53 protein-coding genes and 3 pseudogenes (1 of these 56 running past the window's edge) are annotated in these 55,746 nt (G+C 71.0%); 27 read left to right on the top strand and 29 right to left on the bottom strand.

What is annotated here, in order from left to right:
- From EAO75_RS18225 to EAO75_RS18210, 4 genes are all read left to right on the top strand, one after another.
- Window positions 1-598: the 3' portion of a hypothetical protein gene (locus EAO75_RS18225; RefSeq protein WP_147996143.1), read on the top strand. Its footprint begins 278 nt before the window's first position; the window shows 598 of its 876 coding nt (coding positions 279-876); its start codon lies off the left edge, out of view; its stop codon occupies window positions 596-598.
- A gap of 213 nt (window positions 599-811) precedes the next feature.
- Window positions 812-1,840: a hypothetical protein gene (locus tag EAO75_RS47460; RefSeq protein WP_261989341.1), complete on the top strand. Its 1,029-nt coding sequence runs from the start codon at window positions 812-814 to the stop codon at window positions 1,838-1,840.
- Window positions 1,815-2,558, top strand: coding sequence for an inositol monophosphatase family protein (locus tag EAO75_RS18215; RefSeq protein WP_261989340.1), 744 nt, complete (start codon window positions 1,815-1,817; stop codon window positions 2,556-2,558). Before EAO75_RS47460 ends, EAO75_RS18215 begins: the two co-directional genes overlap by 26 nt.
- The gene (locus tag EAO75_RS18210; RefSeq protein ID WP_147996142.1) at window positions 2,555-3,172 is read left to right on the top strand and encodes an HD domain-containing protein; all 618 of its coding nucleotides are present in this window, start codon (window positions 2,555-2,557) and stop codon (window positions 3,170-3,172) included. The genes EAO75_RS18215 and EAO75_RS18210 overlap by 4 nt, the downstream gene beginning before the upstream one ends.
- Before the next feature lie 131 nt (window positions 3,173-3,303).
- On the opposite strand, the gene EAO75_RS18205 is transcribed toward EAO75_RS18210, so the two are convergent.
- From EAO75_RS18205 to EAO75_RS18195, 3 genes are all read right to left on the bottom strand, one after another.
- The gene (locus tag EAO75_RS18205; protein ID WP_147996141.1) at window positions 3,304-4,038 is read right to left on the bottom strand and encodes a YoaK family protein; all 735 of its coding nucleotides are present in this window, start codon (window positions 4,036-4,038) and stop codon (window positions 3,304-3,306) included.
- Between the two features lie 41 nt (window positions 4,039-4,079).
- Window positions 4,080-4,643, bottom strand: coding sequence for a nucleoside deaminase (locus EAO75_RS18200; protein WP_261989339.1), 564 nt, complete (start codon window positions 4,641-4,643; stop codon window positions 4,080-4,082).
- Between the two features lie 238 nt (window positions 4,644-4,881).
- On the bottom strand, window positions 4,882-5,466 hold the full coding sequence (locus tag EAO75_RS18195) for a TetR/AcrR family transcriptional regulator (RefSeq protein WP_147996140.1): 585 nt from the start codon (window positions 5,464-5,466) through the stop codon (window positions 4,882-4,884).
- Between the two features lie 84 nt (window positions 5,467-5,550).
- Between EAO75_RS18195 and EAO75_RS18190 the strand changes: the two genes are divergently transcribed.
- Window positions 5,551-6,354 carry an SDR family NAD(P)-dependent oxidoreductase gene (locus EAO75_RS18190; RefSeq protein ID WP_147996139.1) on the top strand — a complete coding sequence of 268 codons (804 nt, stop codon included), beginning with the start codon at window positions 5,551-5,553 and terminating at the stop codon, window positions 6,352-6,354.
- Window positions 6,355-6,388: 34 nt separating this feature from the next.
- Here the strand turns inward: EAO75_RS18190 and EAO75_RS18185 are convergent, their stop codons facing one another.
- On the bottom strand, window positions 6,389-6,754 hold the full coding sequence (locus EAO75_RS18185) for a MerR family transcriptional regulator (RefSeq protein ID WP_147996138.1): 366 nt from the start codon (window positions 6,752-6,754) through the stop codon (window positions 6,389-6,391).
- A 91-nt stretch (window positions 6,755-6,845) separates the two neighbouring features.
- On the opposite strand from EAO75_RS18185, the gene EAO75_RS18180 reads away from it, so the two are divergent.
- From EAO75_RS18180 to EAO75_RS18170, 3 genes are all read left to right on the top strand, one after another.
- Complete coding sequence (locus EAO75_RS18180) at window positions 6,846-7,709, top strand: enoyl-CoA hydratase/isomerase family protein (protein ID WP_147996137.1); 864 nt, start codon at window positions 6,846-6,848, stop codon at window positions 7,707-7,709.
- 218 nt (window positions 7,710-7,927) lie between these two features.
- Window positions 7,928-10,039 (top strand): SpoIIE family protein phosphatase, encoded by a 2,112-nt coding sequence (locus EAO75_RS18175; RefSeq protein WP_147996136.1) that lies wholly within the window; start codon window positions 7,928-7,930, stop codon window positions 10,037-10,039.
- A gap of 59 nt (window positions 10,040-10,098) precedes the next feature.
- Window positions 10,099-10,908: an alpha/beta fold hydrolase gene (locus EAO75_RS18170; RefSeq protein ID WP_147996135.1), complete on the top strand. Its 810-nt coding sequence runs from the start codon at window positions 10,099-10,101 to the stop codon at window positions 10,906-10,908.
- Between the two features lie 3 nt (window positions 10,909-10,911).
- Here EAO75_RS18170 and EAO75_RS18165 read toward each other — a convergent pair whose 3' ends face one another.
- Entirely contained in the window at window positions 10,912-11,706 is a 795-nt protein-coding gene (locus EAO75_RS18165) for an SDR family NAD(P)-dependent oxidoreductase (RefSeq protein WP_147996134.1), read from the bottom strand.
- Window positions 11,707-12,062: 356 nt separating this feature from the next.
- Here EAO75_RS18165 and EAO75_RS18160 point away from each other — a divergent pair, with 356 nt between their 5' ends.
- Window positions 12,063-13,463: a chloride channel protein gene (locus EAO75_RS18160; protein WP_261989338.1), complete on the top strand. Its 1,401-nt coding sequence runs from the start codon at window positions 12,063-12,065 to the stop codon at window positions 13,461-13,463.
- A 251-nt stretch (window positions 13,464-13,714) separates the two neighbouring features.
- Entirely contained in the window at window positions 13,715-14,608 is an 894-nt protein-coding gene (locus tag EAO75_RS18155) for a YhjD/YihY/BrkB family envelope integrity protein (RefSeq protein ID WP_261989337.1), read from the top strand.
- Window positions 14,609-14,635: 27 nt separating this feature from the next.
- On the opposite strand, the gene EAO75_RS18150 is transcribed toward EAO75_RS18155, so the two are convergent.
- Window positions 14,636-15,202, bottom strand: a complete 567-nt coding sequence (locus EAO75_RS18150; RefSeq protein WP_147996131.1) for a TetR/AcrR family transcriptional regulator — start codon at window positions 15,200-15,202, stop codon at window positions 14,636-14,638.
- An 86-nt stretch (window positions 15,203-15,288) separates the two neighbouring features.
- Here EAO75_RS18150 and EAO75_RS18145 point away from each other — a divergent pair, with 86 nt between their 5' ends.
- Window positions 15,289-16,197, top strand: coding sequence for an SDR family oxidoreductase (locus EAO75_RS18145; RefSeq protein WP_147996130.1), 909 nt, complete (start codon window positions 15,289-15,291; stop codon window positions 16,195-16,197).
- 28 nt (window positions 16,198-16,225) lie between these two features.
- On the opposite strand, the gene EAO75_RS18140 is transcribed toward EAO75_RS18145, so the two are convergent.
- On the bottom strand, window positions 16,226-17,185 hold the full coding sequence (locus tag EAO75_RS18140) for a GlxA family transcriptional regulator (protein ID WP_222723969.1): 960 nt from the start codon (window positions 17,183-17,185) through the stop codon (window positions 16,226-16,228).
- Between the two features lie 147 nt (window positions 17,186-17,332).
- Between EAO75_RS18140 and EAO75_RS18135 the strand changes: the two genes are divergently transcribed.
- The 3 genes from EAO75_RS18135 to EAO75_RS18125 all read left to right on the top strand — a co-directional run bounded on the left by EAO75_RS18135 (window position 17,333) and on the right by EAO75_RS18125 (window position 18,617).
- Window positions 17,333-17,632: a putative quinol monooxygenase gene (locus EAO75_RS18135; RefSeq protein ID WP_147996128.1), complete on the top strand. Its 300-nt coding sequence runs from the start codon at window positions 17,333-17,335 to the stop codon at window positions 17,630-17,632.
- A gap of 99 nt (window positions 17,633-17,731) precedes the next feature.
- Window positions 17,732-18,286: a PaaI family thioesterase gene (locus EAO75_RS18130; protein ID WP_147996127.1), complete on the top strand. Its 555-nt coding sequence runs from the start codon at window positions 17,732-17,734 to the stop codon at window positions 18,284-18,286.
- Between the two features lie 16 nt (window positions 18,287-18,302).
- On the top strand, window positions 18,303-18,617 hold the full coding sequence (locus EAO75_RS18125) for a DUF4326 domain-containing protein (protein ID WP_222723968.1): 315 nt from the start codon (window positions 18,303-18,305) through the stop codon (window positions 18,615-18,617).
- 39 nt (window positions 18,618-18,656) lie between these two features.
- On the opposite strand, the gene EAO75_RS18120 is transcribed toward EAO75_RS18125, so the two are convergent.
- From EAO75_RS18120 to EAO75_RS18110, 3 genes are read right to left on the bottom strand one after another with little or no spacing between them, the layout of a single operon-like run.
- Window positions 18,657-20,513: a GMC family oxidoreductase gene (locus EAO75_RS18120; protein ID WP_147996125.1), complete on the bottom strand. Its 1,857-nt coding sequence runs from the start codon at window positions 20,511-20,513 to the stop codon at window positions 18,657-18,659.
- Entirely contained in the window at window positions 20,510-21,910 is a 1,401-nt protein-coding gene (locus EAO75_RS18115; RefSeq protein ID WP_147996124.1) for a hypothetical protein, read from the bottom strand. Before EAO75_RS18115 ends, EAO75_RS18120 begins: the two co-directional genes overlap by 4 nt.
- Entirely contained in the window at window positions 21,907-22,623 is a 717-nt protein-coding gene (locus EAO75_RS18110) for a FadR/GntR family transcriptional regulator (protein ID WP_147996123.1), read from the bottom strand. The genes EAO75_RS18115 and EAO75_RS18110 overlap by 4 nt, the downstream gene beginning before the upstream one ends.
- A gap of 133 nt (window positions 22,624-22,756) precedes the next feature.
- On the opposite strand from EAO75_RS18110, the gene EAO75_RS18105 reads away from it, so the two are divergent.
- Entirely contained in the window at window positions 22,757-23,653 is an 897-nt protein-coding gene (locus EAO75_RS18105; protein WP_410092423.1) for a DMT family transporter, read from the top strand.
- Window positions 23,654-23,721: 68 nt separating this feature from the next.
- Here EAO75_RS18105 and EAO75_RS47455 read toward each other — a convergent pair.
- A pseudogene (locus EAO75_RS47455) lies at window positions 23,722-23,823 on the bottom strand (flavodoxin family protein); the annotation flags it as partial.
- Window positions 23,824-24,140: 317 nt separating this feature from the next.
- On the opposite strand from EAO75_RS47455, the gene EAO75_RS18095 reads away from it, so the two are divergent.
- From EAO75_RS18095 to EAO75_RS18080, 4 genes are all read left to right on the top strand, one after another.
- Window positions 24,141-25,307, top strand: a complete 1,167-nt coding sequence (locus EAO75_RS18095; protein WP_147996122.1) for a glycoside hydrolase family 64 protein — start codon at window positions 24,141-24,143, stop codon at window positions 25,305-25,307.
- Between the two features lie 188 nt (window positions 25,308-25,495).
- Window positions 25,496-26,215, top strand: coding sequence for a DinB family protein (locus tag EAO75_RS18090; RefSeq protein ID WP_147996121.1), 720 nt, complete (start codon window positions 25,496-25,498; stop codon window positions 26,213-26,215).
- A 128-nt stretch (window positions 26,216-26,343) separates the two neighbouring features.
- Window positions 26,344-26,961: an ATP-dependent endonuclease gene (locus tag EAO75_RS18085; RefSeq protein WP_147996120.1), complete on the top strand. Its 618-nt coding sequence runs from the start codon at window positions 26,344-26,346 to the stop codon at window positions 26,959-26,961.
- 207 nt (window positions 26,962-27,168) lie between these two features.
- Window positions 27,169-28,137, top strand: a complete 969-nt coding sequence (locus tag EAO75_RS18080) for a nitrilase-related carbon-nitrogen hydrolase (protein ID WP_147996119.1) — start codon at window positions 27,169-27,171, stop codon at window positions 28,135-28,137.
- Window positions 28,138-28,164: 27 nt separating this feature from the next.
- Here the strand turns inward: EAO75_RS18080 and EAO75_RS18075 are convergent, their stop codons facing one another.
- From EAO75_RS18075 to EAO75_RS18065, 3 genes and pseudogenes are all read right to left on the bottom strand, one after another.
- Entirely contained in the window at window positions 28,165-28,635 is a 471-nt protein-coding gene (locus EAO75_RS18075) for an NUDIX hydrolase (protein ID WP_147996118.1), read from the bottom strand.
- 94 nt (window positions 28,636-28,729) lie between these two features.
- Window positions 28,730-29,191: a hypothetical protein gene (locus tag EAO75_RS18070; protein ID WP_147996117.1), complete on the bottom strand. Its 462-nt coding sequence runs from the start codon at window positions 29,189-29,191 to the stop codon at window positions 28,730-28,732.
- A gap of 131 nt (window positions 29,192-29,322) precedes the next feature.
- Window positions 29,323-29,601: pseudogene (locus EAO75_RS18065) on the bottom strand (dihydroxy-acid dehydratase); the annotation flags it as partial.
- On the opposite strand from EAO75_RS18065, the pseudogene EAO75_RS18060 reads away from it, so the two are divergent.
- The 3 genes and pseudogenes from EAO75_RS18060 to EAO75_RS18050 all read left to right on the top strand — a co-directional run.
- A pseudogene (locus EAO75_RS18060) lies at window positions 29,601-30,017 on the top strand (zinc-binding dehydrogenase); the annotation flags it as partial. The pseudogenes EAO75_RS18065 and EAO75_RS18060 overlap by 1 nt on opposite strands.
- Window positions 30,018-30,080: 63 nt before the next feature.
- A complete protein-coding gene (locus EAO75_RS18055; RefSeq protein WP_147996116.1) occupies window positions 30,081-30,860 on the top strand; it encodes an aminotransferase class IV family protein in 780 nt (259 codons plus the stop codon).
- Between the two features lie 178 nt (window positions 30,861-31,038).
- The gene (locus tag EAO75_RS18050; RefSeq protein ID WP_187284495.1) at window positions 31,039-31,524 is read left to right on the top strand and encodes an ATP-binding protein; all 486 of its coding nucleotides are present in this window, start codon (window positions 31,039-31,041) and stop codon (window positions 31,522-31,524) included.
- A gap of 68 nt (window positions 31,525-31,592) precedes the next feature.
- On the opposite strand, the gene EAO75_RS18045 is transcribed toward EAO75_RS18050, so the two are convergent.
- Window positions 31,593-32,468: an RNA polymerase sigma factor SigF gene (locus EAO75_RS18045; protein WP_147996115.1), complete on the bottom strand. Its 876-nt coding sequence runs from the start codon at window positions 32,466-32,468 to the stop codon at window positions 31,593-31,595.
- A 726-nt stretch (window positions 32,469-33,194) separates the two neighbouring features.
- On the opposite strand from EAO75_RS18045, the gene EAO75_RS18040 reads away from it, so the two are divergent.
- Window positions 33,195-33,719, top strand: coding sequence for a hypothetical protein (locus EAO75_RS18040; protein WP_187284494.1), 525 nt, complete (start codon window positions 33,195-33,197; stop codon window positions 33,717-33,719).
- A gap of 15 nt (window positions 33,720-33,734) precedes the next feature.
- On the opposite strand, the gene EAO75_RS18035 is transcribed toward EAO75_RS18040, so the two are convergent.
- Together EAO75_RS18035 and htpG are read right to left on the bottom strand one after the other, a co-directional pair.
- Window positions 33,735-34,145, bottom strand: coding sequence for a VOC family protein (locus tag EAO75_RS18035; protein WP_147996114.1), 411 nt, complete (start codon window positions 34,143-34,145; stop codon window positions 33,735-33,737).
- A gap of 99 nt (window positions 34,146-34,244) precedes the next feature.
- The gene (htpG, locus tag EAO75_RS18030; protein ID WP_147996113.1) at window positions 34,245-36,155 is read right to left on the bottom strand and encodes a molecular chaperone HtpG; all 1,911 of its coding nucleotides are present in this window, start codon (window positions 36,153-36,155) and stop codon (window positions 34,245-34,247) included.
- A 207-nt stretch (window positions 36,156-36,362) separates the two neighbouring features.
- On the opposite strand from htpG, the gene EAO75_RS18025 reads away from it, so the two are divergent.
- The gene (locus EAO75_RS18025) at window positions 36,363-36,782 is read left to right on the top strand and encodes a hypothetical protein (RefSeq protein ID WP_147996112.1); all 420 of its coding nucleotides are present in this window, start codon (window positions 36,363-36,365) and stop codon (window positions 36,780-36,782) included.
- A gap of 15 nt (window positions 36,783-36,797) precedes the next feature.
- Here EAO75_RS18025 and EAO75_RS18020 read toward each other — a convergent pair whose 3' ends face one another.
- On the bottom strand, window positions 36,798-37,532 hold the full coding sequence (locus EAO75_RS18020; protein WP_187284493.1) for a class F sortase: 735 nt from the start codon (window positions 37,530-37,532) through the stop codon (window positions 36,798-36,800).
- A gap of 155 nt (window positions 37,533-37,687) precedes the next feature.
- Entirely contained in the window at window positions 37,688-38,329 is a 642-nt protein-coding gene (locus tag EAO75_RS18015) for a hypothetical protein (protein WP_147996111.1), read from the bottom strand.
- A gap of 224 nt (window positions 38,330-38,553) precedes the next feature.
- Here EAO75_RS18015 and EAO75_RS18010 point away from each other — a divergent pair, with 224 nt between their 5' ends.
- Window positions 38,554-39,654, top strand: coding sequence for an acyltransferase family protein (locus EAO75_RS18010; protein WP_147996110.1), 1,101 nt, complete (start codon window positions 38,554-38,556; stop codon window positions 39,652-39,654).
- A 6-nt stretch (window positions 39,655-39,660) separates the two neighbouring features.
- Here the strand turns inward: EAO75_RS18010 and EAO75_RS18005 are convergent, their stop codons facing one another.
- From EAO75_RS18005 to EAO75_RS17995, 3 genes are all read right to left on the bottom strand, one after another.
- Complete coding sequence (locus EAO75_RS18005) at window positions 39,661-40,257, bottom strand: TetR/AcrR family transcriptional regulator (protein ID WP_147996109.1); 597 nt, start codon at window positions 40,255-40,257, stop codon at window positions 39,661-39,663.
- An 18-nt stretch (window positions 40,258-40,275) separates the two neighbouring features.
- Entirely contained in the window at window positions 40,276-42,339 is a 2,064-nt protein-coding gene (locus tag EAO75_RS18000; protein WP_147996108.1) for a discoidin domain-containing protein, read from the bottom strand.
- Between the two features lie 206 nt (window positions 42,340-42,545).
- Entirely contained in the window at window positions 42,546-43,322 is a 777-nt protein-coding gene (locus EAO75_RS17995) for a class I SAM-dependent methyltransferase (protein ID WP_147996107.1), read from the bottom strand.
- Between the two features lie 205 nt (window positions 43,323-43,527).
- Between EAO75_RS17995 and EAO75_RS17990 the strand changes: the two genes are divergently transcribed.
- Both EAO75_RS17990 and EAO75_RS17985 read left to right on the top strand, forming a co-directional pair.
- Entirely contained in the window at window positions 43,528-45,456 is a 1,929-nt protein-coding gene (locus EAO75_RS17990) for a glycoside hydrolase family 5 protein (protein WP_147996106.1), read from the top strand.
- A gap of 84 nt (window positions 45,457-45,540) precedes the next feature.
- Window positions 45,541-46,242 (top strand): CPBP family intramembrane glutamic endopeptidase, encoded by a 702-nt coding sequence (locus tag EAO75_RS17985; protein ID WP_147996105.1) that lies wholly within the window; start codon window positions 45,541-45,543, stop codon window positions 46,240-46,242.
- A 16-nt stretch (window positions 46,243-46,258) separates the two neighbouring features.
- On the opposite strand, the gene lpdA is transcribed toward EAO75_RS17985, so the two are convergent.
- From lpdA to EAO75_RS17945, 7 genes are all read right to left on the bottom strand, one after another.
- Window positions 46,259-47,671, bottom strand: a complete 1,413-nt coding sequence (gene lpdA / locus EAO75_RS17980) for a dihydrolipoyl dehydrogenase (protein ID WP_147996104.1) — start codon at window positions 47,669-47,671, stop codon at window positions 46,259-46,261.
- Between the two features lie 196 nt (window positions 47,672-47,867).
- Window positions 47,868-48,602 carry a hypothetical protein gene (locus tag EAO75_RS45920; RefSeq protein WP_187284492.1) on the bottom strand — a complete coding sequence of 245 codons (735 nt, stop codon included), beginning with the start codon at window positions 48,600-48,602 and terminating at the stop codon, window positions 47,868-47,870.
- Between the two features lie 281 nt (window positions 48,603-48,883).
- Complete coding sequence (locus EAO75_RS17965; RefSeq protein ID WP_147996101.1) at window positions 48,884-52,045, bottom strand: amidohydrolase family protein; 3,162 nt, start codon at window positions 52,043-52,045, stop codon at window positions 48,884-48,886.
- A 184-nt stretch (window positions 52,046-52,229) separates the two neighbouring features.
- On the bottom strand, window positions 52,230-52,592 hold the full coding sequence (locus tag EAO75_RS17960; RefSeq protein ID WP_147996100.1) for a nuclear transport factor 2 family protein: 363 nt from the start codon (window positions 52,590-52,592) through the stop codon (window positions 52,230-52,232).
- 154 nt (window positions 52,593-52,746) lie between these two features.
- Complete coding sequence (locus tag EAO75_RS17955; protein WP_147996099.1) at window positions 52,747-53,199, bottom strand: MarR family winged helix-turn-helix transcriptional regulator; 453 nt, start codon at window positions 53,197-53,199, stop codon at window positions 52,747-52,749.
- A 140-nt stretch (window positions 53,200-53,339) separates the two neighbouring features.
- Window positions 53,340-54,071 carry a class I SAM-dependent methyltransferase gene (locus EAO75_RS17950; protein ID WP_147996098.1) on the bottom strand — a complete coding sequence of 244 codons (732 nt, stop codon included), beginning with the start codon at window positions 54,069-54,071 and terminating at the stop codon, window positions 53,340-53,342.
- A gap of 222 nt (window positions 54,072-54,293) precedes the next feature.
- Entirely contained in the window at window positions 54,294-55,541 is a 1,248-nt protein-coding gene (locus EAO75_RS17945) for a 3-deoxy-7-phosphoheptulonate synthase (RefSeq protein ID WP_222723967.1), read from the bottom strand.
- Between the last annotated feature and the right edge of the window lie 205 nt (window positions 55,542-55,746).

Genomic DNA, 55,746 nt, shown 5'->3' with positions numbered 1-55,746 from the left:
GTTGGCCGTCGTCCTGGTCGGCCTGTGCACGGTGACGCTGCTCAACGCCGACCGGCTCTACATCGCCGAGGGCGGCCCCGTCCTGTCCGTCCTGTTCAGCCTGGGCTGGATACTCGTCCTGGGCCTGCTCTGCGTGTGGGCCGTGATCGCACTGGCCCTGCAACACCGCGTGCCCGCCCAGCCGGGCAGGACCCCCGCCGCCCCACTGCCGGGCTGGTCCAAACCGGCCTTGGCCGTACTGGGCTCGGCATGGCTGGGCATCGGCACCGGCCTGCTGATCCGGCCCGGTTTCTGGGCCGACCTCGTCCCCTGGCACACCAACCGCCTCGACACACAGGCACTCGGCGTATGGGCTCTCGCTCTCGGAGTCGGCGTCCTGGGTGCCCTCGCGGAGGACGACCTGACCCGCACCCGCCCGGCCCTGATCGCCCTGCCCGGCACCGCGGCCGCCATGACCGTCGTTCTGGCCGCCCGCGCCGCCCACATCGAGTGGAGCTCCGGCCCTGCCCTCAGCCTCGTCTGCATGGTGGCGGGCCTGCTGTGCGCGGGCGCGAGCGGACACGTCCTGCTGACACGGTCCGCTGCTTCCCGCAGCTGACTCGGCACGGCGAGAGGACCCGACGCCGCCGCGGTTCGTCGTGGCGTACATCGTCAGTGGGATCGCTTCACCGGTGGCTCATCCGCACGGCGGTAGGGGTCACGACCGGTGACTGACGTGTGCGGGGCAGGTGTTGAGCGGGATCGGTCGTGGCGAAGCGGAGGTGCCTTCACTACGCGGCTTCGGGTTCCACGACCCGATCGGAGCTCCACCATGCCCAGCACGTCCGGTTTCAAGCTGCCCCACCGTGCCGTCACCTTCCTCGCGGCGACCGCTGCGGTGGCGACGACCGCGGGGATCGCCTCGGCGTCGACGGCACCCTCGTCCGCGCCCGACAGGACCGCGTCGGCCTCCGCCTCGTCCACAACCCTCGTCTCCAGCCTCACAGGCCACGGTCGCATGGACTACCCCGACCCCGGTCACGACATCCGGATCACGGTCGACGCCCACGCCACCTTCAAGGGCGAGGCCTGGGCCAAGCCCGACAAAGCCTGGGGCACCTTCCGCATGCACCACCGCATGCCGGCAGCCAATGGTGAGCCCGAGAAGGTCAATTGGGGTGACTTCAAGGTCGATTGCCTGACCAGCGGCGGCCCCACCGCCAACGTGACCGGGCGCCTTGTGCGCACCGGGGGCAACGTCGACGCCTCGGACGACTATCTGAAGCGGCATGTCCGCATGGGGATCAGCTTCGACGTGAGTGACGGCAAGGGCAGCGGTCCCAGCCGCGTCGGCCTCTCCGGAGGCGCGGAGGCCGGCGAACCGCTGCTGAGCAAGTGCATGGCGCCTGCCGCCGACTCGAAGGTGATCGAAGGCGGCCTCAGCCTCAAGGACAAGACGTCGGCGCCAGGCGTCCCGGCGTCGCCCCGGTCGTCGTACGCGACGAGGAACCGAGCCTCGGCGTACGGCAGTCCGGCCGCCATCGCGTGCCGGCGCTCGTCGGTGAACGCGGACCTGTCGAACGAGGCCCGTTGTACGCCGCCCGTACGTGCGCCCCCTCCGGCCCGGCGGGCCGACCTGGTGCTGGCCGAGCCGGGGCGCCCGTGGCCCGTCGTGGCGGCGGTGCTGCGCGCGGCATCGGAGGGTGGGGCGGCTGAGCGGCTCGATCCCGATGAACGACCCGGCCTCCCCGAGCGCCCGGATCGCGTGGCCCGTGCCGGAGCCGCACCTGCCCTGCGGTGTCCACCCGGCGCTGGCCGCGGCGACCCGGGCCGCCGTGACTGCCTTCCGTGCCACGCGTGAGACCTACGACCGGGCTCAGCTCGCCGAGAAGGTCCGGGAGGGCGCGGACGGCACACCGACGATGCGGCTGGACATCCTGGTGGACACCGCGATCGCCGAGGTGGTGAACGCCCATCGGATCAACCTGCTCAGCGAGGAACTGGGGCACATCGACAACGGTTCCGCCGTCACGCTCGTCACCGACCCGGTGGACGGTACGGCGAACGCCGCGTCCGGTGTGCCGCTGTCGGCCTTCGCGGGCGTCATCGCGGTGGACGGGGTGCCGACTCAGGCGCTGACCTGTTGGCTGGACACGGGCCGCTGCTGGCACACGGTGGCGGGGCAGCCGTCGCCGTACCGCACGAACGGCCGTACGGAACTGGACGGTGCGGCGGTCAGTCTGCTGCGGCCGCAGCAGCACATCGCCGACGCGTGGTGGCGGGTGGCGACGCGGGCCGCCAGGACCCGCATCCTGTCGACGAGTTGCCTGGAAGCGGTGCTGGTGGCCGAGGGGTCGACGGACGCGTTCGCCGACGCCCGCTCCGACACGCACCGGATCGTGGACCTTGCGGCCGCGATGGTGACCGTACCCGCGGCGGGCGGCGCGGTGATCGATGTGCACGGCCGCCCACTGGAGATCGATCCCGACCTCACCCGGCGCTGGTCAGGCGTGGTCGCGGCGACGCCACAGCTCGCCGAGGAATTCGCGGAGACCATCCGCGGAACGGAGGAACAGTGACATCCCGCATCCCTGACGACTCTCACGACCCTGAGGACTCTCACGACCCTCGCGACCAGGACGCCGCTCATGACCAGCTCGCCGGCGAGGAACTGGCCGCGCTGGTCGACGGCCTCGCGGGTCTGCCGTACGACGGTGAGGCCGTCGACCAGCGCATGCACGCGCTGCAGACGGCGTGGCTGGCGACTCAGGCCGGTGCGGACGACGAGCTGGTCGTCGCCGCGGCGCTGCACGACATCGGCCGCGCCCGGCCGGTGCGGGCCGAACACCCGGGTCTGCCGCACGAGTTGGCGGGCGCGGAGTTCGCCCGGCGTCGGCTGAGCGAACGGGCCGCGTGGGTCATCGCCCAGCACGTACCGGCCAAGTGCTATCTCGTGGCGACCGATCCGGCCTACCACGCCCTGCTCAGCCGGGTGTCCATCGCGTCACTGAAGGTCCAGGGCGGTCCGATGGACGAGCGGGAGGTGGCCGAGTTCGCGGCCCATCCGCTGGCCTCGGACGCGGTGGCGCTGCGCCGCTGGGACGACGCCGCGAAGGACCCGGACGGCCCGCAGCTGCCGATGCCTGCACTGCTCGCGGCCCACGCCCGCTGCTTCGCCGCGCCGGAAGTCTGACGGGTGGCGCGGAGCGGGCCGGACACGCGGCCGGCCCGCTCCGCGATCACCGGGCGGAATGCCCCGTGCCGGTGCACAAGGTCCACCGCAGCACAGGGCCTACGAGTGCCCCCGGCAGGCGCGGCCGGCCGTCAACGGCCGGGCGAGCTGCGCCGCATCCGGATCACCGGCGTGCCGGCGGCCAGGATGGCGCACACCACCAGCACCACCGGAAGCACGCCGGTCCAGCGCGGTGCCGCCCGCAGCACTGCCATGGAAGCCCCCGCTCCCACCATCAGAGCCGCCAGCTGAGCAGGCACCCAGCGATCCCGGCGGCCCGCTCCCGCACCCTTCACGATGTACGTGGCCAGCGTGCCGGTCAGATAGGTGGTCGGTGACGCCGCCCGGCCTGCCGCCACCATGGCCGCCGATTGGATGCCCATCGCCGCCGCGGCACCGAACTGCAGGGCGTCCCGCGCCGTTCGCTGTGGCGCTCCGCCCATGGCGGCCCAGATCCCGGCGCCCAAGGCCAGCAGGACGGCCTCTCCGGCCAGGCAGAACACCACCGGCGGCGCCCAGCGCGTGACCATGTCCTCGCGCCGGCGGGTGAGCCGGGCGGTCACGGCCGCGCCCAGAGCGAAGCCGGTCAACGCCAGCACCGCGGCGGTCACGCCCGTTGACTGCCCCCGACCGATCGCCATCCCGAGCAGGGCCAGGTTGCTGGTCATGACTCCGGCGAAGACATGGTCCAACGCGATGAAGGAGATGGTTTCCACGGCTCCGGACGCCGCCACCAGGAGGACGACGGCAAGGTGCAGGGCCGTCGCCGGCTCCGTGGGCGGTGGCACCGGGTGCTCTCTGGCCTGTCCGCCCAGCTGATCACTCACAGTGCCCGAGCATAACGTTCCGTATGGGGCGCCGACTGCGTCTACCCGTGCTGCACGCCGGACGCGTCCGGGAGACTCTCGCGCAGTCGTTGGGCCTCTCGGAAGAGGTGGTTCGTGTGGTCCGCCAGCACTCCGCCCAGGAGCAGCACAGGCTTGTAGAAGGACCGCGCGGAGGCGGCCACCTGACGCGCGGTCAGGTCGATCTGGATGACCCCGGTGCGGCGGATGTCGTCGATCGAGCTGGCCCAGACGACGCGCCGCAGATTCGCCCACGCCATGGCGCTCATGCACATCGAGCAGGGCTCACCCGTCGTGTAGAGGGTGGTGTCGGCCCAGCCCTGGTTGCCCTGTCGACGTACGTAGTCGTTCATGGCGACCACCTCGCCGTGCAGCAGCGGGCTGTCATCGCCGGTGTTGACGCCGCTCCCTAGGACCTCGCCGGTGCGGGTGTCGACGATCACCGCGCCGAACGGCCACTCGGGGTTCCTGCGGGCCTGCTCGATGGCCAGCCACATGAACCGCTCGTGCGAAGCACCGGTCCGCGGGTCCGTCGCGGCGCTCGTCCCGGCGGCGAGGTCCGGGCGGGCGTGACTCTCCTGGAGCAAGTCCTGAGGGAGTGCGAGTGGCGCCGCGACTCCCGTCAGCACGGCTCCGCACCTGCCAAGGAACTGACGCCTGCCCGAGTCCATGCGTTTCTCCTCACCTGACACCGAATCTGACACTGCGGATCCGTAAGGTAGCCGGATCATCACTGATGGTGTCCAGTGAGCTTCCCGCTCATGCACCCCATGGCCGGGGAACGCGCGGCGGACGGTTCCGAGGGCCTGCTTGGCGGTGCGCGCCTCAGTCCGTGCCCCGCACCGCTGCGAGGCACTGGTCGTAGAGCTCCGCCAGGTCGAGTTGTCCGTCGTGGCGGGCCCAGAGCTCGGTCGCCGTGTCGACGCAGGCGAAGACCGTCGCGACGATCGCCCTGGCCCGCGGGTCGGAGGCGTCGCCGGGGCCGGGATCCAGCCGGGCCTGGACGACCGGGACGAGTTCGGCCTGCCAGCGCAGTCGCTTCTCGATGTAGCGGGCGTGCAGCGAGGGGGTGTCGAAAATGAGGCGGGACAGCTCCAGGACCCGCTCGGGGGTGTGGCCGGCGGTCAGGGCGACCTCGAATCCTGCGCGCAGGGCGTCCCAGGCGCAGACCTCGGCCGGCTGCTGTTCGACGGTCTGCCTCAGCAGCTCGCCCAGCGCCTCCTGGTCCCCGCAGACCAGGTCCTCCTTGGTGCCGAAGTAGCGGAACAGGGAGCGCTGCGAGATCCCCGCCTCTCGCGCGATCTGCGCGATCGTCGTCTGCTCGTAGCCCTGCTCGGTGAACAGGCGGACCGCGGTGTCCAGGATCGCCTCGACCGCCACCTGCCGTGAGCGGTCCCACAAGGTCGTCATGGGCGTCAGGCTACCCCCACTGGACAGCGACCGCCTACTTGGCATTAACTGCCAGCTAGGCATCGACTGAAAGAAGGGCATGCCATGTCAGCCGTCGACTACCACGGTCAGACCACTCTCATCACCGGCGCCAGCGCCGGCCTCGGCGCAGAGTTCGCGCGCCAACTCGCCACCCGGGGCTGCGACCTCGTGCTGGTCGCCCGCCGCAAGGACCGCCTGGAGGAACTGGCCGCCGAGCTGCGCGCCCATCACAAGATCGAGGTCCATGTGGTGGAGATGGACCTGGCGATGGACAACCCCGGGCAGGCGCTGGCCGCGCGGGTGGAGGGGCTCGGACTGCACGTCACGAGCGTGATCAACAACGCCGGGTTCGCCACCTTCGGCGCCTTCCACCAGGCCGATCCGGCCCGGCTGCGCCGAGAGATCGCCGTCGATGTGACCGCGGTGGCCGACATCAGCCGCGCCTTCATCGAGCAACTGCGTGCCGCGGGGCGCGGGGTGCTGGTCAACGTGGCGAGCATGGCCGCGTACCAGCCCAACCCGCGCATGGCTCTCTACGGGGCGACCAAGGCGTTCGTGCTCAGCCTCACCGAGGCACTGTGGGAGGAGTCGCGCGGCTCCGGTCTGCGGGTGCTGGCCCTCTCCCCCGGCGCCACCCGGACCGAGTTCTTCGACGTCGCGGGCACCACGCAGGCCGCCGGAGGGACCAAGCTCGCCTCACCCGTCGACGTCGTCCGCACCGCGCTGGCCGCCCTGGACCGCAGAAACCCGCCGCCCAGCGTCATCGCGGGACGTCTGAACCGGATGCTGGCCTTCCTCGCCCGCCGGCTGGCCACCCGACGGCAGGTCATCCGGGCCATCGGCCGGCTCACCGCCGAGGGGGCGTGAGGTGCGCGGGAACGGCGGCGTGATCGCGCGCTCGTCAGGGGCAGGGCCGGCCCGTGCTGAACGTCTTGGTGGCCGTCGTGATGAGGGTGTCCAGCCTGTCCCGGGTGTCCACCAGGGAGCCGATCCGGTCGTTGATACGGTCCCGCTCCGCCGACAGCCGTTCGAGGAGTTCCGGCGTCACCTCGCCGGTCACGACGCACGGCAGCAGTTCCACGATCGACCTGCTCGGCAGGCCCGCCGCGTACAGCTGCTGGATCAGCAGGACGCGGTCGACCGCGCCGACCGCGTAGTGGCGCTGCCCGCCGGCGCTGCGTTCGGAGGCGAGCAGGTGCTGCTCCTCGTAGTAGCGCAGCGCTCGCACGCTCACACCCGTCCTGACGGCGAGCTCACCGATGCGCATCACATTTCCCTTGCCTCTCACGTCAACGTCAGCTTTTAGCGTGACCGATGAACGGGCCTGTGGCCAGATGCTTCATCGAGAGAAGGACGAAATGCCGTACGACGACTACCAGGGACTGCGGGTGGCGGTCGACGCGGGCGTGGCTCATGTGACGCTCGACAATCCGCCGGTCAACATGCTGGACACGACGCTCATCAACGAGCTCCACGACTTCGTCGGGGCCGTCCGCGAAGACGAGGGCGTGCGGGTGATCGTGGTGCAGAGCGCCGACCCCGACTTCTTCGTCGCCCATGTCGATCTGGGCTTCATGCTCCGGCCCGAGACCTTCGCGGACTTGGCCAGCCCGGACGCCGGGACCGGCGGCGACGAGTCCCTGATCAACCCGATGCAGAAGCTGATGCTGCGCCTGCGCGCGCTGCCGCAGGTCACGATCGCCAAGCTCGCGGGGCGCCTTCGGGGCGGCGGCAACGAGCTGGCGATGGCACTCGACATGCGTTTCGGGGCCAGGGGACGGACCTGGCTCGCCCAGCCCGAGACCCGGATGGGCATCATCCCCGGAGGCGGCGGCACCCAGCTGCTGCCCCCGCTGGTGGGCCGTGCCAGGGCGCTGGAGGTGATCCTCGGCGGAAACCTCTTCGACGCCGAGACAGCCGAGCGCTACGGCTGGATCAACCGCGCCCTCCCGGCCGAGGAGCTCGACGCCTTCGTCGACGCCCTAGCCCTGCGCATAGCGGCGCTGCGTCCGGAACAGATCGCCGCGGCGAAGGCGGCGGTCGGTGCCGCGGCCGCCGGCGGGGGCCTGCTGGAGGGGCTCCGCGAGGAGAGCAAGGCCCTCGGCGGGGTCTACCCGGCGCCGGATGCCGTGGTCGAGCGCATGCGGGCCGCGGTGGCGGCCGGCGCCCAGACCCGCGAGGGCGAACTCGACCTGGAGGCGTCACTGGACCGCCTTGCCTGAGCCCTGCCGCCTTGCACCAACACCCCGCACGGTCTCACCGCGGACACCCACGCGCCGGGAGACCGGACCGTCCGACCCGGCCGCTCGAACAAGGAGGAACAAGGAGGCGGCCGGGTCGGTCGCGTGCCGCCCGGAAGACCCGCGCGGCGCCTGATCCACATGCTTTCGCCCCCGCTCGGGCTTAGCGTTCTTGATATGGGCGTTAGGTGTTGCGCCATATGACCGGGGCCGGTGAGACGCCAGACGCAGCTGATCCGCTCAGTGAGGCGTTGGCTGCGGCGGTGCACCGCACCGGTGCCAGGTACGGGGGCCTCTACGTACTGGACCCGACCGAAGCGGTCCTGGGTCTGGTCGCCCTGTGCGGGATACCGATCGACGTCTTCGCACCATGGTGGCGAACCGCCTATGCGGCCCACGGTCCCGCGCAGGACTCGGTGCGGGGCGACCGCATCGTCTGGGTGAGCTCCCTGGAGGAGCTGTCCCGCAGCTACCCGCGCGTCGCGGCGAGCATCCCCTATGAACTCGCGTTCGCACTCGTCCCGCTCAGAGGGGTCCGCCACTGCCGGGGCACGCTGCTGCTGCTGTGGGCCCCCGACCGCTCCCCCCGCCTCAGCACTCGTGAACGCGGACGCATGGCCTCCAGCGCCCGGCGGATCACCCGGGTGCTCAACGCCGCGGCCTTCCCTCCCGTCATTCCGGAACGTCCCCGCTTCGTCGCGCCCCGCCACACGCAGCCGAGCCCACAGTCCGCGGACTCGGCGGCCGAACTGGTGGAACGCCTGCCCGTCGGCACCCTCGCCCTCGATCTCGCGGGGCGTATCACCTACGTCAACACCGCCGCCGCGAGTCTGCTGGGCAGCCCCCTGGAGAAACTGCTGGGAACCCAGCCGTGGCAGTCGCTGCCCTGGCTGGACAACATCGCGTACATGGACGCGTACCGCGTCGCGATGAGCAGCCGCGAGCCTCTCGCGCTGACCGTGCTGCGCCCACCGGACCAGTGGCTCGACCTGCGTATCCACACGGACGACAGCGGGACCAGCATCCTCGTCACCCCGGACCACTCGGCCAAGCCCATCGGCATGCCGTCCGCCTCCACCGGCGCTCCGCCGGACAGCCGTATCCATCTCCTGATGGGTCTGGCCGCCGCACTGACCGAAACCGTCGGTGTCCAGGACGTCGTCGATCTGGTCGCCGACCAGATCCTGCCCGTCTTCGGCGCCCACGGCATGATCATGTCCACCGCCGACGCGGGCCGTATCCGGATCATCGGGTACCGGGGCTACGAGCCCGCCGTCATCGACCAGTTCGACGGCCTGTCCGCGGACGCCGACCTGACTCCGGCGGGCCGCGTCCTGGCCAACGGCACGTCCTCGTTCTTCGCCGACCGCAGCGAACTGGCCCGCATCTACCCCCGGGCACCGCGGCTCAGCGACAAACAATCGTGGGCGTTCCTGCCGCTCCTCAGCTCCGGACGCCCCATCGGCTGTCTCCTGCTCGCCTACAACCACCCCCACACGTTCACGGTCGCCGAGCGCTCCATCCTCACGCCCCTGGCCGGTCTCATCGCCCAGGCACTGGACCGTGCACGCCTCTATGACGCCAAACACGGCCTCGCGCTCGCCCTCCAGCAGACCCTCCTGCCGCACGCTCTGCCCACCGTCACCGGACTCGAGGTCGCCGCCCGCTACCTCCCGGCCGGCCAGGGCATGAACATCGGCGGCGACTTCTACGACCTGATCCGCCTCGACAGCACCACCGCCGCAGCGGTCATCGGAGACGTGCAGGGCCACGACATGGTGGCGGCCGCCCTCATGGGCCAGGTCCGGATGGCCGTGCACTCCCACGCCACGGCCGGAGCAACTCCCGACCAGGTCCTCGCGCGTACCGACCGTGACCTCGCCGACCTGAACGCCGGCCRGTTCGTCTCCTGCCTCTACGCCCACCTCGACCTCGCCCGCCACCAGGTGTCCCTGGCCAGCGCCGGGCACCCGCCCCCGCTTCTGCGGCACCCCGACAACCGCGCCGATGCCGTCGACATCCATCCGGGCCCGCCACTCGGCCTCGGCTTCGGCACTCCCTCCTATCCCCTCACCACACTGCCCCTGCCGCCGGAGACGCTCCTCGCCCTCTACACCGACGGACTCGTCGAGGACCCCGGCACCGACATCACCCGGACCATCGCCGACCTCGCACACCACCTCGGCGAGTCGGGCGACCTGCCCCTGCACCAGCTCGCGGACAGCCTCGTGCACCACAGCCGGCGCACCAACCAGCACACCGACGACATCGCCCTGCTCCTGCTCCAGCCCAACCGTCTCGCCGAGCCCTGAGCGAGCGCCGAGGGCGGAGGCTGGTACCGGACGGCGGCCCCTTCGAAAGGTCGGGAACGATGGGTGACTACGTGGAGCTCCCCGGCGTCAGGACGTGGTACGAGACGGACGGTGCCGGTGACCCGTTGCTCCTCCTCCACGGCGGCTTGTGCACGAACGAGACGTGGGGGGCTCAACGCGCCGAGTTCGCGGCGCGCTTGCGGGTGCTGCTTCCCGAGCGTCGCGGGCACGGGCGTACGCCCGACGTCGACGGACCGCTGTCGTACCGGGACATGGCCGACGACACCATCGCCTTCATCGAGTCGGTCGTGGACGGCCCCGCTCATCTCGTCGGATGGAGCGACGGCGGTGTCGTCGCCCTGCTCGTCGCCGTCGCCCGTCCCGACCTGGTCAGGAAGGTCGTGGCCATGGGCGCCAACTTCCTCCCGAACCCACAGAGCGGTGCGGCGCCCGAGATGCTCGAACAGCTGACGCCGGACGCTCCCGACATGGCTGTGTTCCGGGAGATGTACGAAGCGGTGTCACCCGACGGTGCGGCCCACTGGCCGGTCGTCGTCGGCAAGATGGTCGAGATGTTCCGCACCGAGCCGGCCATCCCGTTGGAGGATCTGAGCCGCATCAGCGCGCCGACGCTGGTCCTCGTCGGGGACGACGACCTGATCACGCTCGAGCACACGATCGCCCTGTACCGCGCGATCCCCGGATCCGAGCTGGCCGTCGTACCCGGAACGTCCCACGCGCTGCTGATGGAGAAGCCCGCGGACGTCAACCGGATCATCCTCGACTTCCTCGCCAATGAACCGGTCCCCACGATGTTCCCCATACGGCGTCACCAGGGTGCGGCCCCCGCGAGCGGCACCCCGGCCTGACCGTCACGGCAGGATCGAGTCGACGTATCCGCCGTCGACGCGCAGCGCTCCGCCGGTGGTGGCGGAGGCTTGGTCGGAGCTGAGGTAGACCACCATGTGCGCGATCTCCTCCGGTTCGATCAGCCGTTGCAGCAGGCTCTGCGGCCGGTGTTGACGCATGAACGCGCGCTGGGCCTCGTCCCAGGGCAGGCTGCGGTCCACCAGTTCGTAGACGAAGTCCTCCACCCCGCCCGTGTGGGTGGGCCCCGCGATGACCGAGTTCACCGTGACGCCCGTGCCCGCGGCCTGCTTGGCGAAGCCCCGGCTGACCGCGAGCAGAGCCGTCTTGGACATGCCGTAATGGATCATCTCGGCCGGAGTGACGATCGCCGAGTCGCTCGCGATGTACTGCACGCGCCCCCAGCCGCGTTCGGTCATGCCGGGAAGGACCAGCCGCGTCAGCCGTACGGCGGACAGCACGTTCACCTCGAAGTAGCGGCGCCACTCCTCGTCGCTGATCTCCAGGGGGTCGGCGGCGCCGAAGATGCCGAGGTTGTTGACGAGGATGTCCACGTCCGGCAGCGTCTCGGCCACCTGGTCCGCGCCCTCCTGGGTGGTCACGTCCGCCGCCACCGGCACCCACTCGGCGCCCGGCACCTCCTTGGCCAGTGCCGCGACACTCTGCTCCACACGCTCGGGACTCCGGCCGTTCACCCCCACGCGGGCACCCGCGCGGGCAAGGCCGACGGCGATCGCCGCGCCGATGCCCTGGGTGGAGCCGGTGACCAGCGCGGTGCGCCCCTTCAGATCGATCTGCATGCCTCGCAGCCCCTTTCGCGTGCTGATGGCGCGGGTGGATGTGCTTCGTGGGTACCCGGGAGATCAGATGCATACGCGCGCTACATGCAGACGCCGTAATCAACCGCACGCGCCCAACTGGCGAGAGCTGCTGTCCGGGTCCGAAGGCACTTCGCGAACATGCACGGGGCCGGGCCCAGTGCTGCAATGTCCGAGGACGCTGTTCCTCCGGCAGCGCCACGGGCGATCGACGCCCGGCCAGGTATACGACCGGGCCCGACAGCGCCCTTGAGGAGTGGCCATGCACCAGCAGACGGGGGCGTGGGGCCCATCGAGAGCCTCCTCCGGACGGCGAGGGACACGGGAGGAACGGGCTCGTGCCTGATGCGGGGTCTGCTGCTGCGCCGGCCACCCATACGCAGCCGGAAGAGGCCGACCGGTTGCGTGAACTGCTACGCAGACCGGCTTACCAGAAGGCGCTCGTCTTCTCCGCGCTGATCGGTGTCCCGGTCTCCCTGATCGCGTTCTGGTTCCTGGCCGGGGTGCACGAACTCGAGAACGCGCTGTGGGCCGACCTGCCCTCGGAGCTGGGGTGGGACACCCCTCCCTGGTGGTGGCCGCTGCCCCTGCTGGCGGTCGCCGGCGTCGCCGTCGCTCTCGTGGTCAAGCATCTGCCGGGAGCCGGCGGCCATATTCCGGCCGTCGGTCTGCACGCTCCGGGGCAGGGCTCGTCGATCCTGCCCGGGGTTGTTCTCGCGGCCTTCGCCAGTCTTCCGCTGGGAGCCACGCTCGGCCCCGAAGCGCCCTTGATCGCGCTCGGCAGCGGCCTGGCCGTGCTCTTCGCGCAGCTCGTACGTGCCCCGGTGACGCCGCAGAGCACCCCGCTCCTCGCAGCGGCCGGTGCCGCTTCGGCGCTTCCCGTGATCTTCGGCAATCCGCTGGTCGGAGCGGTGATCCTCATCGAGGTGGCCGGAGTGGGCGGCCCGCGGCTGTTCGCCGTCATGCTGCCGGCGCTGCTGGCCAGCGGGATCGGCTCGCTCGTGTTCACCGGGTTCGGCCGCTGGACCGGCCTCTCGACGGGCAGCCTGTCGCTGGAGTTGGGTGTGCCGACACCCCGGCTGGACGCCGGGGACGTGCTCTGGTCCGTTCTGATGGCCGTCGCGATCGGGTTCGCCGTGCACCTGATCATGAACTCCGGTCGCCTGGCCGCGGTGTTCGTCTCAACGCGGACGATCATGCGTACGACGGCCTGCGCAGTGGCTGCCGGGGCGTGCGCGGCGGTGTACACGCTGGTCACCGACCGGTCACCGGCGGACGTGGCGTCATCCGGCCAGGCCACGCTGGGCCAGTTGGCCCAGGATCCGCACTCCTGGGGCGTCGGTGCGCTGATCGCCGTACTGCTGTTCAAGGCGACGGCGTACGCGCTGTGCCTGGGCAGTCTGCGCGGTGGCCCCATCTTTCCCGCGCTCTTCCTCGGGGCTGCGGCGGGCGTGCTGGTCGCGCCGTTGCCCGGGTTGGGGGTCGTGCCCGGCCTGGCGGCGGGCATGGCGGCCGCGTCGGCCGCCGCGCTGCGGCTGCCCGTGAGCAGTGCGTTGCTGGTCGTCCTGATCATGGGGAGCGCCGCGATGACTCCCGTGGTGATCCTGTCGGCCGTGGTGGCTTTCGTGACGGTCCAGTTGCTGCCGCCCGGCCGCGCCGTACCCGTGCCGGGCCAGCCGGCCCAGCCGCCGCCCGACCGGGACTCCGACGCGCCGGGAGACCGCGCCGAGCAAACCTGACCCCTCCCTTCCCGGCCGGGGGTGCCATGGTCGGGTTCGTCGCGCACTCTTGAGGTGGGAAGGAGCGGCTCGATGGAGAGTTCGGCAGGGGCGCCGTCGGCGGCGGGGGTCCCGGCATCCTGCCCCGGTGCCGCCCGCTCCGGCATCTGATGAACCACGGGGGTGCGGGCGAGGAGTCCGGCTCCGGTGCGCCGTCGGGCCGACCCGACCGAGCTGCACGCGCAGTCGGCGCCCGTCCACGGATCCGGTCCGTGCTGCGCGCGTCGTGGTGGCGTGACCGTACCCAGCGACTGACGGCGTGGCTGCATGCCCTGCACGCACGCCTGGAGACCCGCTTTCCGGTGATCACGGGACTCGTCGACCGACTGGTGTCCGTGAACGTCTTCGACTCCGCCACCCGCATCGCGGCGCAGTGCTTCCTGACCGCCGTTCCCCTGCTGTTCGTGCTCGGCGCGTACGCGCCGGAGGCGGTGCAGGACCAGGTCATCACCTCGGTCACTACCGTTTTCGGCCTGACGGGGCAGTCGAAGGCCCAGTTGGAGCAGGCGTTTCAGCCGCCGAACGACGATCTGCGCCAGGCGACCGGCTTGGTGGGCGCGCTGATGGTGCTGCTGTCGGCCACCGCGGTGAGCCGCGCGGTGCAGCGGCTGTGCAAACGGGCTTGGCAGGTGCCCCGGACGGCGGCGAAAGTCGCTCCGTGGCGGTGGCTGGCGTGGATCATCCTGTGGCTCGGCGCGCTGGTCCTGCAAGGGCTGCTGCACAACGGGTTCGGATGGGGAGCGGAGTTCGGCACTCCTGTCATCCTCGTCATCCAGTTGGCCATGTGGTGGTGGACCCAGCATCTGCTGCTGGGCGGCGCCATCCGCTGGTCGCCCCTCCTGCCGGGCGCCGTCATCACGGCGATCGCGGTCAGCGCCCTGTCCGTGACCGCGCACTTCTACATGCCGAGGGCGCTCAACCGGGCGCTGGCGAACTACGGCTCCACCGGTTCGGTGTTCGTCCTGCTGTCCTGGCTGATCGTGGTGTGCGTCGCCGTCACCGTCGGCCTCAGCATGGGCGCCGTACTGTCCCAGGAGCCGTTCCTCATGCGGCGCCTCGGCACCCCGACGTCACCTCCCGGCGACGCCGATCACGACGAGTCCTGACCGTGCCGTCGTCCGTCCAGCCGCCGGCTAGCCGCCCGCCGTCAGGGCCTTGAGCTGCTCCAGGGATTCCCGCATCGCCTCCGCCAGGGTGCCTTCCCCGGTCGCCGCGACCCATCGCTCGAAGCCGATCTTGAAGACGGCGATCCCGGCTTCGGCGGTCAGGCTCGCGGCCGGCTCCCGCACGCCGCGTCGGCGCAGGGCGTCGGCGAGCGCGGCCGACAGTGAGGCCAGCTTGATGAGTTCGCGCTCCTGGAGTTCCGCGTTCGCCACGATGACGGCCTGGCGCTTTCGGGAGTGTTCCCCGCGGTCGACGAACACGGTGGCCACGGCGTCGAGCCCGGCCGCCATCGCGTCGATCGGCGCCGCGGATGCGGGAGCCTCGGCGACGGCGTTCACGAAGAGGTCCTGGAGCCCGCCGGAGCCGTCGAACAGCACTTCGCGCTTGTCGGCGTAGTGCCGGAAGTAGGTGCGCTCGGTGAGACCCGCCCGCTTGGCGATCTCCGCCACGGTGGTCTGTTCGTAGCCCCGCTCGCTGTAGAGCTCCAACGCCGCTGTCGCCAGGCGTTCGCGTGCGTTCGGCTCCCATCTGCCCATGCGCAGATCCTACGTGATGACAGTGACTGACATCAGGTGTTAGCGTCGATGACAGTCACTGACATCAACAGTTGGGGGACTCTCCCATGCGTATCTTCGTGACCGGCGCGTCCGGCTGGATCGGCTCCGCCCTCGTGCCCGAACTCATCGACGCGGGGCACCAGGTCGTGGGGCTGGCCCGCTCCTCGGCGTCCGCCGATGCCCTCACCGCCGCCGGGGCCGAGGTGGTCCGCGGCACCGTGGACGACCTCGACGTCCTCGGCGAACACGCCGCCGCTTCGGACGGGGTGGTGCACCTCGCCTTCAAGCACGACATCGCCTTCACCGGCGACTACCAGGGCGCGGCGGAGGCCGACCGCCGTGCCGTCGACACCTTCGGCGACGCGCTGGCCGGCACCGACCGCCCCTTCGTCCTCGCCTCCGGCCTGGTCGGGTTGAAGCCGGGGCAGGTGTCGACCGAGCGGGACCTGCCCACGATCGACGGCTCACCGACGTCCGTCCGCGCGGCCACCGCCGCGGCGGCTCTGGCGCTCGCCTCACGCGGCGTGCGCTCGTCGGTGGTGCGACTGGCTCCGACCTGCCACGGCGAAGGGGACATCGGGTTCATGGCGACCCTGGTCGGCATCGCCCGGGCCCAGGGGGTCTCGGGCTATCTCGGCGACGGCACCAACCGCTGGGCGGCCGTCCACCGCCTCGACGCCGCACTGCTGTTCCGCCTGGCGGTCGAGAAGGCGCCCGCGGGATCCGTGCTGCACGGCGTCGACGAGGAAGGCATCGCGCTCCACGACGTCGCCGAAGTGATAGGCCGTCACCTCGACGTGCCGGTGACCTCCGTGTCCCAGGGGGCCGCTGCCGGGCACTTCACCTGGCTGAGCACATTCCTCGGAGTCGACGCGCCGGCGTCGAGCGCCCTGACACGGGAGATGCTGGACTGGCGGCCGACCCGGCCCGGCCTGCTCGAAGACCTGGCAAAGGGGCACTACTTCAACGGCTAGGCCGCCGCCCATGACGTGGCGGACGAGGTCATCGCCCCCGCAGAGAACTCACCGTCTCCCCGGTGCGCTCGCGGAGCAGGATGCGGAGGGTGTTGGCGTGCACGTAGCCGACCTTGCGGGCGATGACCTCCACCGGCAGGTCCGTGGTCCGCAGCAGGTGGGAGGCCTGCTCGACGCGCAGGTCCTGGACGAAGCGGACGGGTGAGGTGCCGAGCGTGCGGCGCACGGCGCGCTGGAGCGTGCGCTCGCTGACGCCGATGGCCCGTGCCGCGTCGGCGATCGAGATCGACCGGTCCAGATGCACCCGGGCCCAGCGCTCGAAGGCCGCCAGCGTGGGGTCGCTCTGCGCGAGGGCCGAGGAGATCGTGTACGCCGCCTGCGACGGGCGCTCGTCGACGACGAGGTAGCGCGCGACCAGGTCCGCTAGGGCCGGGCTGCTCATCCGTACGATCGCGAGCGCTAGGTCGACGTGCCCGAACGCCGCTCCGGCCGTGGTCACACCCTCGGAGCTGGTGACCATGCGGCTCTCGTCGACCGTGACCGCCGGGTAGCGCTTGCGGAAGTACGGTGCGAGCCACCAACTCGTGGTGGCCCGGCGCCCGTCGAGGACTCCCGACTCGGCGAGCAGGAACGTGCCCGTGCAGGCGGACGCGACGGGGGTGCGGCGATCGCGTGTCGCGGCCACCAGGCGTCGTACGGGTGCGGCGTCCGGGCCCGAGACATGCGCGATGAGGGCGTCGGGCCGCCGTTCGGCCAGCGCGGGCACCAGCAACAGGTCCGCGTCCTTCGCCGTGCCGACGGGGAGGGTCTCGACGACATGCCCCGCTCCCGTTCGGATCCGCCGGCGGAAGCCGATCGTGGACACCTGCCAGGCGGGCGGGGGCTGGGGCAGTTCCTCGCGCATGGCGTTCGCCCCCTCGAGGACGTCGAGCAGGGCGCAGAGCCCGGAGTCGAAGACACCGTCGTATGCCAGTACGGCCACATGCATGACGGAAACGATATCGGACGCGTCGTTTCCGACACTGGGCGAGGTCATTGGGGCGGCCTAGGTTCTGAGGTGTCCGGACGCCAACCGGTGCCAGGCCGGCACCGCACGTTCACCACGTTCACCGATGACCACAGCAAGGAGTGCGCCATGACGAAGCTGGGACTGCTGGCCCGGATCGAGGCCAAGCCGGAGTACGCGGAGAAGGTGGAGGCCCTGCTGCGGGACGCCGTGCAACTGGCGCGGCAGGAGGACCACACCGTCACCTGGTTCGCGTTCCGACAGGGCGACACCACCTTCGGGGTCTTCGACACCTTCGAGGACGAGCAGGGGCGTCAGGGCCACCTCCAGGGCAGGATCGCGGCGGCGCTGATGGAGGCCGCCGAGACCATGCTCAGTGAGGCACCGGACATCCGGCCGGTCGACCTCCTGGCGGTCAAGCTTCCCTGATCCGACCGCCGGGCGGCAGCGCGGGTGACCTGCGCCGCCGCCCGGCGCCCTCCCCCGTCGACCAAGGCCCCGCACGGGCCTGCCGAGGAAAGACAGACCATGACACAGCCCGCCACACAGGACCGCCGCGCGACCGGCGACGAGACACACCCCGCCGGATCCCGCTCGCGCACCCACACCTGGCAGCCCCCGACGAGCTACGCGGACGCCGGTGCCCATACGGGCATCGAGCTGGTCCGCATGGGTCTGGACGGACGTCTGCCCGAAGCTCCGATCTGCGGGACCCTCGGCTTCCGCCTGGTGTCGGCCGAGGAGGGGCAGGCCGTCTTCGAGGGCGAGCCGGGGGAACACCTCTTCAACCCCATGGGCACGGTCCACGGGGGCTACATGGCGACCCTTCTCGACTCCGCGCTCGGCACGGCCGTACTGAGCGCCCTGCCGGCCGGCCGCGCCTACACCACCGTCCAGCTCGGTGTGCACCTGGTCCGTCCGGTGCTCGACACCACGCCCACGCTGCGCTGCGAGGGCAAGGCCGTGCACGTCGGCCGCACGACCGCGACAGCCGAGGCACGGCTCGTCGGAGCGCTGGACGGCAGGCTGTACGCGCACGGAACGGCCACCTGCGCCGTGCTCGCCCTGCCCGGCGCGGGCTGAGGGCACCATGAACGGCGTGCACCGGACCACGGTCGTCAACCTGAAGGGCCATCGCGACGACACCGACTACGCCGACGTCGTCTACGTCGGCCGCGCGATGCACCGCGGCGGATGGGACCTCGAGGGCTCTGTGCTCGCAAGTCCCTTCCGCCCGGGCCGGGACGGCACCCGGGAGGCGGTGCTCGAAAAGTACCGCGCCCATCTGCTGAGCCGTCCCGACCTGCTCGCCCGGCTGCCTGCCCTGCGTGGCCGCAGGCTCGGCTGTTGGTGTGTCCCACAGGCGTGCCACGCGCAGGTCATCGCCGAACTGGCCGACTCCCTCGCGCCGTAGCGGGAAGGCCGGGAGCGGGTCCGGTCCGTGCACCGTCCCTCATGCGTCCTCCACGCAGCCCTGAGCCACCCCCAGTGCGGCGGCCATGATGCTGAGCTGCGGATTCACCTCCGGGCAGCTCGGTAGTACGGACCCGTCGGCGATCAGCACGCCGTGTACACCGCGCAGGCGTCCCGCCGAGTCGGCCGGCGCGCGCTCGGGGTCGGCGCCCGCGGCTGCCGTACCCGTGGGGTGAAACGCGGACACGTGTAGCTGACGGACCGTCACTGTGTCGAGCAGGGCCTCCAGTTCGTCCTCGGATCGGGCACGCGGGGCCTGCGGGACACCGGTCAGCACCTCCTCGGCGCCGGCCGCGAACAGCAGGCGGCCCATGGCTCGTTGGGCTCGCAGCAGGCGGCCGGCGTCGCGTGGCGCCAGGTCGTAGCGGAGCAGGGTGCGGTCGCGGCCGAGGACCCGGCCCGAGGGCAGGTCGGCGACCATCGCGCCGAGGGTGGCCAGTTGGTCCGTCCCGTCGACTTCGCGGCGCAGTTCGCGGCCGACGCCCGGCAGGACGAACGAACTCATCCCCGGGGGCGCCGAGGTGGCTTCGATCAGGATGCCGTCGGCGTGCAGTTCCTCCACTCCGACGCTCTGCAGGACCCCTTTCCAGCCGGTGACGGGACGGCTGAAGCGGCCCGCGACGCTGATGGCGGGGTGCACGCTGAGGTTCCGGCCGATCCCGGGGTGTCCACCGAGGCCCGAACGGCGCAGCAACTGCGGGGTCTGCAGGGCGCCGGCGGCGACCACGACCAGCGGGCTGAGGATCTCCAGTTCGCTGCCGTCGGGGCGGCCCACCACGACCCCGGCGGCCCGTGGACCGCCCGGCCGGTCGCGGTCGGTCAGGATGCGCAGGACGCGCGCCCCCGTCACGATCGTCGCGCCGGACGCGCAGGCTTCGGGGAGCACGGACAGCTGGACGCTCTGTTTGGCGCCGGTGGGGCAGCCGACGACGCACTGGCAGGAGCCCTTGCAGCCCGGGGCGTTGCGGCGCAGGGGCGCGGCGGCCCAGCCGAGTTCCTTCGCACCGGTCAGTGCGAGGAGGCCGTTGTTGCCGAGGACGTCCATCGGCTGCCGTGCCACGCGCAGGGTGCGTTCCACCTCGTCGAGGTGGGTGTCGAAGCCGTCGGCGACGTCGAATCCGTGGCGGTCCAGCCAGCGGGTGACGACGTGGTCCGGGGTGCGGTAACAGGTGCCGGAGTTGACGACGGTGGTGCCGCCGACCGCGCGGCCGACGGGCAGGACGAGCGGAGGGTTGCCGAGGGCGATCGTGGCGCCGCCGTCCCGGTAGAGGTCGGTGAAGCGGTCGAGCGGAGCCCTGCGCGCGAACGACGCGGTGGTGTGGTGGTCCCCCTCCTCCAGCACGAGGACACGCATCCCGGCCCGGGCGAGTGTCCGGGCGGCCATGGCGCCGCCCGCGCCCGATCCGACGACGATCGCGTCGGCGGTGGATCGCGTGGGCCAGTCGCGGGAGGGGGTGCAGTCGAGCGGTGGGTCCTCGGGGGCGGGTGCCGGGTTCCCGGGGACGGTCTGCGCGGTGCGTGCGGTGCCGGCCGCCAGCAGCACCGGTACCTTGACCGCGTCCAGCAGGGGCAGCAGGGCCCGGTGGGAGGCGAGCGACGCCATGACGTGCTCCCGTTGCGCGGCGCCCAGCGCGGGCAGTCGCCGGCCGGTGCGGGCCACGGCGTAGGCGTTGATCGCCGCGGTCGCGCCGCGGATCGCCGTGCGTGTGTGGGCCGGCATGGCGTCCAGCAGTGTCTCGACCCGCCGTGGCACGGCCCGGGTCCACTCGGCCGTGCCGTCGTCCGCGAGGAGCGCCGCGGCAAGTGCCGTAAGGCCGGGGGAAGTTGAGGAGCTCATCGGTCGCCGACCTCCGCGTGGGCGGTGCCGGACAGCCGCCATGCGGCCTCCTGGCGCCAGCTGCCCCACCAGCGCTCCAGGCTGACCTCGGCGTCCGCGGTCTCGCTGTTGCGGCAGACCGCGGGTGAGCCGTCGGGGTCGGTGTAGTCGAGTGCCAGCGTCCGCTCGGGCGGCTGCGTCACCGTCACCCGTATGCGGCGCCGGCCCGCGCGGCCGGTCACGCGCCACTCGGGCAGGCCGATGTCCGCCCGGAACCGGCCGAGTCCCGCCCAGCCCACGGCGGTGCGCTCCGCGCGGCGTGGCCAGGTGCGACCGCCCCGCAGCAGTCGCAGGAACACCAGGGGTGGCAGTCGGTCCAGTCCGCGTCGCATGGACACGGCGGCCACGATCTCCAGGACGTCACCGCCGCCCAGGTCGGCGTGGAGCCAGGCCCAGCGTCGGGCGTTGCCGTGGCCGTAGATGCGGGCGCCGGCGCCGACGGCGCCGTCCAGCCGCAGTTCGCCGTCGCCGTACCGGACGGTGCCGCTGTACTCGCAGCGGGCGGCGGGCAGCATGTGGCTGGCCGGGAGCCAGGGGCGGCGCCAGGACCAGCGGGGGAAGGTGTGGACGGTGCCGCTTCGGGGTGTCTCGGTGAGCGACCAGGTGAACGGTCCCGCGGAGCCGGCGAGCCGGCCGGGCCGGGCGTGGACGCCTTCGGTGGCGTACCCCTGTGGATCCTGCGTCCACGGTACGGGGCCGAAGCGTGCGTGCTCGGCGGGGCCGTCCTTGGGGAAGACGGCGACCCAGCCGTGTGCGTAGGCGTCTGAACCGTCGGTGGGGGCGACGACTTCGTGGTGCAGCCAGACTCCGCTGCCGGTCGCGGGGTCGGTGAGGGTGGTGTACCAGACCTCGGTGCGCCCCGGTTTCCCGTCCCAGCGCGGCGCCAGATACCGATCGGCAGCGGCTTCGGCCCCGGCCGCACGTGGGAAGCGGAAGCTCGCGAGGAAGGGCAACAGGCCGGTGGCGAGGGGGAAGCGCAGGGTGCCCTCGCCCACGCGTTCACCGTCCTCGTACAGGGTGTACGGCAGTACGGTCATCGAAGCGAGCGGTCGCGCGGGCGAGATGGACTTCCAGCCGTCCAGCACCAGATGCCGGCCCTCCATGGCGAAAGTGATGCGGTACCGGATCCTGCGGCGGGCCAGGGGCGAGATCTCCATCTCCCCCACGGCTTCGGCGTCGTCCGCCCGCCCGGCTATCCGCACCCGTCCCGTCAGGCGCGCCTGCGTCGTGCGGTGCGGCAGCAGCACGGCGTCGGAGCGGACCACGAGGTCGAGCCGCACGGGGCGTTCACGGTCCTCGTCGCTCAGCCGCGCCCGGCCCAGCATCGTCTCCTGGAACACCGTCCCGCGGGAGGTCACTGGGCACCGTCCCGGCGGTCGCGGGAGGCTGCCAGTCCTTCGAGCATGATGCGTTCCGTCGCCGACAGGTAGACGCCCGCGGCGACGCGTGCCGCCTCCTCGTCACCGGCGGCCACGGCCTCGACGACCGGTGCCAGGCGGTCGTGTGCGGCCCGGGCGTCGACGAAGGGCTCGACGAGTGCCGCGCGGACGGGCAGGTAGGCGTTGAACAGGGTGTTGGTCAGCAGGACGTAGACCCGGTTGCCCGTGGCGCGGGCGAGCGCCCGGTGCACCTCGGCGTCCGCGAGCTGCACGTCCTCGCCGCCGTCCGCGTCTCCGACGGACGCCATCAGTGCTCGCAGTTCGGCGATCTGGTCCGCCGTGGCGCGGGCGGCGGCGCGCTCCGCGATCAACGCGCCGATGCTGCGGCGCACTTCGAAGATCTCGCCGATCCAGTCGGGGCTGTGCCGCACCAGCATCGGCAGCAGATCGGCCCCGCCCAGCCGCAGGAAGTCACGCACGCGGGTTCCCACCCCGTGTCGCGTCTCCAGCAGTCCGGAGTGCACCAGCCGGCCGAAGGCGTGCTTCAGGGTGGTGCGGTTGACCCCGAACCGGTCGGCCAGTTCACGCTCGGGTGGCAGCATGCTCCCGGCCGGATGACGCCCGGCGAGAATGTCCTCGCGCAGCCGCTTCTCCAGGACATCGACGGTCGTCTCGCGCGGCAGTGCTTCCATCCCGGCCCCCGGCCTATGAGTGGTTCAGTGACTGAGCCACTGAACCACTGGAGTGACATCGCGTCAATAAGCCGGGCCTCGCCAGACGTTCACGGCATGCTCGGCCGGTGTCACACGTCCGCCGATACCAGAGGTGACCACGCTGAACACCACGCTCTCCGTCGTGTTCGCTCTCTGTGCCGCGTTCGGCAACGCCGTCGCGACGGTGCTGCAGCGCAAGGCGGCGCTCACCGTGCCGCGCTCCCAGGGGTTCCGGGCAGGCCTGATGCTCGATCTGCTGCGGCGGCCCGTCTGGCTGGCCGGCATCCTCGCGGTGATCGCCGCCGCGGTCTGCCAGGCGCTGGCTCTGGTGACCGGACCGCTGACGATCGTGCAGCCGCTGTTCGTCCTGGAGTTGCCGCTCACCCTCATCGTCGCCTCGCTGCTGATGCACCGGCATCTGGCGGGCAGCGGCTGGCTGGCCGTGACGGTGGTGGTGGCGGGGCTCGGGGTCGCGCTCGCCGCCGCCTCCCCCACCGGCAATCGCACCCATGTGGCGCTGGACCGCTGGATCCCCGCGCTCGCCGTGTGCGCGGGGATCGTCGTCGCCCTCGCCCTCGCCGCTTTCCGGCGTCCGGAGGGCCGCGCCCGGGCAGCGTGCCTGGGTGCCGCGACGGCGATCAGTTACGCGGTGACCGCGGCACTGATGAAGACGTCCATGCACACCCTCGACGAGGAAGGGCTCGTGGGCTTCTTCTCCGCCTGGCAGACGTACGGATTCGCCGCGACCGGCGTGTGTGCGCTGTTCCTGCTGGAGCACGCGATGCAGGCCGGCCCCCTGGTCGCCTCGCAGCCCGCGCTCACCCTTGGCGACGCGCTGGTGAGCCTCGCCCTCGGCATCACGCTGTACGAGGAGGAGATCCGCTCCGGCTGGTGGCTGCTCCCCCAGCTCGTCGGCGTCGCACTGATCGCCACCGGCGTCTTCGCCCTGTCGCGGATTCCGCTCACCCGGTCACTGGTGGCGCCGGAGGAGGACAACCGGACGCCCTGACGAGGCTCAGCGGTGCGGGGGGGTGACGGCGTCCGGGCCGCAGCCGCCGGTCGCTCTCGGGACCGGCCGAGGTACGACGACCCGGAGCCGGCGGCACCCCTCCAGCCGGCGTCCGCCTGGGGTGGGATCGCATGGACGAGGCGTTGGAGGCTATAGAGCACGTTCATCGCACTGAGTCCATTGACACCCTTGCGGCCCGGGCCGACCCCACGCAGGCGGGCGGCCCCGAAGTCCGAGCGGACGACGCCCGCCCCGGCGCGGGATGCCCACCTCAGCGCGCGACGCCCGCCCCGGCAGGACGCCCGCCTGGGCCGCCGTACGCCCCCATCCGACCGTACGCATTTCATCCAACCTCTCCCACTTCATTGACATGTCCCGGACGCGGCGCGACTCTGAGAGCGCTCTCAAGACACCGCAAGCCAAGCTCCGTCCCCCCACTGACACGGAGGTCAGAGTGTTACGGAGACTCAAGAAGCCCCTCGTCGCGATGGCCGCGGCATCCGCCCTGCTGGGCGGACTGCTCAATCTCGCCGCGCCCGCTCCGGCTCGGGCAGCCGTGCCCGACACCATCCCGCTGAAGATCACGAACAGTTCCGGCCGCAATGAGCCGGTCTACGTCTACAACCTCGGCACCCAGCTCTCGACCGGCCGCCAGGGCTGGGCCGACTCGGGCGGCACCTTCCACCCCTGGCCGGCCGGCGGCAACCCGCCGACTCCCGCGCCCGACGCGTCGATTGCGGGACCGGCCGCCGGGCAGTCGACGACGATCCGGGTTCCGAAGTTCTCGGGGCGGATCTACTTCTCCTACGGCCGCAAGCTCGACTTCCGCCTCACCACCGGCGGTCTGGTGCAGCCGGCCGTGCAGAACCCGAGCGACCCCAACCGCGACATCCTCTTCAACTGGTCCGAGTACACGCTCAACGACTCCGGGCTGTGGCTCAACAGCACCCAGGTCGACATGTTCTCGGCGCCGTACGCGGTCGGCGTGCAGCGCGCCGACGGCAGCACCGTCAACACCGGTCACCTGAAGGCCGGTGGCTACAACGCGGTTCTCAACACGCTGCGGGCCCAGCCGGGCGGGTGGGCCGGTCTGATCCAGACGCGGTCCGACGGCACCGTGCTGCGGGCCCTGTCCCCCGGCCATGGACTGGAGACGGGCGCCCTGCCCGCCTCCGTGATGAACGACTACGTCAACAGGGTCTGGCAGAAGTACGCGACCACGACCCTGACGGTCACGCCGTTCGCCGACCAGCCGAACACCAAGTACTTCGGCCGGGTCTCGGGCAGCGTCATGAACTTCACCAACAGCGCCGGCGCGGTCGTCACGAGCTTCCAGAAGCCCGACGCGGACAGCATCTTCGGCTGCCACAAGCTGCTCGACGCCCCCAACGACGCGGTCCGCGGCCCGATCTCCCGCACGCTGTGCGCGGGCCTGAACCGTTCGACCCTGCTGGCAAACGCCAACCAGCCCGACACCTCCGCGGCGAACTTCTACAAGGACGCGGTGACCAACCACTACGCGCGCGTGATCCATGCGCAGATGCAGGACGGCAAGGCGTACGCCTTCGCCTTCGACGACGTGGGCAACCACGAGTCACTCGTCCACGACGGCAACCCGCAGCAGGCGTATCTGACGCTGGATCCCCTGAACTGAGGAAGCGTCCAGTCCCCGTAAGGGAAGCGTCCAGTCCCTGGTGTTTCGGCTCAAGGGCAGGCGGGGGGGCGGTTCGCAGGCGTGCCGCCTGGGGACCGCCCCCGCCTAAATCTGTGGTGCCCGGCGGGAGTTGACGGCTAGCCTCCGGCTGAGCGGGGCGATGTGGGTGACCGCGAGGGGAGCCGGGCATGGGGACCGAGCGTGTGCGGACCGGCCGTCTGGGTCTGCTGCTGGAGCAGTTCGACTGCGCCAGGGAGAGAGCCCAGGTGCGGCTGACGGGGCTCAGCGACGAGGAGTACCTGTGGGAGCCGGTGGCTGATTGCTGGTCGATCCGGCGGCGGGGCGAGGCGGTGACCCCCAGGGCGTTCGGACCGGGTGACTGGGTGCTCGACCAGGGCGACCCGTACATCCCGGCCGGCGAGTACGCCGAGGTCGCCCGGCAGGCGGCCGACGGAATGTCCGTGGCCAAGATCGCCGAGGACTGGAGCGTGAGCGTCGAGCGGGTGGAGGAGATCCTCCATCACACCGGCCCGCCGGAGCCCGAGATCACGCCGGTCACGACGATCGCGTGGCGGCTGGGACACCTGCACTACTGCTTCGCGGGCGAATGGGAGTGGACCTTCGGTGAACGGCGGCAGGAGCCGAAACTGCTGGTCGACTTCACCCCCGGCGCGGCCCTGGCGCTCGACCGGTTCTGGGCGCTGATCGACCGCTGGCGCGAGAGCGTCGCCGCGGTGACCGACGAGCAGCTCGACACCGTCGGATTCTCCCAGTACCCGTACGGCTCCGACGCCGGCGAGCCCTACCACGACGTGCTGTGGGGGGCCAACCTCGAGTTCATCCACCACATGGCGGAGATCGCCCTCCTGCGCGACCTGTGGCGGGCACGCTTCGGTACGCGCGCGTAGAAAGCACGGAGCGCTAGGAGCGCTTGGAGCGCTTGGAGCGCCTTGAGTGCCTGGAGCCGGTCGGGAAGACGGACCTCGCGGGGGAAATCCCCTGGCGTGAGGGTCGGAAAGGGGCGGAGACTCGTCTCATGGCTGACATGGGGGCATTCCGGGAGGCGGTCACCGCGTGGGCGGCGGGTGGCCCCGACGGCCCCGCACGCGAACTGGCCACGCGGCTGCCGGTGCGGGCGGCCGTCCTGCTCGAAGGGCCGAGCGACGTGGCGGCGGTCAATGCGCTGGCSGAAAGACGCGGCCGGGACCTTGAGGCCGAGGGAATCTGCGTCCTGGCGATGGGCGGCGCGATGAGCATCGGCCGCTACGCCCGTCTCCTCGGTCCGACCGGCCTGGGTCTGCGCCTCACGGGGCTGTGCGACGAGCGAGAGCGTCCCTACTACACCCGTGGCCTGGAGGGGGCCGGTGCCACACGGCCGACCTTCTTCGTCTGCGCGGCCGACCTGGAGGACGAACTCATCCGCGCGCTGGGGGTGGGCCGGGTGGAGGAGCTCGTGCGGGCGCAGGGCGATCTGCGGGCCTTGCGGACCTTCCTGTCCCAGCCCGCGCAGCAGGGTCGTACGGCACAGCAGCAGTTGCGGCGCTTCCTCGGCACGAAGAAGGGACGCAAGATCCACTACGGCCGTGTCCTCGTCGAAGCCCTCGATCCGGACCGCGTTCCGGGGCCGCTCGACGGCCTGCTGGCAAGCCTCTGACCATCGGTCGGTGTCACGGCTCGCTGAACAAGTCGTCGTCACGGACGGGCCGGCGGCGTGCCATCGCCCCGCCGAACCTCAAGCACTCCGGCGCAACCGCGGAAACCGGCGCCCACCCGACGCAACAGCCGGGCCGTCGCCCTGCCCGGGGCAGCCGACGTGCGAACTGTCGAGCCCTCGCGGAAGATCGCGGCTAGGTTCGATGCCATGACCGCCCCGAACCCCACCCCTGCCGCCGTCGGCGAATCCCGGCCCGTCGTGACCGCTGCCGTCGTGCAGGCGGCAGCCCCGATGTTCGACACTCAGGCCGCGCTCAGCCGCGCCGAGGAGCTCATCCGGGAGGCCGTCACCGCCCGCGGAGCGGACGTCGTCGTGCTGCCGGAAGCCTTCCTCGGCGGCTACCCGAAGGGGCTGGACTTCGGAATCACGGTCGGGAGCCGCACCCCGGCCGGCCGCGAGCTGTTCCGCCGCTGTTACGCCGCCGCCATCGAGGTCCCCGGCCCCGAGGTCGAGACGCTGGCCGCGCTCACCCGGGAGCTGGGCTGTCACGCCGTCGTCGGCGCGGTCGAGCGGCAGGGCGGCACCCTGTACTGCGTGGCGCTCTTTCTCGGCCCCGACGGCTACCTGGGCCTGCACCGCAAGCTCATGCCGACCGCCGCCGAACGCTTCCTGTGGGGCCAGGGCGACGGCTCCACCCTCCGAGTGGTCGACACCGGCACAGCCCGTCTCGGGGCGGGCATCTGCTGGGAGAACTACATGCCGTTGTTCCGTACGGCGATGTACGCCAAGGGCGTCGACCTGTGGTGCGCGCCGACCGTGGACGACCGCGACGCCTGGCAGGCCACGATGCGGCACATCGCCCTGGAGGGCCGCTGCTTCGTCCTCAGCGCCAGTCAGTACCTGCGGCGTGACGCCGTTCCCGCCGACCTCCACCCCGTCCAGGGCGACGAGCCCGACACCGTCCTCATCGGCGGCGGCTCCGTCATCGTCTCCCCGCTCGGCGAGGTCCTCGCCGGCCCGCTGCGCGACGGCGAAGGCATCCTGACCGCCGAGCTCGACCTCGACGACCTTGCACGCGCCCGCTTCGACTTCGACCCGACCGGTCACTACGCGCGCCCCGACGTCTTCACGCTCCACGTCGACGAGTCCGCGCGCACCACGGTCACCGGCAACTGACCTCCAGGCGGCCGGGGCACGGATCGCTCATCCCAGGTACGGGCTATCCCGGTGCTCCAAAGCGTGTCGCAGCCTGAGGCGCTGGGTGTGGTGCATGGGCAGGTCGTCCAGCTCGGACGGGTGGACGAACCGCACTTCGGTCGACTCGTCGGAGACGGCCAATTCGCCTCCGACGACCCGAGCCCGAAAGCAGATGTTGAACTGCCGTCGCACCTCCCCGTCGCTGTAGGCGATCACATGCTTCGGGTCGGTGTACGTCCCGACCAGCCCCGTGATCCGCACGTCGTAGCCGGTCTCCTCCTTGACCTCCCGTACCGCGCACCCGGGCAGGCTGTCGGTCATCTCCATCCCACCGCCGGGGAGAGACCACAACCCACTGTCGGAGCGCCGCTGGAGAAGGATGCGCCCCTGGTCGTCGACGACGACCGCGGAGGCCGCCACGACCAGGGCGTTCGGCTCCGGGGCCGCGGGATCGTCGTAGTAGTCCGTACGCGCCAAGGCAGTCGGCCCTCCACCGGTCGGGCTGTGTCCAGGCAATGGTGCCCGYACGGCCGGCGCGASGGCCGTACGGGCACCACGGTGTGTCCGCCGGTCAGCCGGCGTACACCCGGCCTTCCTTCACCAGGAAGTGCACCGGGTCGGAGCAGCCGATGGAGGGCGTGACCAGCAGGCTCACCGTCAGCGGGGCGGGCTCCGTGCTCGCGGTCGCGAAGTCGCAGACGGCGCCCTTGCCCGTGAGCGGGTACCAGAACCAGCCGTCGACGTCGCCCACGGTGACGCGGTCGGACTCCTTCCAGGCGCCACCGCTCTGGGTGAAGACCTGCAGCCGCACGGAGGCGGCGAGCTCGTCCTCGGGCGAGCGCAGTGCGGTCAGCGTGATCTTGTAGTCGCTCCCGAGGACGGACGAGGCGATCTGCCGTGTCTGCGGTGCCGCTGTACCGGCGTTGGACGTACCGGCCCCCGCGGCCCCGAGCACGCCCGCCATGAGGAGCGTGACGGCGGCCGTGGCGGCGCGGGCGGTGCGGTTGCGCCGGAACGTGCTGGACAGACTCATGTGTTCCCCCGTTGAACCGAGTTGTACCGAAGGTCTGATTGGTTCGTACGGTGGTAGAGACCAGTCACCCGGCTTCAGGGTTGTACGCCGACACGGAGTGCGGCGTCATCTCTCGTCCTCACGGGTTGCGGTCAGTGCGATTCGCGGGTCACCTCCGAACCGCTGGACCCCACGAGGAAGTCGAGGTCGGCGCCCGTGTCGGCCTGGAGGACGTGGTCGACGTAGAGCCGTTCCCAGCCGCGCCGTGGATTGGCGTAGGCGTCGACGGTGGGCTCGCTCGGGGTTCTGCGAGCGAGCTCGTCGGCGGATACGTCGATGTCGATGCGGCGGTCCTCGACGTCGAGGCCGATGAAGTCGCAGGTCCGCACGAGGGCGAGGGGACCGCCAGCCGCGGCCTCGGGGGCCACGTAACTCCCCCGCGTTCGCCCATGCCTTGGGCTTCGAGCACGTATGGGACGAGCGCTCCCTGCCGGACCTGCCCTTCGACGCGGTCGTGGACGCCTCGAACGCCGCCCATCCTCCGGAGCGGGCACTGGAGTTGGTCGAGCCGGGCGGCCGTGTCGTCTACATCGGCCTGGCCTGCGACCCGAGCCGGATCGACACCCGCACACTCGTGCTGAAGGACGTGACCGCGGTGGGCGTCCTGTCCGCCTCCCCCGGTCTGGACACCACCATCAGGGCCTACGCATCCGGAGCGGTGGATCCCCGGCCGCTCGTCGCGGCCACCGTGAGCCTCGACGAGGTGGGCCGAGTCCTTGCGGGCGGGCGACCCAAGGGCGCCGGGCCGGGACCCAAGATCCACGTGGGCCCCCGTCCCGACCGCTGACGCCGACCCCGTAACCGACATTCTGGCGCCATCAGCGACGGCGGTCCTGACATCCTGGGTGGCATGGCGACACTCAACGGAAGGCCCGTCTCCCCCGACGAACTGCTGCCCCTGGCCCTGGTCAACGTCGGCCACTTCACGACCATGCGGGTGGATGACGGCGGCATTCGCGGCCTGCCGCTGCACATGGAACGCCTCACGAAGGACTGCAAGGCCGTGTGGGGTGCTGACCTGGACACCGACCGTGTCCGCGACTTCGTCCGCGAGGCCCTGGACGGACAGACGCAGCCGTGCGTCGTCCGGGTGACCGTCTACGACCCCAAGGTCGACATGGGCCACCTCGCGGACGCCGGGGAACCGCAGGTCCTGGTGACCGTGCGCGGTGCCGGCGCGATGCCTCCGGCTCCGCTGCGTGCCAGGAGCATGCCGTACGAGCGAGACCTGCCCGAGGTCAAGCACGTCGGCCTCTTCGGGGCCCTGCACACCCGGCGCGGCGCCCAGCTCGCCGGATTCGACGACGTCCTGTTCATCGGACGCGAGGGGTTCGTCAGCGAAGGCAGCACCTGGAACGTCGGGTTCGTCGACCGGAACGGCACGGTCGTGTGGCCACAGGCTCCTGTACTGCCCGGAGTAACCATGGCGCTGCTCCGGCAGCGCGCCGAACACCGGATCGCCCCCGTCACGCTGGAACAGGCCAAGGGCATGGCAGCCGCGTTCGCGACGAACGCAGGGATCGGCGTGCGGGCCGTCGCCGCGATCGACGACACCGAACTGCCCACCGAGCACCCCGTGCTGGACCGGCTGCGCGAGACCTACCTGTCCGTCGCGGGCGAGAGGCCGTAGGGCACGGACCGTTCTGTATGGCGTAGCAAATGTCTGCGCTGGGCGGGGAAGTCAGGTTCGGGAAGTGTGTCGTGAGGGCGGCGTTGACGGTTTCCATGGCGCTCGGGGCGGTTTGGCGGCTCGCCAATTGGTCACGCGCAAAGAGAGAGTCTCCCCGTCTCTTTCAGGGAGCGATGGGATGAGTGAGAAGAACCGGACCGGCGTCACCAAGAGGTCGAAGGACGCGGGCCGTGGGCGTCATCACCCGCGGAGTCCCGCCACACCGGCCGAGGCGCGCGGAGCCGTACGACGGGTCCTGTCCGAGCAGCCGCGCACCCCGGACGCCGTCTGCGCGGCCGACACCCTCACGGACGCGTTGCTGGTGGCGTCGGAACTGACGACCAACGCGATGCTGCACGGCGGCGGTATCACCGGCTTCGACGTCGAGGTCGTCGGCGGGAACCTGTATCTGTCCGTGAGTGACCGCGAACGGCGACGCCCGGTGACCTTGGACCCGGTCGACCGACAGGGGCGGCACCGGTGCGGGGGCCGCGGCTGGCCGATCGTGTGCCGGTTGTCCCGCACCGTGCTCGTGTCGGAGCTGCCGGCCGGCGGCAAACGCGTCACCGCGGTGATCCCCCTGGCGGGGCGTTGCCGGCAGCAGGGCGACGTGGACAGCGGCTGACCCGAGCGGCCGGTGGGCCGACGGCGCTCGGCCGCGGCCCACCTCGCAACGACGCCGCGCAGGCTGGCTCAGGCGACTCCCGGCTCCAGCAGGCCGGCGCGCAGCTGCTTGAGGATGCGGCTGATGAGCCGTGAGACATGCATCTGGGAGACGCCGATCTGCTCGGCGATCTGCGCCTGGGTGAGCTCCTCGACGAAGCGCAGATGGATGATCTGACGCTGACGCTCGTCCAGTCCGGCGATCAGCGGGGCCAACGAGTTGAAGTCCTCGACGAGTTCCAGGGACGGGTCCTCCTCGCCGAGCAGGTCGGCCAGGGCGGACTCACCGTTCTCGGCGTCGGCGGTGACGGCCGCGTCGAGGGAGGCGGACTGGTAGCAGTTGGACGCCTTGCGGGCCTCGATGACCTCTTCCTCCGACAGCGACATCAGCTGCGAAAGCTCGCGGGTGGTCGGCGTACGGCCGAGGCGGGAGCTCAGTTCCTCCGTCGCCCTGGCCAGCTCCGAGCGCGCCTCCTGCAACCGGCGCGGCACATGGACCGCCCAACTGGTGTCGCGGAAGAACCGCTTGATCTCACCGACGATGTACGGGACCGCGAAGGTGGTGAACTCGACCTCCCTGGACACCTCGAAGCGGTCGATGGCCTTGATGAGGCCGATGGTCCCCACCTGGACGACGTCCTCCATCGAGTCCCCGCGGGTGCGGAACCGCGAGGCCGCGTACCGCACGAGTGACAGGTTCATCTCGATGAGGGTGTTGCGCACGTACTGGAAGTCGTGCGTGCCCTCTTCCAGCATGACCATTCGGTCGAAGAACCGACGCGACAGCTCGCGTGCGTCCTTGGGGCTCACCGTCGACGGATCCTCGATCAGCGGCAGTGCCGCCTCGCCCGTCGTGACCGTCTCCTGTGCCGTGGCCGTTGCCTGCGCCACCGTCACGGCTGCCATGCCGTCCTCCCGAGAGCCGGAACCAGTTGTCAATTGCCCGCGTGCCCGGGCTCGCGCGGCTCACTCCCCTTTCGTGGCTGCGATCACGAAACGTCCATGAGTTCTGGCCTGAAATCACTCATCGGCACGGTCGATCCGGACACATCGCCCGCGAAAGCCCTCCGCGGAGGCCGGGACCCTTGACGCCGCACAGTCAGCGTGGCTGTCCGCCGCACCCTGTTTGCGTCGTCGGTCGCGGGGCATGCGGGAGTTCGTGCATCGGACCGGAGGCGCACCGGCCCGRCAGCTGTGAAAGCTCCGGGGCCTCGCGCCCCGTGCACCGTTTCCCACGGAGATTCCCTGAGACCGTCATTTCAGGAGCTGTTCCCTCATGTTGGTTGAGACGCCCGCACATGGTTCCGACCGGGCCGGGCATGGGCGGGCAGCCCTTGTATCTCGAACCGCGGCTGGAATCACGGCTGCGTTCCTTGCTGGACTCCCCAGCGCTTCGGGCCCGACACTCCGGGCGCTGACGACCACTCCCCGCGGTTTGCCGTATAGCTCCTTTCCCGGCATCCGGTGGTTTACGCCCCGTACCTGCACTGCTGGGCGGTACGTCAACAGGTGGGCCGAAAATCACCGGTGCCCGGCGCGCGGGTGCCGGGCCGGCCCGGAACACCCCGTTCCGTGATAGGGACACTCCAGTCGACACGATCCACGGATGGGGTTGTTGTGTTCGGTAGGCGGATGGCGGTTGTGATGGTGGCCGGGCTGCTGGGACTGGCCGGTTGCGCTTCCGAGCAGGGCGCGGCCGGGGCCGAGCCGAGGGACGTGGCGGCCGGCACTCCCACCGCCACGTCTCCCTCGGCGCCCGCGTCGGTGACTCCCGCGACGTCCCCAACCGGGTCCCCCCGTCCGTCGCCGGTCCCCGTCACCGGACCGGATCAGCTGCTGGTGACCATGGAGGTCACCGGCGGCTTCGCGGGCGTACACAAGGAGGTGGCGCTGCGGGGCGACGGCAGCGTGCACACCACCGACAAGGGCGAACGCGCGGTGCGCCGCACGAGCCCGGCGCAGTTCACCGAGTTGCGCACGCTGCTCGGCGACCCGGCGCTGGACGACGTCTCCGACCTCACGATGAACATGGAAGCCGCGGACCTGTTCCAGTACACGCTGCGCTTCGGCGGACGCACCGTCAGGACGGACCTGTCCGCCGAGGAGCCCGCGCTCGACCGCCTCGTCCAGGCCCTGAGCGCATGGCTGCCGAAGTAGCGGCTCGAGGCCCGCTCAGCGGCCCTCTCCGGCGATGTTGACCATCCAGGTGATGCCGAAGCGGTCCGTACACATGCCGAAGACGTCGCCCCACATCTGCTTGTCCAGCGGCACGGCCACGTGGGCGCCGGCCGACAGCTTCTCCCAGTAGCCACGCAGTTCGGCCTCGTCGTCACCGCTCAGGCTCACGGACATGTTGTTGCCGGGCTTGTGATCGCCCGTCGGGGTGTCGGCGGCCATCAGCGTGAAGTCGCTCGGTGTCTCGAGCATGCCGTGCATGATGTTGTCGGCCATGGGGGTGTCCTTCTGGCCGAACTCGGCGTAGGTGTTCATGTTCAGGGTGCCGCCGAAGACCTCCTTGTAGAACTCCAGCGCCTGACGGGCGTCACCGGCGAAAGTGATGTAGGGGTTGAGACGCGAGGCCATGGATCCTCCAGCGGTAGGGCCGCGAGCCGACTGCAAGGAAACGTAGCGCGGGCCACTGACAATGGCCCGCGCACACGTCCACATGGCCCACAGCACCTGCTACAGGGTGCGCTCCAGACGGTCCGCCACCAGCTTCACGAACCGCGCGGGGTCCTTGGGCTGGCCGCCCTCGGCGAGCACCGCCAGCGTGTGGAGCAGCTCGGCGGACTCGACGAGCCCCGAGCGGTCCTCGCGCTCCTTGTACGCCTGGTTCAGACCCTTGACCAGCAGGTGGTCGGGGTTGAGCTCCAGGATCCGCTTGGTGCGGGGCACTTCCTGGCCCATCGCCCGGTACATGTTCTCCAGGGCCGGGGTCAGGTCGTGCGCGTCCGAGACGACACAGGCCGGGGAGACGGTGAGCCGTGTCGACAGGCGCACCTCCTTGATGTCCCCGTCCAGCTGCTCCCCCATCCAGCCGAGCAGTCCGGCGTACTCCTCGGCCTGCTTCGCCCGCTCGCCGTCGGCCTTCTCGTCGCCCTCGGCGTCGAGGTCGATCTCGCCCTTGGCGACGGACCGCAGCTTCTTGCCCTGGTACTCGCCCACGGTGTCGACCCACACCTCGTCGACGGGGTCGGTGAGCAGCAGGACCTCGATGCCCTTGTCCCGGAACGCCTCCATGTGCGGGGAGTTCTCGATGCTCTGCCGGGACTCGCCGGTGATGTAGAAGACGTCGTCCTGGCCGTCCTTCATGCGCTCGACGTACTGCGCGAGCGTGGTCGGCTCGTCGTCGGAGTGCGTGGTCGCGAAGGAGGAGACGGCGAGGATGGCCTCGCTGTTCTCGGAGTCGGTGACCAGGCCCTCCTTGAGGGCCGTGCCGAACTCCCGCCAGAACGTGGCGTAGCGGTCGGCTTCCTTGGTCATCATCTCCTTGACCGTGGACAGCACCTTCTTGGTCAGCCGGCGCTGCATCATCCGGATGTGCCGGTCCTGCTGGAGGATCTCGCGGGAGACGTTGAGCGAGAGGTCGGCCGCGTCGACGACGCCCTTGACGAAGCGCAGGTACGGCGGGAGCAGTTCCTCGCAGTCGTCCATGATGAAGACGCGCTTCACATAGAGCTGGACGCCGCGCTTGTACTCCCGCGTGAACAGGTCGTGCGGGGCGTGCGAGGGGATGAAGAGCAGGGACTGGTACTCGAAGGTGCCCTCCGCCTGCAGCCGGATCGTCTCCAGCGGCTCGCGCCAGTCGTGGCTGATGTGCTTGTACAGCTCGTGGTACTCGTCGTCGGACACCTCCTCGCGCGAGCGCGCCCACAGGGCCTTCATGGAGTTCAGCGTCTCGGGCTCGGGCGCGTCGGCGCCGTCGCCGTCGGTCTCGCCCGCCTCCTGGTCCATCCGGATCGGCCAGGTGATGAAGTCCGAGTACCTCTTGACGATCTCCCTGATCTTCCAGGGCGAGGTGTAGTCGTGGAGCTGGTTCTCGGGGTCGGCGGGCTTGAGGTGGAGCGTGACCGAGGTGCCCTGCGGCACGTCGTCGACGGTCTCCAGCGTGTACGTGGCCTCGCCGCGCGAGGTCCAGCGGGTGCCCTGGGCCTCGCCGGCGCGCCGGGTCACCAGCGTCATCTCGTCCGCGGCCATGAAGCCGGAGTAGAAGCCCACCCCGAACTGGCCAATGAGTCCCTCGGCCCCGCCCTCGTCCTTGGCCTCCCGCAGCTCCTGCAGGAAGGAGGCCGTCCCCGAGTTGGCGATGGTGCCGATGAGCCGGCCGACCTCGTCGTACGACATCCCGATGCCGTTGTCCCGGACCGTGAGGGTCCGGCCCTCCTTGTCGACGTCGATCTCGATGTGCAGGTCGGACACATCGGCGTCGAGCGCGTCGTCCCGCAGCTTCTCCAGGCGCAGCTTGTCGAGCGCGTCGGATGCGTTGGAGACGAGCTCGCGCAGGAAGACATCCTTGTTCGAGTAGACCGAGTGGATCATCAGTTGGAGCAACTGACGGGCCTCTACCTGAAACTCAAACGTCTCGGTCGGCATGGTTCGCCACTACCTCACAGGTCCAGTCACCGGAAAAATGGTCCCAGTCACTCTAAGACACGAGGTCAGCGCGGAGTGCCGCGATCCCGGACAGAGCCCTCGCCGGCCCCGCCCACGCCACCCTGAGACATCACAGGCTGTCCCCGGTTCCGTTCGATGCCATGGTCGGGGGGCATCGACGATCGACACGATCGAACGGAGGAGCCGATGCCCACATCACGCCTGCTCTCATCCCGGCGCAGGTCCGCGGCCGTCGCGGGGGCGGCCGCCGTCCTGCTCGCCGGAGCCGGGCTGTTCACCGCCACGCCGGCCCAGGCCGCCCCGCGCCCGTGCCCCGGCGCGGGACCGGGCGACCCGGCGCGCTGCGCCCAGGTGATCGGCATCAACCCGGGCTCGGCCCTGGTGATGCGCACCGAACCGCGCTACGGCGCGGGCGAGGTGGCCCGCTACGGCAACGGGCAGTGGCTGGAGCTGTCCTGCTGGACCACCGGCGACCCGGACGCCGACGGCCACGGCTACCGCTACTGGATGCTCGTCTCCACGCCCAGGTCCTGGGGCTACGTCAACGACTGGTACCTCGACACCGGCGGCCCGAACACGTGGAAGTCCCGGATCCCGCAGTGCTGAGGCGTGGCCCGGGGCTCACACGAGGTGGGCGAAGACCACCAGGTTGGCGGTGTAGTCCTTGACCTCGCGGTCGTAGGCGCCGGCGCAGGTGATGAGGCGGACCTGGGCGCGGGGTGTGTCGCCGTACACACGGTCGCTGGGGAAGGTGTCCTTGTCGAACGTCTCCACGCTGTCGACCGCGAAGGACGCGCTGCGTCCGTCGGCCCGCACGACCTGGAAACGGTCCCCCTTCGCCAGCCCGCCGAGGTTGGCGAACACCGCGGCGGACGTGGCCGTGTCCACGTGCCCGGCGATGATCGACGTGCCCGGCTCACCGGGGGAAGTCCCCTTGGCGTACCAGCCGACGAGGTTGGTGTTGTCGGCCGGCGGGGGTTCGAGCCGGCCGGCCCGGCCGATGGCGAGGTCGGTGAAGGGCGCGTTCACCGAGATCTTGGGGATGAGCAGCCGTAGCGGCCGGGACCGGGGCAGGTGCTTGCCGACGGGCCGTGCGTCGGGCGAGAGCTGTCCGTCCGCGGCGCGGGCGTGCGACTCGCCGTCCCCGAGTGCATGCCGTTCGACCGCCGAGGGGGTGTCCGGCACGCCGGAGCCGGCGTCCCCGCCGCCGCTCAGGGTGATCGCCAGGACCATCAGGGCGATCGCGCTCCAGAACGTCGCCATGGCCACCCGTCTTATCCGCCGCGAGGTGGCGGAGGCGGCGGTGCCGGCAGGGGCCGGATCGGTGTCGGGGGAAGAGGGACAGCCGGCGGGCATCGGACTCCACCTCACTCGGGCACGGCGACGAGCACATCAGAGGGTCACATCAAGAGGGACACATCAAAGGAACACACCGGTCTCAGGGACCGACGGGGCCGCCGCGACGCGCGGCGCACGTGCGGCGGCCACAGCGGCTATGTCATCGGGCATGGTCAGGCCGTGGTTCCGGAGGCCTTCTTGCGGCGCACCACGTACAGACCGGTGCCGGCGACCGCCAGCGCGGCCACCCCGCCGGCGGTCACACTTGACGAGGCGAGGCCGCCGCCGCCCGTGTGCATCCCGCCGTGCGGCTTGTCGTGCCCGGAGCGCCAGGACTCCTCGTCGTGGTCACCGCCCCACGATTCCTCCTCGTCGCCCTTCCACGAGTCCTTCCCGTGGTCCTCCTCCTCGCCGCCCCAGGCCTTCTCGGAGCCGCCGTCCTTGCTGCGGTAGCTGTCCGGGTCGTGCTTCGGGTCCTTGGCACCGCCCCAGTCGTCGTCGTTGTTCACAGCGGCCAGCGCTCCGCCACCCGTGTGCACCCCGCCACGAGGTCCGTCGTGGCTGTCCTCCTCCTCGTGCTCCTTGCTGTACGACTGGTCGTGGTCCTCGGACTTGCCGTGCTCCTCGGACTTGCCGTGCTCCTCGGACTTCCCGTGGTCCTCGGCCTTTCCGTGCTCCTCGGACTTGTCCTGCTCCTTGCTGTGGGAGCTCTCCTCGGGGTCCCAGTCACCCATGGTGACTGCGTAGGCGGCCGGTGCGATCGCCAGCGCGGCCGTGGCCGTCGCGGTGGCGAGCAGCATGCGAACAGAGCGCATAGGTAGATCCTTCCGTCATGGCCTGGGCGGCTGACGCTTCATCACCACTGGAGCCAGGCCTTGACGTGATCCACCGTCAGTCATGTCCAGCCGACGCACCATTCGAAGCGATCACACGGGTTACGGCCACACCCTGACGGCCCTATGTCGACGCGCCACGCCGTGCGGGCGGCCGTGTTCACCCGGTGAGGTTTGCGCCGCGGCGAAGTGGTGAGACGCGTGGGATGTCCCAGCACGCCGTCACAGCCCTCGCCCGTGGTCGCCCCGCACCGCCGTCACCTGCGCCTTCGCAGCAGCGGGATGCGTTCTTCGACAACGCCAAGTACGTGGCGATCGTGCTGGTGGCCGTGGGCCATGCGTGGGAACCGCTGCGGGACGGCAGCCGGGCCGTCTCGGCCGCGTACATGCTGGTGTACGCCTTCCACATGCCCGCGTTCATCATCATCTCGGGCTACTTCTCCCGGGGTTTCGACGGCCGCCCGGAGCGGCTGAAACGCCTGGTCACCGGCCTGATCGTGCCGTATGTCGGGTTCGAGACGGCGTACACCCTCTTCACCCGGTGGACGGACCAGGAGCCGGACCGGCCGATCAGCCTGCTGGACCCGCTGTATCTGACGTGGTTCCTGGCGGCGCTGTTCCTGTGGCGGCTGACCACGCCGCTGTGGCAGCGCGTGCGCCTGCCGCTGCCGCTCGCGCTCGGCGTGGCGATGCTGGCCACGCTCTCGCCGACCATCGGCAACGACCTCGATCTCCAGCGTGCCCTGCAGTTCCTGCCGTACTTCGTGTTGGGGCTGTCCCTGAGGCCCGAGCACTTCCGGCTGGTCCGGCGCCGGGCGGTGCGGATCGCGGCGGTGCCCGCGTTCGCCGGCGCGTTCGCGGTGGCGTACTGGGCGGTGCCGCGGATGACCGGAGGCTGGTTCTACCACCGCGACAGCGCTCAGGAGCTGGGCGCGCCCCCGTGGTACGGGGTCGTGATGACGCCGGTCCTGTTCGTCTGCTCGCTGGCGCTGGTGGCCTGCTTCCTCTCCTGGGTGCCCGGGCGGCGGATGTGGTGCACCGTGCTCGGCACGGGCACGCTGTACGGCTATCTGCTGCACGGCTTCGTCGCGCAGGGCGCCAAGTACGGGGGCTGGTACGACCCCGCCTGGATCCATCGCCCGCCCGGCGCGATCGTCGTCACCCTCGTGGCCGGCGCGGTCGTGACGCTGCTGTGCACGCCGCCCGTGCGGCGGGCCCTGCGCTGGGTGGTTGAGCCGCAGATGCGGTGGCTGTTCCGGCGGGAGGAGGCGGCACCGGACCGGGAGCGGCGCGCCGCCCGGGCGTGAGCCCTTTCAGGTCTCGCTCACCAGACCCGTGACGTGCGAGGTCACGGTGTCGAGGATGTCGTTCCAGGCCGCCTCGTCGCCGAGCACCAGATAGTTCAGGGTCAGTCCGTCGGTCATGGCGGCCAGATAGCGGGCCAGTACGGGGGCGGGGACGCGCAGGCGCAGGCCCATGGACTGCCCCAGCTGGTCGATGAGGTCGGCGTATGTCTCGGCGTACAGCTCGTACTGCCGTCGCGCCAGGTGTTCGAACCCGGGCTGGCGCAGGGCGTACTGCGCCAGCTCGTAGGTGAGCATGTGCTCGTCCGGGTGGGCCCGGACATGGTCCCAGTACGCCTCGAAGCCCGCCCGGACGGTCTCCTCAAGGGTGGCGCGGGGCCGTAGGGCCTCCTTCACCAGCGTCACGTAGTGCCCGGTGATGGTGGTGATGACGGACTCGATCAGCTCCTGCTTGGAGTCGAAGCAGTAGTGGAAGACGCTCAGTGAGACGCCCGCCTCGGCCGCGATGGACCGGGTGGTCGTCCTGGGGACGCCGTCCCGGGCCATCGCCCTGATCGCCGCTTCGGTGAGCTGTCGCCGCCGCTCGGCGGACGGCAACCGTGCCATGGAGCACCTCTCGTGATGTCAGCTGCTGTGGACGCCGACCTCGTAGAGGGAGTAGCCCCAGTCGGTGCCGCGGTCCTCGCCGTGGACGCGTACGTACCTCGCCGGTGTGCCGGTGAACCTGGCCGTGTCCAGGCCGCCGTCGCCGGTGGTCGTGGACCAGGCGGTCCGCCAGTTCACGCCGTCCGTGGAGAGCTCGATGCGGTAGGCCTTACCGTACGCGCGCTCCCAGTCGAGGGTCACCCGTTTGACCACGCGGGTGGAGCCGAGGTCGACCTGGAACCACTGGTCGTCGTTCCAGTCGCTCGCCCAGCGGGTGCCGCCGTCACCGTCGACGGCCCGCCCCGGCTGGTAGCTGGTGAACAGGCTCCACTCCGAGGAGCTGGCCGACGTGGTCGCACCGCGCGCGAGGTTGACCCCGGCCTCGTGGTTCTCGGAGGCCGCCCAGGTGTCGAGGTAGGACTCGGCGCCCTTGAAGAGGTCGTCGACCACGTCCTGGCCGCCGACGCGGCGGATGTCCTCGATCCAGTCGGGGACGAGGCCGTAGTGGGCCGCGCCGTCGGTGTTCAGGTCCCAGGTGCGCTCGCCGGTGGTCTGCCGGTCGATGACCGAGCCGCCGTCGACGCTCTTGAAGGGGTACGTCACCTTGTTGGGCGCGTCCGCTCCGCGCGGTCCCGGCCAGCCGCCGACGCCGTTCATGTCGGTGCCGTAGCCGTAGCCCACGCCGTACTTGTCGCGCAGGGCCTCGGTGCGCTTGGCTTCGGAGATGAAGCCCTCGGAGCCGTGCATGTACTGGGCGATGAAGCCGCCGAGGCCGTAGACCCGCTCGGTCCAGTCCAGGTCCATCCAGCTGTGCGAGGAGAGGACGCCGGGGTAGGACGCGGACTCGAAGATGTCGAGCACCCGGCCGGCGGCCTTGACGCTCATGTGGTCGATCTCCAGCATCATCCCGCGGTTCATCATGCCCCGTGCGGCGTACTCGCCGAGATCGGTGAGCCCTCTGACGTTGCACTGGGCGTCCGCGCTGTACGAAGGGACATCCACGCCCGCCGGGAGTTTCTTCTCGGCCTGCGCCGCGGTGGCGTTGCCGATCGGGTTGTCGTGCTGCGGTCCCTTGCAGGTCTCGGTCTTCCAGAAGGTGCCGGTCGACAGGAACTGGCCGACGTTGATGGCCGTTCCGAGGCCGCCCGAGTCGAAGCGGACGCCGCACAGGGCGTTGTCGAACTTGTGGCACAGGAACATGCTGCGCACGCCCAGCGAGTGCAGCTCGTCGAGGCCCTTGTCGATGTCCTGCTTGCTGCACTGCGCGATGTCCAGGATCTGCTTGCAGCCGAAGGGTTCGGAGGTCTCGACGCCGAGGATGACCGCCAGTTTGCCCTGCTCGATGACCTGGCGTGCCTGCGCGCTGTCGGTGACGATCCGGAACCAGCCCTTGCCGGTGCCGCCGTACATCTTGTCGACGAAGGCCTGCATGTCGTAGGTCAGCTTGGCCTGCAGCCGGATGGAGGTCATCTCGTCGCAGCTGCGGTCCTTGAAGAAGTAGACCGAGCAGATCACGCCGTTGGTGACGAGGTCGTTGACGAGCACGCGCTGGCCGCCGCGCCAGGCCCGTTCCACCCAGGCGTAGTAGTTCTGCTGGTGGGTCAGCGAGTCGTGCGCGGGCCAGTCCTTGAAGGTGGGCCAGCCGTTCGGGTCGTGCTTGCCGTCGCCGCCGTTGGTGATGAAGTCGAAGATCGCGAGGGAGCCGTCGGGGTAGTGCTCGGGGCAGTCCTTGAGGGCGTCGGCGACCCCGGCGTCGGAGAACGCCTTTCCGCAGATGAGCCGCCCGCCGAAGGCCTCGTTCGAGAGGATGTGGTCGTGCGCGTCGACGAAACCGCGCACCTCTCCCTTGGCGTTGGTGCCGGTGAAGGGCTCCCCGGTGACGTTGATCTGGGAGTCCGGCGCGGGTCGTGCGGTCGGGTTCCACCAGTCGGTGCCGGCCGCCGAGCTCGGCGTGGGGCCCAGCGCGATGGACAGCACGAGGAGGAGGAGCGACACGACGGTCACGTTCTTGCGTCTGCGGTACGGGCGTCCGGCTCTGGTCACAGCCCATGTCCCTCGGTCGGCGGGATGGCGCGGTCGACGCGTCCGGCTGTCCTGGGCCCGCGAGCGCGAGCGCCGGGCATGACGGCCGGATTGTCATGACCTCGCAATACGTGCGACGAGGATGGCCACTCCCGCATGACGAGTCAAGAGTCCGGGACAGATGACCTACTGGCCGGAAACAAATGAACTGTTGACGGGGAGTCGGTTCACACCGGGTGGGTGACCCGGATCTTGGACTGGCCGTGCGGGAGTGCCTCCCAGTCCGTCATGAAGCGGGCCCGCAGCCCGTACCTCTCTGCCAGCGTCACGAGGGTCTCGGTGCGGTAGTAGAAGTCCTCCCGCAGGACCTGGTGCTCCTTGCCCTCGGTGCGGTCGAAGGTGAAGTCGAACCAGCCGGTCGGCGCCAGCACGCGGCCGACGCCCGCCAGGCACTCCTCGATGACCGGCAGGGGTGAGTGCGAGAAGACGCTGTGCGCGTGCACCACGTCGAAGTGGGCCTCGGGCAGGAACCGCAGGGTCAGGTCGCGCACCGGAGACAGCGTCGGGAGCCGCCGCTGGAGGCCCATCTCCACGACGGTGTCCTGGGCGGCGAAGAGGATGTCGGGCGAGATGTCGATGCCGTAGTAGTGACCGGGCTCCAGGTGGCGGATGAATCGCCAGCCGCCCCGCAGGTTGCCGCAGCCGATCTCCAGCATCCGGTGCTCGGGCTTGAGTCCGTGTCCGATGAGGTAGTCGAACTGCATCTGCCCGAGCGCCAGCCACCGCTCCCGGCTGTGGCTGCCGACGGCCGCGTCCGGGTCGGCCCGGGTGTCGGAGCGCATCACGGCGCGGTAGTAGGAGACGTGGTCCGGGTGGCGGCGGCGCAGCCACAGGTCGCGGGCCGAGCGGGCCAGATGGCGGGGCACGCGGTCGGGGTGGCGCAGGGCGTAGGCGAGGCGATGGCCGAGGGCGGCGCGGTTCACGGTGAGGTTCTTGGCCGGCATGGGAATCCTGCCTCCCTGGGAACGCGGTACCTCCGAGGATGCGCACCGGCGTGCGGGGGCGCCACAGGTAGGGCCGTCACGGTGACCTGGCGGCTGCGCGGGGAGTGTGTTCGTCCGCTCGAACATCCCACTGCCTGACCGGCCGTTCGTGCGCTACCGTGCAGGAGCCCGCGTCGGATGACGCAGCCATGACAATACAGCGGGGATGGTGACCGTGCGCGGATCTTTGGTGAGAGCCACACTCGCCGCCGTACTTCTCCTGGTCCCCCTGTCGTCCCTTCCTCAGGCTGCGGCCGAGCCGCAGCCCGCCGCCGGACCGCCGACCGCTGTCACCACCGCCGCCGAGGACTGGACGCCGCCGCTCAGCACCCGTGGCCGCTGGATCGTCGACGCCGACGGCGACCGCTTCAAGCTGCGCTCGGGCAACTGGCATGGTGCCAGCGGGACTTGGAACGGTTCCGGCGACTCCGAGGACGACGCGTCCCACCACGCCGGCGAGAACTCCGGCCGGATGCCGCTCGGCCTGGACCGCGCCCCGACGGCCGAGATCATCGCGGGCTTCCTGGAGATCGGGATCAACAGCGTCCGGCTGCCCTTCTCCAACGAGATGGTTCACGACACCCGCCCCGTCACGGACGACTCGGTCGCCGCCAATCCCTCGCTGCGCGGAAAGACGCCGCTTCAGGTGTATGACGCGGTGGTGCGCGAGCTGACGGCGGCCGGTCTCGCGGTGATCCTCAACAACCACACGAACACCACCCGTTGGTGCTGCGGAGTCGACGGCAACGAACGCTGGAACGCCGGCCAGTCCGCCGCCACCTGGGAGGACGACTGGCTGTTCATGGCCCGCCGCTACCGGGACAACCCGCGCGTCGTCGGCGCCGACCTGTACAACGAGGTGCGCCGCTCGGTCTGGGACGACCCCAACTGGGGCCTGGGCGACGACCACGACTGGTTCGCCGCCTCGCAGCGCGTCGGCGACCGCATCCTGACGGAGGCCAACCCGAACCTGCTGATCGTCGTCGAGGGCATCAACTGGACGGGTATCCCAGTCGACGGCCTCCCGCACGAGCGCCCCACCCTGGAGCCGGCCCGCCATCTGTCGCACACGCTCGTCGACTCCGGCAAGCTCGTGTACTCGGCCCACTTCTACGACTACACGGGCCCCCGCCACACCGGCGCCACCGGCACGGGCGAGACCAGCGACCCCCGCTACCGCGACCTGAGTCCCACCGAACTGATCTCCGTCCTGAACCGGCAGGCCTTCTTCGTCACCGGCGAACAGGACCAGCACTTCACCGCCCCCGTGTGGATCAGCGAGTTCGGCGTCGGGGGCCGCGACGAGACCGGTCAGAAGCAGCGGGCCTGGTTCGAGAACTTCGTGGACCAACTGATCCGCACCGACGCCGACTTCGCCTACTGGCCGCTCGTCGGCTGGCACGAGGACCGCAAGGGCAACGGCTGGGCACTGCTGCACTGGGACGCCGAGGGCCGGCGGATGGGCCTGTACGACGGTGACGACTGGCGGGCCGCCGCCTGGACCAGGCTCATCCGGGCCGACGGCCGCACGGGGCCCGTGGCGCCGGTCGCCGAGTGGTCCATGCTCAGCCCCGACCACGGCGACTTCGTCCAGTCACGGCGGATGCGCGCCCTGCCCGACTGGGACGCCGGCGCCCGCAAGGCCGTCTGCCCCGACGGACAGCGGCTGCTCGGCCTCGGCCACACCGGCAACCGGGGGCTGTGCTCGGACGTGACCGCGGGTGCCCTGTGGGACCCGGCCGGCGGACACGAGGTGGTCGTCGACGAGCGCCATGTCCGCGGCGACTGGGCGTCCGGGTACACCAAACTCCAGTGCGCCGACGGGCAGTTCCTCATCGGGTACAGCGTCCGCGGCGCGGCCGTCTCCGCCGTCCTGTGCGCGGCCGCCTCGGCCGGGAGGCTCGGCACGAGCGGCCGTACGGTCTGGTTCGACCGGGGCGACAACCGGGGGCAGGCCGCGAAGGGCGGTGACTTCGCGTACGGCCGCTACAAGGGCCAGTGCGCGGACGACGAGTACGCGGCCGGGATCGCCTACACCGGCCGGGTGGGGTCGTCCCGGACGCCCGACGCGCTGTACTGCCGAAAGCTGGGCTGACCACCGCGTAACGGGCCGACACGCCCCCGGACGGCCGCGGGCAGGGCCGCCGGCGCGATCGCGCCGGGGGATGCTGGAACCCGGATGCGGATCATATGTGCTGTCGCCGTGCTCGCCGCCGCGAACCTGCTGAACAACTGGCTCGCGCGCAGCCCCGCCATGTACCTGGTCGTCTGTGTGAGCGCGACGGCCGTCCTGCTGCTGATCGCCCGCTGGGACGGCCTCACCCCGGCCGAGCTGGGGCTCGACAGGGCGGCGCTGCGCCGGGGACTGCGGTGGGCTCCGGGGCTGGTGGGCGTCGTCCTGATGGTCATGGTGGTCCTCCTCGCCGTTCCGGCCGGGCGGGAGGCATTCCAGGACTCGAGGGCGGTGGATCTGTCCCTGGGGCGAATGCTGTTCGGAGCGCTGGTGCGGGTGCCCTTCGGGACCGTGCTGCTGGAGGAGACCGCCTTCCGAGGCGTGCTGTGGGCCATGATCCGGCGCCGGCACGGCACGGCGTGGGCCACCGGCGTGTCGTCGCTGCTGTTCGGCCTGTGGCACCTGATGCCCTCGCGGGGCATCAACCGCTCCAACGCCGCGCTGGGCTCGGCCTTCGGTGACGGCCCGGCGGGCGTGGCACCGACCGTGGCCGTGGCGATCGCCGCCACGGCCGTCGCCGGGGTGGTCCTGTGCGAGCTGCGCCGCCGCTCGGGCAGCCTGCTGACACCGATGGTGCTGCACTGGGCGGTCAACGGCCTGAGTTACGCGCTGGCCTGGTCGGCGGCCCGTTGGTGGCTGGACGGCTGAGCTCCGGGCTGCGGCGTCAGAAGTTGATCATGTGACCCGCGAGGCCGTGCACCGCTTCCTTGACCGCCTCTCCGAGCGTGGGGTGGGCGTGGACGTTGCGGGCGACCTCGTGCACGGTGAGGTCCCACTGCTGGGCCAGGGTCAGCTCGGGCAGCAGCTCGGTGACGTCCGGGCCGATGAGGTGGCCGCCGAGGAGTTCGCCGTACTTGGCGTCGCTGATCAGTTTCACGAAGCCGGTCGCGTCGCCGAGGCCGTGCGACTTGCCGTTCGCCGTGAACGGGAACTTCGCCACCTGCACGTCGAAGCCACGCTCGCGGGCCTGCGCCTCGGTCCAGCCGAAGCTGGCGATCTGCGGCTGGCAGTAGGTGGCCCGCGGGATCATCACATAGTCCAGCTCCATCGTCTCGGCGTCCGCAAGGGTCTCGGCGGCGACGATGCCCATCGCCTCGGCGGCGTGCGCGAGCATCAGCTTCGCCGTCACGTCGCCGATGGCGAAGATGTGCGGGACGGAGGTACGGCAGCGGCCGTCGATGTCGATCGCGCCGCGTTCGGTGACGGTCACGCCGGTCTTGTCCAGGCCGTAGCCCTCGATGTTCGGCTGGAAGCCGATCGCCTGGAGCACCTTGTCGGCCTCCAGGACCTGCTGTGTGCCGTCCTTGCCGGTGACCGTGACGCGCACCATCTCGCCGGACTCGTCGACCGTGTCGACCCGCGTCGAGGTCAGCACGTCGATGCCCAGCCGGCGGTACTGCTTGGCGAGTTCGGCGGAGACCTCGGCGTCCTCCAGCGGGGCCATGCGGTCCAGGAACTCGACGATGGTGACCTTCACACCGTAGTTGTGCAGCACATAGGCGAACTCGACGCCGATCGCGCCGGCGCCCGCGATGACGATCGAGCGCGGCAGCTCCTCGGCCAGGATCTGCTCCTCGAAGGTCACCACGCGCGCGCTGCGCCGGGTGCCGGGGAGCAGCTTGGGCGTGGCGCCGGTGGCGATGATGCAGTTGTCGAAGCCGATGGTGCGGGTGTTGCCGTCATAGCCGGCCACCTGGAGGGTGTGCGGGTCGAGGAAGGTGCCGCGGCCGTCGATCTCGGTGATCTTGTTCTTCTTCATCAGGTAGTGGACGCCCTTGACCCGGCCGTCGGCGACCTTGCGGCTGCGGCGGAAGGCCTCGCCGTAGTCGAAGGAGACCTGCCCGTCCACCTGGATTCCGAAGGTCTTCGCCTCGCGGGTGAAGATGTGCGCCAGTTCGGCGTTGCGCAGCAGCGCCTTGCTGGGGATGCAGCCCACGTTCAGACAGACGCCGCCCCAGTACTTCTCCTCCACGACCGCCACCCGCTTGCCCAGCTGGGCGGCTCGGATGGCGGCGACATAACCGCCGGGGCCAGCGCCGAGGACCACGACATCGAAGCGCTCGTCCTGCTCGACCATGGAGGGTTCCTTCCTGAGTGCGACGTCCTGCTCTGCCGGTGCCGGACTTTCGTCGGGGACGGTGTCCGGCTTCTTCCAGCATGACCGCATCCACGAGGTCGTGTGGCGATGCGGGAGCGTGACGGTGATCTCAGGAGGGGTGGGCCGTGGCGATCGGGGCGGCTCCCCGGTGTGTCAGCCCGGGCAACGGTGTGTGTCAGCCCAGGCAGAGGAGGTTGAGCACGCAGAGCTGCGCCGGCGTGGTCTCCTCCGGTGCCGGGCTCGTCGGCGCGGGGGTCGCTCCGGAGTCCGCGCCGTCCGTCGGGGCCGGGGCCGGCGTCTGCTGCTCGGCCGCCTCGCCGCCACCGCTGCCGGAGCCGGTCCCGCCGGTGGGCTGGGTGACGGTCTGCGTCTGCGGGACCGTGGTCGCGGTGGGACGCGGGGTGGAGGCGACGTCCGGTCGGGTGAACTGTCGCGTGGTGCGCGAGGTGGTGACGGATTCGCGCGCGGCGTTCGTCGGGGACGGATGTGAGGACGGCGTGTCCGTGCTCGGGGTCGTGCCCGTGTCCGACGGAGTGGACTCCGGGCCGGTGAGCTCCGTCCTTTGCTGCTCCGGAAGCCCCACGTTCGGATGTTCCGGCGCGGTGGCCGCCTGGGCCTTGTCGCCGGAACCCCGGTCCATCGACGCGACGGTCAGACCGCCGCCGACCAGGGCGACGGCGGTCGCGACCACGGCCCGGCGCTGGTTCTTCTTCCAGCGGGCCCGCTGCCGACGCCGCGCCGCCCGGCCCTGCGGGGCTGCGGGCACGCCTTCGACGCCTTCCACGTCGCCGGCCGGTGCCGTCTCGTCGGGCGCGGCCGACGGCGGCGTCTCGTCACGGAAGTAGCCGTCGTACCAGGTGTCGACCGCGGGGTTCTCCCAGGACGTCGTCGCGCCCGGCGCGGTCGACAAGGCGGGACCCCCTGCCGCGGAGGGAGCGATGTCCGGGGCGTAGGCGCCGCACCCGGGGCACACGAGAGCCCCGTTGAGATGCCGACGGCACGAGGAGCAGTAGTCCATCTACGGTCTTTCTGGCTTGACTGCGCCATCGGCCCTGGTCGGCCGCGGCCTGGTCACGTTCGTACTCGGGATCGAACGGCCAGAACGCTAACGAGGCTTTCGACAGGCTGTGTGCAGCCTGAGTGATACTCCTGCGCAGATGTCTCAGGGAGTGTGTGCGCCCCGTGCCCCGCTCACTGGTCACAGCACCCCTCACGGCGCATCCGGCGGCTCACCTCCAGCCACTTCTCCTTCACATGTCGCCCGGAGCCGGCGCCGAAGGCGTCGACCAGGTCCGACTGCTCGAAGAGCACGCCGCCCCGCAGAACCGCTGCCGTACGGATCAGGGTGGCGAAGTCGGTGAACGGGTCGCCGTCCACGACCGTGAGATCGGCCAGTTTGCCCTCCTCCAGCGTGCCGAGGTCGGCGTCGGCGCCGAAGACCCGCGCGGGCAGCAGGGTCGCGGTGCGCAGCGCCTCGGCCGGTGAGAGGCCGGCGCGATGGAGGGCGCGCAGGGCGAGATGCAGATGCAGTCCGACCGGGACGATCGGCTGGTCCGTGCCGAGCGCGACCAGTCCGCCGCCGGCGAGGATCCCCCGGTAGACGTCCATCTCCCGTCCCAGGGTGGCCAGTTGGGCGTCGGTGGGCGGTTGCCCGGCCTGCTCGCGGACGAGCGCGGTGTCCCACGGCGGCATGAGCGCGGTGACGCGCGGGTCGTCCGCGAGCGCGGGGTCGGCGCCGAGGAGGGCCAGCGCCGTGAACGGGGTCGCCACGAGGTGGAAGTCGGTGGCGGTGTAGATCTCCTTCACATCCTGGTACGAGCGCCCAGTCGCGGAGGTGGCGTGCCCGAACTCCAGCCGCTGGGTGGCCTGCAAATGAGTGGTCAGGTCCTGCCCCAGCTGCGCACCCGGGCTGCACAGATGGCTGCCGCTGCGCACGCCGAGCCGCTCGTGCCCGAAGTCCGCGGCCTCCTTCATCACCCAGCCCGGGGCACGGACGTACGTCTTCACGAAGTCCCAGTCCAGCGCCTGGCCACGCGCCAGCGAGCGGCGCAGGCCCGCACGGGTGCGGTGGGCGCGGCCCATGCTGTAGGCGACGCGCGCCCCGTCGAGCAGTTCGCCGGTGGCCAGCAGCCGGGGCCCGGCAAGGACGCCGGCCACGACGGCCTCCCGGATGCGGGCCTGCTCGTAGGCGAAGCCGCCCAGCGAGACGGCCGTCGTGATGCCGTAGGCGAGCTGGAGCGCGGTCTGCCGGCCGCCGTACGTGGTCTGCCAGGGGTGGGTGTGCGCGTCCCACAGTCCGGGGATCACGGTGCGCTCGCTCGCGTCGACGCGGCGTTCGGCAGGGCGACCCGGGCGGTGCGGCGTCACCTCCGCGACCCGGCCGTCGCGGATCAGCAGGTCGATGTCCTCACGGACCTGCGCCCCGGTGCCGTCCCAAAAGCGGCCCGCGTGCACGACCGTGTCCGCCGGGCGCGGTCGGCAGTAGTCCAGCGGGACGCGGACGGTACGGGTCCTGCCGTCGCGGATGTCGATCAGGCGCAGGCGGCCCGCGCAGAGGTAGAGCAGGGTGCGGGCGTCGGCGGACCAGGACGGATGGTCGGCGGGTTCGGTGGTGAGCCGGCGTGGCTCGCCGTCCGGGGTGCCGTCGGCGCGGACCGGCAGCAGCCACAGCGCCGACTCCGCGACCACGGCCATCCAGCGGCCGTCCGGGGACCAGACGGGGCCGCAGTCGTAGCGGTCGGAGAGCGAGGTGTGCGGGGCGAGCGCGTGCAGGGCTGCGGTCCCGGTGGTGGTGTCGACGACACGGATGAGGTTGTAGCCCTCCCGGAAGCGCTGGTTGAGGCGGTTGCGGTCGCAGAGCGCCACATACCGGCCGTCGGGCGACCAGCTGGGCCGGCCGGGCAGTCCGGCGGCGGCGAGCGGTGCGGCGAGGACCCGTTCGGCGCCGTCGGGCAGGTCACGCACCAGGAGGTTGCCGGACATGTCCAGGCACGCCAGCCGCGTCCCGTCGGGCGAGAGCGCGGGGAAGACCCGGCCGCCCTCGGCAAGCACGGTCTCCTCACCGGAGCCGAGGTCGCGGCGCCGTACGGCGAAGAGTCCGTCGCGGTCGTCGGCGTACACCAGCGCCGTGCCGTCGGGCGTCCAGACCGGCGCCAGCACATAGCGGGTGGACGGGACTTGCAGCACCTTGCGGGGCGCGTGGCCGCCCGTGGTCCCGGTGGTCCACAGCGCGTTGAGCGCGGCGAAGGCGACGCACCGGCCGTCCGGTGACAGGGAGGGCAGGTGGAGCGCACGGACGGGACGGGTGCCGGCGGGCTCGAAGTCGTATGCCTTGCCGCGGTAGCGGGGCCGGGGCACGTCCAGCGTGGCGGTGAACGGGATCTCCTCGCCGCCGCCCGGCGCGTCCGGGTCGACCAGGCGGAAGTGTCCGTCGACCGTGAGCAGCAGCCGCTCGCCCTGCGTCCAGCGGGGCGGCGCGGGCAGGAGGTCGCCCGCCACGGGCACGGGCGTGCCGTCCACGACGAGCGTGCAGGAGGCCGCGGGCGAGCCGGTGGTGCGCAGGTACGCCAGACGCCCTGCCGCCGAGACGGCGGGGGTCATGAGCTGGGCGCCGGAGTCGTCGGTGTGCTCGATGGTGACCGGGCCCGAGCCGTCGGCGGCGACCGATGCGACGGTTCTCGCGCGCAGTGTGCCGGTGGCGGTGACGCCGGCCCGCACGAAGAGGACGCGCTCGCCGTCGGGCGACCACGCCGGGTCGAAGTCCTCCCAGCGGCCGCCTTGCCCGGGGCCCTCCTGGCCAGGGCGCCCGGTCAGCTGTGCCAGCTCGCCGGTGCTCAGGTCCACGATCCAGACGCGGTACGGGGCGCCGGTCACGGTGTCGCCGCCGCGCTCGGAGGCGAACGCGATCCGGGTGCCGTCCGGCGACCATGCCGGGCCCCGGTCGTCCCACGGCCCGTCGGTGAGCCTGCGCAGGCCGGAGCCGTCCGGCCGCAGCGTCCAGAGGTGGAAGCCCCCGCCGTGGTAGGCGCACACGACGAGCCGGCTGCCGTCGGGCGAGAACTGCGGGCGGGTGGGTTCGAGACCGGGCGAGGTGAGCGGTACGGCGGTGCCGCCCTGCCTCGGGATGGACCAGAGCACGTTCTGGACCTCGGCGACCAGCTTGTCACCGGAGGGGGCGAGGGTGGCGGAGCCGCCCGTGGCGGCGGTGAAGGAGAGGGTGGTCGTACCGGAGTCGGCGGCCGCGGCCTGCGGGCCCACGGTGGTGAGCGCCGCGGCGGTGGCGGTGGCCTGAAGGAATCTGCGGCGGGAGAGCGGGCCGAGTGTGAGGGCGCCGGAGGCGTCTTCGGTGTCCAAGTGAGCTCCCAGTGCGCGGAGTTGGCGGATCGAAAGGGAGGGACCACTGGTGGCAAACGTACGGCGCGGGGCCCGGTTACGGGCCCCGCGCCGTCGTTTCTCGGCCGTTCCTCTGGACACCGAGGGCGGCCGGGCTGGATCTGTTCCCTATCGGCCCCCGATATCCGGCATCGGACGACCGCGGTCAGACGCGGCCCGCCGACGCGGCCTTGCGGAGTTCCTCCGCGTCGTAGATCACCTCGGCGCGGACGAGCACGCCGTCACGGACTTCGAGCAGTTCGGCGGCCGTCATGGTGCCGGGGACAGCGGTGAGGTTCCAGGAAACGAAGGCGCAGGCCCTGTCCCCGTCGACGAATCGGTGGCGGACGGTGAAATCGGTGGCGGCCGGGCCAAATTGCCCGGCCATCGCGCGGAAGCCGTCAGCGGAATCGAAGTTGCCCACCGGACCGACGAAGACGAAGTCGTCCGCGAGGGGAACCTCGCTCATGTCTCCGGCACGGTTGATCCAGGCGTCGTAGTACCGCTCGACGATTTCTGCCGTGGTCATGCGACCAACTCCCGTAGAGAAGTGTGCAGGTGGCCGTGGGCACGCCGGTGCCGACGGCTCATTCACGTCGGTTGGAAATACTAGTGGTCGAGCGACGGGGCCGCAGAAGCTCCGAAGCGGAGGTGCCTGAATTCGGCCGTGCTTGAACGGCAGGTCAAATGCCGATGCGCTTGACCAATTCCCGCAGGTCCGGATCGGCGTTCGCCCGGTCGAAGGCTGCGGCGAGGGTCTGGAGATAGGCCGGAACGGCGGCGTCCAGGGTCTCGCGACCGGACGCGGTGATGGCCGTGAATACGCCGCGTCTGTCCTTCTCGTAGTGAATACGCTCGACGAGATCCTGCCGCTCCAGACGGGTGACCAGGCGACTCACCGAGCTCTGGTTCATGCCGACCGCCTCGGCCAGCGCCTGCATCCGCAGTCCGGGACGGCCGCTCCCGGAGACCTGGGCGAGCGCCTCCAGTGCGGTGTATTCGCTCAGCGACAGCCCGAACCTGTCCTGGAGGGCCTTCTCGACCAGCTCGGACACCTGGGTGTGAAAGGCGACGAGCTTGTTCCAGGCACCCTGCTCCATCTGGGTGGCCTGTCGTTCCGATGCACTCTGACCCATCGCTACTACCCTCCTGACGCCGGAGGAGCAGCTCGCGGCAACCAACAACGGTACAACTACCTAATGTACTCGTAAAGGTACGCGCAATCATTGCACAGGACCACATCCACTCGCCACCGGACCACGATGGAGATCCGGACCTATGGGTGCGGCCGAAAATCCGTACTCCGGGCCACGATCTCGAAGCATTCGGCGGACTCGTGCCGGGTACTGCCGTGCAACCGCTGGACGTGCGCCACATACGATTCGGCCGTTCCGGGCCCGAGCGCCGCGCGCAGCCCGGCGCCGCCGAGCCGGACCGCGCTCGCCAGTGCCGCGTAGTGACCGGAGTCGGCCGGCGCCTTCGCCACCGCTTCGACCGTGAAGCCTGCCGCCGTGAGCGCACTCGTCCACTGACGTGACGCTCTATGACCACCGGGCAGGTCCGTCCCGGTGACGATCACGATCCCGCCTTCGGACCCGAGGACACGCCGCCAGCCCCGGGCGGCGACCGCGAGCGGCGTGGAGGGCCAGAAGTCGAGCGCCACGACGACATCGAAGGACGCGACGGGCAGGTCGAGTTCGTCCAGGTGCGCCACGGTGAAATCGAGATCGGGGGCGACCGGCACCGGGTGCGGCCGCGCCGCCGTACCGGCGGCCTCCCGTACTCCGACGACCTGGAACTCCTTGGATTCCAGATCCGTCATACCCCGTTGACGCAGCAACGCGCCGATATCCAGAATTCGTTGACCGGACCGCACCCCGGCGCGGGCTAATATCCGGCGGGTCTCTGTCGTTTCACTCTCGGTGGCCTCGGTGTCCGGTGGTCGCATCCGGTGACTTGCGTCACGAGGCTCGATCGAATCTTGATTGACCGGGTTTCGTACGGCCATGCACGCCCCCATCATCCCCGTTATGGACCAACTGCCGCCCGACTGGAATCAATTGACGGCAGCGATCCCCGCACAAGCGTACTCCATCCCACCGCACTCTCCCGGACGATTCACCCCGGGAGCGGACGACTTGGTGCAGGCCGACTAGGCACTTGCACGGGAAGTGACGATCGAGTGAAGGAAGGGTGAGTGAGGGCGAAGCAATGCGCGCAGGGCGCGAAGTCAGATTCGCGCCAACTGTTCAGTGAAACGCTCCACTGTTTCCATGGTCTGATCGGCATTCAGCCTGGGGTCGCAAGCGGTGCGGTAGGCACGCGGCAGATCGTTTTCGGAGATTCCGCAACGCCCCCCGACGCATTCGGTGACGGACTCGGCGGTGCTCTCCAGGTGCAGGCCGCCGGGCCGGCCGCCGCCCCGGCACACGGCCCGTACGAACGCCTCGGTCTCGGCGAGCACCGCCCGCAGATGCCGGGTCTTGTGGCCGGTCGCGGCCCGGACGGTGTTGCCGTGCATCGGGTCGCACAGCCACACGGCCGCGTGGCCCGCCGCATGGACGGCCTCCACCAGCGGCGTCAGGCGGTCCTCGATCCGGTCCGCGCCCATCCGGGAGATCAGGACCAGACGGCCGGGCCTGCGGTCGGGGTCGAGCGTCGCGGCCAGACGCACGACCTCACCGGGCGTCATCCCGGGTCCCACCTTGCAGCCGACCGGGTTCAACAGCCCGGCGAGGAAGCGCACATGGGCACCGTCGGGGTGCCGGGTCCGCTCGCCCGTCCAGGGCAGGTGGGTCGAGGTCAGGACCCAGGCCTGTGCCTCGGTGTCCCATCTGGTCAGGGGTTCCTCGTAGTCCAGGACGAGGGACTCGTGGCTGGTCCACAGCGCGGGCAGGCCGTCACCCCAGTGCCCGCGCATGGGCAGCCCCTCGTCGGCGGCGCGGCGCAGCAGGAACAGGGTGCGGGCGGCGTGTTCGTATCCCCACAGCATCCGGCGTGGATCGGGGCGGCGCGCGGTCGCGTCCGGTGCCATGTCGTTGACCAGGAAACCCCGGAACGCGGGCATCCGGACCCCGTCGACCTCCTCCGTCTGTGACGAACGGGGCTTGGCGAACTGCCCCGCGATCCGGCCCACGGTGAGCACGGGCAGCGCGAGCCGTTCCTCGACGGTCCGTGAGACGTCCCGGAACAGCGCCAGGGTCCGGCCGATGCCCGCCGGGGTCGCCGGGGCGAACGGCTCGGCGCAGTCGCCCATCTGGATCACCATCCCTCGGCCGTAGGCCACTTCGGCGAGCCGGCGCCGTAGCGTCAGCACCTCCTCGGCGCTCACCAGGGCCGCCCGCGCGGCGAGTTGGCCATGCGCCTGCCGCAGGCGGTCGTCGTGCGGCCAGCCGGGCGGTTGCCCGGCCGGCAGCCCGCGCCAGCGCGCAGGATGCCACGGGGCGCGGCCCTGGAGCGAGGACATCGTCACCACCACGTCATCACCTGCATCGGTTTGCGTCCTCCCTCTCGCACGGTGGTCGCCATGTCAGGGGCGTCCGTCCGCCATGTCCCGGAGGATCGTCTTGAGGATCTTGCCGGAGCGGTTGCGCGGCAGGGTGTCCAGGAACGTGATCAGGGCGGGCCGGTGATGGCCGGCCAGTTCCGCCGCGATCAGCCGGGTGAGTTCGTCGGGGCTGGGG

The sequence above is a fragment of the Streptomyces sp. UW30 genome (assembly GCF_008042075.1).
In the GTDB taxonomy this organism is placed as follows: Bacteria; Actinomycetota; Actinomycetes; order Streptomycetales; family Streptomycetaceae; genus Streptomyces.
Note: the sequence above shows the minus strand (reverse complement) of the source record. Positions and strands in the feature narration are given on the sequence as shown.

Bases quoted from the DNA above. Each gene is read 5' to 3' on its own strand.
- EAO75_RS47460 (WP_261989341.1), top strand. From the start codon at position 812: ATGCCCAGCACGTCCGGTTTCAAGCTGCCCCACCGTGCCGTCACCTTC.
- EAO75_RS18195 (WP_147996140.1), bottom strand. From the start codon at position 5,466: ATGACGACCTTGTGGGACCGCTCACGGCAGGTGGCGGTCGAGGCGATC.
- EAO75_RS18190 (WP_147996139.1), top strand. From the start codon at position 5,551: ATGTCAGCCGTCGACTACCACGGTCAGACCACTCTCATCACCGGCGCC.
- EAO75_RS18185 (WP_147996138.1), bottom strand. From the start codon at position 6,754: ATGCGCATCGGTGAGCTCGCCGTCAGGACGGGTGTGAGCGTGCGAGCG.
- EAO75_RS18180 (WP_147996137.1), top strand. From the start codon at position 6,846: ATGCCGTACGACGACTACCAGGGACTGCGGGTGGCGGTCGACGCGGGC.
- EAO75_RS18170 (WP_147996135.1), top strand. From the start codon at position 10,099: ATGGGTGACTACGTGGAGCTCCCCGGCGTCAGGACGTGGTACGAGACG.
- EAO75_RS18165 (WP_147996134.1), bottom strand. From the start codon at position 11,706: ATGCAGATCGATCTGAAGGGGCGCACCGCGCTGGTCACCGGCTCCACC.
- EAO75_RS18150 (WP_147996131.1), bottom strand. From the start codon at position 15,202: ATGGGCAGATGGGAGCCGAACGCACGCGAACGCCTGGCGACAGCGGCG.
- EAO75_RS18145 (WP_147996130.1), top strand. From the start codon at position 15,289: ATGCGTATCTTCGTGACCGGCGCGTCCGGCTGGATCGGCTCCGCCCTC.
- EAO75_RS18140 (WP_222723969.1), bottom strand. From the start codon at position 17,185: ATGCATGTGGCCGTACTGGCATACGACGGTGTCTTCGACTCCGGGCTC.
- EAO75_RS18135 (WP_147996128.1), top strand. From the start codon at position 17,333: ATGACGAAGCTGGGACTGCTGGCCCGGATCGAGGCCAAGCCGGAGTAC.
- EAO75_RS18130 (WP_147996127.1), top strand. From the start codon at position 17,732: ATGACACAGCCCGCCACACAGGACCGCCGCGCGACCGGCGACGAGACA.
- EAO75_RS18120 (WP_147996125.1), bottom strand. From the start codon at position 20,513: ATGAGCTCCTCAACTTCCCCCGGCCTTACGGCACTTGCCGCGGCGCTC.
- EAO75_RS18110 (WP_147996123.1), bottom strand. From the start codon at position 22,623: ATGGAAGCACTGCCGCGCGAGACGACCGTCGATGTCCTGGAGAAGCGG.
- EAO75_RS18095 (WP_147996122.1), top strand. From the start codon at position 24,141: ATGGCCGCGGCATCCGCCCTGCTGGGCGGACTGCTCAATCTCGCCGCG.
- EAO75_RS18090 (WP_147996121.1), top strand. From the start codon at position 25,496: ATGGGGACCGAGCGTGTGCGGACCGGCCGTCTGGGTCTGCTGCTGGAG.
- EAO75_RS18080 (WP_147996119.1), top strand. From the start codon at position 27,169: ATGACCGCCCCGAACCCCACCCCTGCCGCCGTCGGCGAATCCCGGCCC.
- EAO75_RS18070 (WP_147996117.1), bottom strand. From the start codon at position 29,191: ATGAGTCTGTCCAGCACGTTCCGGCGCAACCGCACCGCCCGCGCCGCC.
- EAO75_RS18055 (WP_147996116.1), top strand. From the start codon at position 30,081: ATGGCGACACTCAACGGAAGGCCCGTCTCCCCCGACGAACTGCTGCCC.
- EAO75_RS18050 (WP_187284495.1), top strand. From the start codon at position 31,039: ATGAGTGAGAAGAACCGGACCGGCGTCACCAAGAGGTCGAAGGACGCG.
- EAO75_RS18045 (WP_147996115.1), bottom strand. From the start codon at position 32,468: ATGGCAGCCGTGACGGTGGCGCAGGCAACGGCCACGGCACAGGAGACG.
- EAO75_RS18040 (WP_187284494.1), top strand. From the start codon at position 33,195: ATGGCGGTTGTGATGGTGGCCGGGCTGCTGGGACTGGCCGGTTGCGCT.
- EAO75_RS18035 (WP_147996114.1), bottom strand. From the start codon at position 34,145: ATGGCCTCGCGTCTCAACCCCTACATCACTTTCGCCGGTGACGCCCGT.
- htpG (WP_147996113.1), bottom strand. From the start codon at position 36,155: ATGCCGACCGAGACGTTTGAGTTTCAGGTAGAGGCCCGTCAGTTGCTC.
- EAO75_RS18025 (WP_147996112.1), top strand. From the start codon at position 36,363: ATGCCCACATCACGCCTGCTCTCATCCCGGCGCAGGTCCGCGGCCGTC.
- EAO75_RS18020 (WP_187284493.1), bottom strand. From the start codon at position 37,532: ATGCCCGCCGGCTGTCCCTCTTCCCCCGACACCGATCCGGCCCCTGCC.
- EAO75_RS18015 (WP_147996111.1), bottom strand. From the start codon at position 38,329: ATGCGCTCTGTTCGCATGCTGCTCGCCACCGCGACGGCCACGGCCGCG.
- EAO75_RS18010 (WP_147996110.1), top strand. From the start codon at position 38,554: ATGTCCCAGCACGCCGTCACAGCCCTCGCCCGTGGTCGCCCCGCACCG.
- EAO75_RS18005 (WP_147996109.1), bottom strand. From the start codon at position 40,257: ATGGCACGGTTGCCGTCCGCCGAGCGGCGGCGACAGCTCACCGAAGCG.
- EAO75_RS17995 (WP_147996107.1), bottom strand. From the start codon at position 43,322: ATGCCGGCCAAGAACCTCACCGTGAACCGCGCCGCCCTCGGCCATCGC.
- EAO75_RS17990 (WP_147996106.1), top strand. From the start codon at position 43,528: ATGGTGACCGTGCGCGGATCTTTGGTGAGAGCCACACTCGCCGCCGTA.
- EAO75_RS17985 (WP_147996105.1), top strand. From the start codon at position 45,541: ATGCGGATCATATGTGCTGTCGCCGTGCTCGCCGCCGCGAACCTGCTG.
- lpdA (WP_147996104.1), bottom strand. From the start codon at position 47,671: ATGGTCGAGCAGGACGAGCGCTTCGATGTCGTGGTCCTCGGCGCTGGC.
- EAO75_RS17960 (WP_147996100.1), bottom strand. From the start codon at position 52,592: ATGACCACGGCAGAAATCGTCGAGCGGTACTACGACGCCTGGATCAAC.
- EAO75_RS17955 (WP_147996099.1), bottom strand. From the start codon at position 53,199: ATGGGTCAGAGTGCATCGGAACGACAGGCCACCCAGATGGAGCAGGGT.
- EAO75_RS17950 (WP_147996098.1), bottom strand. From the start codon at position 54,071: ATGGCCGTACGAAACCCGGTCAATCAAGATTCGATCGAGCCTCGTGAC.